General features: G+C 65.4%; 56 protein-coding genes and 1 pseudogene (1 of these 57 only partly in view). 23 read left to right on the top strand and 34 right to left on the bottom strand.

Features of this window, described 5'->3' with window-relative positions; translation table 11 throughout:
- On the bottom strand, positions 1-495 hold the 5' portion of the coding sequence (locus tag ATE71_RS01905; RefSeq protein ID WP_058801710.1) for a hypothetical protein. The gene continues 108 nt to the left of window position 1, outside the view; the window shows 495 of its 603 coding nt (coding positions 1-495); the start codon lies at positions 493-495; its stop codon lies off the left edge, out of view.
- Positions 496-527: 32 nt separating this feature from the next.
- Positions 528-1,313, bottom strand: a complete 786-nt coding sequence (locus ATE71_RS01900; RefSeq protein WP_058801709.1) for a hypothetical protein — start codon at positions 1,311-1,313, stop codon at positions 528-530.
- 167 nt (positions 1,314-1,480) lie between these two features.
- Here ATE71_RS01900 and ATE71_RS01895 point away from each other — a divergent pair, with 167 nt between their 5' ends.
- The gene (locus tag ATE71_RS01895) at positions 1,481-1,960 is read left to right on the top strand and encodes a hypothetical protein (RefSeq protein ID WP_058801938.1); all 480 of its coding nucleotides are present in this window, start codon (positions 1,481-1,483) and stop codon (positions 1,958-1,960) included.
- Positions 1,961-2,031: 71 nt separating this feature from the next.
- Here the strand turns inward: ATE71_RS01895 and ATE71_RS01890 are convergent, their stop codons facing one another.
- From ATE71_RS01890 to ATE71_RS22670, 3 genes are all read right to left on the bottom strand, one after another.
- Complete coding sequence (locus ATE71_RS01890; protein ID WP_058801708.1) at positions 2,032-2,742, bottom strand: hypothetical protein; 711 nt, start codon at positions 2,740-2,742, stop codon at positions 2,032-2,034.
- Between the two features lie 105 nt (positions 2,743-2,847).
- Positions 2,848-3,390 (bottom strand): DUF4440 domain-containing protein, encoded by a 543-nt coding sequence (locus ATE71_RS01885; protein WP_058801707.1) that lies wholly within the window; start codon positions 3,388-3,390, stop codon positions 2,848-2,850.
- A gap of 438 nt (positions 3,391-3,828) precedes the next feature.
- Positions 3,829-4,005 carry a YjzC family protein gene (locus ATE71_RS22670; protein WP_201022907.1) on the bottom strand — a complete coding sequence of 59 codons (177 nt, stop codon included), beginning with the start codon at positions 4,003-4,005 and terminating at the stop codon, positions 3,829-3,831.
- 152 nt (positions 4,006-4,157) lie between these two features.
- On the opposite strand from ATE71_RS22670, the gene ATE71_RS01880 reads away from it, so the two are divergent.
- Positions 4,158-4,487 carry a helix-turn-helix transcriptional regulator gene (locus ATE71_RS01880; protein ID WP_201022906.1) on the top strand — a complete coding sequence of 110 codons (330 nt, stop codon included), beginning with the start codon at positions 4,158-4,160 and terminating at the stop codon, positions 4,485-4,487.
- On the top strand, positions 4,474-5,022 hold the full coding sequence (locus tag ATE71_RS01875; protein WP_160327993.1) for an ImmA/IrrE family metallo-endopeptidase: 549 nt from the start codon (positions 4,474-4,476) through the stop codon (positions 5,020-5,022). The genes ATE71_RS01880 and ATE71_RS01875 overlap by 14 nt, the downstream gene beginning before the upstream one ends.
- Before the next feature lie 19 nt (positions 5,023-5,041).
- On the opposite strand, the gene ATE71_RS01870 is transcribed toward ATE71_RS01875, so the two are convergent.
- From ATE71_RS01870 to ATE71_RS01845, 6 genes are all read right to left on the bottom strand, one after another.
- Positions 5,042-5,272, bottom strand: a complete 231-nt coding sequence (locus ATE71_RS01870) for a hypothetical protein (protein ID WP_037554869.1) — start codon at positions 5,270-5,272, stop codon at positions 5,042-5,044.
- Positions 5,273-5,421: 149 nt separating this feature from the next.
- A complete protein-coding gene (locus tag ATE71_RS01865; RefSeq protein WP_058801704.1) occupies positions 5,422-6,486 on the bottom strand; it encodes a ribonucleotide-diphosphate reductase subunit beta in 1,065 nt (354 codons plus the stop codon).
- 21 nt (positions 6,487-6,507) lie between these two features.
- Complete coding sequence (locus tag ATE71_RS01860; protein ID WP_058801703.1) at positions 6,508-6,849, bottom strand: hypothetical protein; 342 nt, start codon at positions 6,847-6,849, stop codon at positions 6,508-6,510.
- Positions 6,840-8,792: a ribonucleoside-diphosphate reductase subunit alpha gene (locus tag ATE71_RS01855; RefSeq protein WP_058801702.1), complete on the bottom strand. Its 1,953-nt coding sequence runs from the start codon at positions 8,790-8,792 to the stop codon at positions 6,840-6,842. Before ATE71_RS01855 ends, ATE71_RS01860 begins: the two co-directional genes overlap by 10 nt.
- Positions 8,793-9,503: 711 nt before the next feature.
- A complete protein-coding gene (locus ATE71_RS01850; protein WP_235587866.1) occupies positions 9,504-11,771 on the bottom strand; it encodes an EAL domain-containing protein in 2,268 nt (755 codons plus the stop codon).
- Positions 11,772-11,909: 138 nt separating this feature from the next.
- Positions 11,910-13,652, bottom strand: a complete 1,743-nt coding sequence (locus ATE71_RS01845) for an acyl-CoA dehydrogenase (protein ID WP_058801700.1) — start codon at positions 13,650-13,652, stop codon at positions 11,910-11,912.
- Between the two features lie 51 nt (positions 13,653-13,703).
- Here ATE71_RS01845 and ATE71_RS01840 point away from each other — a divergent pair, with 51 nt between their 5' ends.
- A complete protein-coding gene (locus ATE71_RS01840) occupies positions 13,704-14,651 on the top strand; it encodes an L-threonylcarbamoyladenylate synthase (RefSeq protein WP_058801699.1) in 948 nt (315 codons plus the stop codon).
- A gap of 10 nt (positions 14,652-14,661) precedes the next feature.
- On the opposite strand, the gene ATE71_RS01835 is transcribed toward ATE71_RS01840, so the two are convergent.
- From ATE71_RS01835 to ATE71_RS01825, 3 genes are read right to left on the bottom strand one after another with little or no spacing between them, the layout of a single operon-like run.
- Positions 14,662-15,564 carry a DMT family transporter gene (locus tag ATE71_RS01835; protein WP_058801698.1) on the bottom strand — a complete coding sequence of 301 codons (903 nt, stop codon included), beginning with the start codon at positions 15,562-15,564 and terminating at the stop codon, positions 14,662-14,664.
- Between the two features lie 9 nt (positions 15,565-15,573).
- Positions 15,574-16,353, bottom strand: a complete 780-nt coding sequence (locus ATE71_RS01830; protein ID WP_058801697.1) for an SDR family NAD(P)-dependent oxidoreductase — start codon at positions 16,351-16,353, stop codon at positions 15,574-15,576.
- 10 nt (positions 16,354-16,363) lie between these two features.
- Positions 16,364-16,852, bottom strand: coding sequence for a thioredoxin family protein (locus ATE71_RS01825; RefSeq protein WP_058801696.1), 489 nt, complete (start codon positions 16,850-16,852; stop codon positions 16,364-16,366).
- Positions 16,853-16,908: 56 nt separating this feature from the next.
- On the opposite strand from ATE71_RS01825, the gene ATE71_RS01820 reads away from it, so the two are divergent.
- From ATE71_RS01820 to ATE71_RS01805, 4 genes are all read left to right on the top strand, one after another.
- Positions 16,909-18,426, top strand: coding sequence for an acyl-CoA carboxylase subunit beta (locus ATE71_RS01820; RefSeq protein WP_058801695.1), 1,518 nt, complete (start codon positions 16,909-16,911; stop codon positions 18,424-18,426).
- Positions 18,427-18,531: 105 nt separating this feature from the next.
- On the top strand, positions 18,532-19,689 hold the full coding sequence (locus ATE71_RS01815) for an acyltransferase family protein (protein ID WP_058801937.1): 1,158 nt from the start codon (positions 18,532-18,534) through the stop codon (positions 19,687-19,689).
- A complete protein-coding gene (locus ATE71_RS01810; protein WP_058801694.1) occupies positions 19,677-19,874 on the top strand; it encodes a hypothetical protein in 198 nt (65 codons plus the stop codon). Before ATE71_RS01815 ends, ATE71_RS01810 begins: the two co-directional genes overlap by 13 nt.
- A gap of 78 nt (positions 19,875-19,952) precedes the next feature.
- The gene (locus ATE71_RS01805) at positions 19,953-21,059 is read left to right on the top strand and encodes a S41 family peptidase (protein ID WP_058801693.1); all 1,107 of its coding nucleotides are present in this window, start codon (positions 19,953-19,955) and stop codon (positions 21,057-21,059) included.
- Between the two features lie 85 nt (positions 21,060-21,144).
- Here ATE71_RS01805 and ATE71_RS01800 read toward each other — a convergent pair whose 3' ends face one another.
- The 3 genes from ATE71_RS01800 to ispG form a co-directional block, all read right to left on the bottom strand.
- Positions 21,145-21,624, bottom strand: coding sequence for a GNAT family N-acetyltransferase (locus tag ATE71_RS01800; RefSeq protein ID WP_058801692.1), 480 nt, complete (start codon positions 21,622-21,624; stop codon positions 21,145-21,147).
- 31 nt (positions 21,625-21,655) lie between these two features.
- The gene (locus ATE71_RS01795) at positions 21,656-22,072 is read right to left on the bottom strand and encodes a hypothetical protein (RefSeq protein ID WP_058801691.1); all 417 of its coding nucleotides are present in this window, start codon (positions 22,070-22,072) and stop codon (positions 21,656-21,658) included.
- Positions 22,073-22,256: 184 nt separating this feature from the next.
- Positions 22,257-23,408, bottom strand: coding sequence for a flavodoxin-dependent (E)-4-hydroxy-3-methylbut-2-enyl-diphosphate synthase (ispG, locus tag ATE71_RS01790; protein ID WP_058801690.1), 1,152 nt, complete (start codon positions 23,406-23,408; stop codon positions 22,257-22,259).
- Positions 23,409-23,666: 258 nt separating this feature from the next.
- Between ispG and ATE71_RS01785 the strand changes: the two genes are divergently transcribed.
- From ATE71_RS01785 to creD, 3 genes are all read left to right on the top strand, one after another.
- On the top strand, positions 23,667-24,428 hold the full coding sequence (locus tag ATE71_RS01785) for a TorF family putative porin (protein ID WP_058801689.1): 762 nt from the start codon (positions 23,667-23,669) through the stop codon (positions 24,426-24,428).
- A 298-nt stretch (positions 24,429-24,726) separates the two neighbouring features.
- Positions 24,727-25,461 carry a TorF family putative porin gene (locus ATE71_RS01780; protein WP_058801688.1) on the top strand — a complete coding sequence of 245 codons (735 nt, stop codon included), beginning with the start codon at positions 24,727-24,729 and terminating at the stop codon, positions 25,459-25,461.
- A 176-nt stretch (positions 25,462-25,637) separates the two neighbouring features.
- On the top strand, positions 25,638-27,089 hold the full coding sequence (gene creD / locus ATE71_RS01775; protein ID WP_058801687.1) for a cell envelope integrity protein CreD: 1,452 nt from the start codon (positions 25,638-25,640) through the stop codon (positions 27,087-27,089).
- Positions 27,090-27,196: 107 nt separating this feature from the next.
- On the opposite strand, the gene ATE71_RS01770 is transcribed toward creD, so the two are convergent.
- From ATE71_RS01770 to ATE71_RS01755, 4 genes are all read right to left on the bottom strand, one after another.
- Positions 27,197-28,345 carry an alpha-hydroxy acid oxidase gene (locus ATE71_RS01770; protein ID WP_058801686.1) on the bottom strand — a complete coding sequence of 383 codons (1,149 nt, stop codon included), beginning with the start codon at positions 28,343-28,345 and terminating at the stop codon, positions 27,197-27,199.
- A gap of 126 nt (positions 28,346-28,471) precedes the next feature.
- Positions 28,472-29,740, bottom strand: a complete 1,269-nt coding sequence (locus ATE71_RS01765) for an FAD-dependent oxidoreductase (RefSeq protein WP_058801685.1) — start codon at positions 29,738-29,740, stop codon at positions 28,472-28,474.
- Entirely contained in the window at positions 29,730-31,394 is a 1,665-nt protein-coding gene (locus ATE71_RS01760) for an amidohydrolase (protein WP_058801684.1), read from the bottom strand. The genes ATE71_RS01765 and ATE71_RS01760 overlap by 11 nt, the downstream gene beginning before the upstream one ends.
- Positions 31,391-32,269 carry an NAD(P)-dependent oxidoreductase gene (locus ATE71_RS01755; protein WP_082665023.1) on the bottom strand — a complete coding sequence of 293 codons (879 nt, stop codon included), beginning with the start codon at positions 32,267-32,269 and terminating at the stop codon, positions 31,391-31,393. The genes ATE71_RS01760 and ATE71_RS01755 overlap by 4 nt, the downstream gene beginning before the upstream one ends.
- Positions 32,270-32,327: 58 nt before the next feature.
- On the opposite strand from ATE71_RS01755, the gene ATE71_RS01750 reads away from it, so the two are divergent.
- Complete coding sequence (locus tag ATE71_RS01750; RefSeq protein WP_058801682.1) at positions 32,328-33,578, top strand: threonine ammonia-lyase; 1,251 nt, start codon at positions 32,328-32,330, stop codon at positions 33,576-33,578.
- 26 nt (positions 33,579-33,604) lie between these two features.
- On the opposite strand, the gene ATE71_RS01745 is transcribed toward ATE71_RS01750, so the two are convergent.
- The gene (locus tag ATE71_RS01745) at positions 33,605-33,934 is read right to left on the bottom strand and encodes a DMT family transporter (RefSeq protein WP_058801681.1); all 330 of its coding nucleotides are present in this window, start codon (positions 33,932-33,934) and stop codon (positions 33,605-33,607) included.
- Between the two features lie 234 nt (positions 33,935-34,168).
- Between ATE71_RS01745 and ATE71_RS01740 the strand changes: the two genes are divergently transcribed.
- Both ATE71_RS01740 and ATE71_RS01735 read left to right on the top strand, forming a co-directional pair.
- Positions 34,169-34,561 carry an acyl-CoA thioesterase gene (locus ATE71_RS01740; protein WP_058801680.1) on the top strand — a complete coding sequence of 131 codons (393 nt, stop codon included), beginning with the start codon at positions 34,169-34,171 and terminating at the stop codon, positions 34,559-34,561.
- On the top strand, positions 34,558-35,040 hold the full coding sequence (locus tag ATE71_RS01735; protein ID WP_058801679.1) for a GNAT family N-acetyltransferase: 483 nt from the start codon (positions 34,558-34,560) through the stop codon (positions 35,038-35,040). The genes ATE71_RS01740 and ATE71_RS01735 overlap by 4 nt, the downstream gene beginning before the upstream one ends.
- Here the strand turns inward: ATE71_RS01735 and ATE71_RS01730 are convergent, their stop codons facing one another.
- The 6 genes from ATE71_RS01730 to ATE71_RS01705 all read right to left on the bottom strand — a co-directional run bounded on the left by ATE71_RS01730 (position 35,041) and on the right by ATE71_RS01705 (position 39,403).
- Entirely contained in the window at positions 35,041-35,520 is a 480-nt protein-coding gene (locus ATE71_RS01730) for a MarR family winged helix-turn-helix transcriptional regulator (protein ID WP_058801678.1), read from the bottom strand.
- Complete coding sequence (locus ATE71_RS01725; RefSeq protein ID WP_058801677.1) at positions 35,504-36,823, bottom strand: S41 family peptidase; 1,320 nt, start codon at positions 36,821-36,823, stop codon at positions 35,504-35,506. The genes ATE71_RS01730 and ATE71_RS01725 overlap by 17 nt, the downstream gene beginning before the upstream one ends.
- 133 nt (positions 36,824-36,956) lie before the next feature.
- On the bottom strand, positions 36,957-37,568 hold the full coding sequence (locus tag ATE71_RS01720) for an HD domain-containing protein (protein ID WP_058801936.1): 612 nt from the start codon (positions 37,566-37,568) through the stop codon (positions 36,957-36,959).
- An 80-nt stretch (positions 37,569-37,648) separates the two neighbouring features.
- Positions 37,649-38,194 carry a helix-turn-helix domain-containing protein gene (locus ATE71_RS01715; RefSeq protein WP_058801676.1) on the bottom strand — a complete coding sequence of 182 codons (546 nt, stop codon included), beginning with the start codon at positions 38,192-38,194 and terminating at the stop codon, positions 37,649-37,651.
- Between the two features lie 56 nt (positions 38,195-38,250).
- The gene (locus ATE71_RS01710; protein WP_058801675.1) at positions 38,251-38,946 is read right to left on the bottom strand and encodes a class I SAM-dependent methyltransferase; all 696 of its coding nucleotides are present in this window, start codon (positions 38,944-38,946) and stop codon (positions 38,251-38,253) included.
- On the bottom strand, positions 38,939-39,403 hold the full coding sequence (locus ATE71_RS01705; RefSeq protein ID WP_058801674.1) for an RrF2 family transcriptional regulator: 465 nt from the start codon (positions 39,401-39,403) through the stop codon (positions 38,939-38,941). The genes ATE71_RS01710 and ATE71_RS01705 overlap by 8 nt, the downstream gene beginning before the upstream one ends.
- A gap of 120 nt (positions 39,404-39,523) precedes the next feature.
- Here ATE71_RS01705 and ATE71_RS01700 point away from each other — a divergent pair, with 120 nt between their 5' ends.
- Positions 39,524-40,873, top strand: a complete 1,350-nt coding sequence (locus tag ATE71_RS01700) for a hypothetical protein (protein WP_058801673.1) — start codon at positions 39,524-39,526, stop codon at positions 40,871-40,873.
- 199 nt (positions 40,874-41,072) lie between these two features.
- A complete protein-coding gene (locus ATE71_RS01695) occupies positions 41,073-41,591 on the top strand; it encodes a GNAT family N-acetyltransferase (protein WP_058801672.1) in 519 nt (172 codons plus the stop codon).
- A 9-nt stretch (positions 41,592-41,600) separates the two neighbouring features.
- On the opposite strand, the gene ATE71_RS01690 is transcribed toward ATE71_RS01695, so the two are convergent.
- The 5 genes from ATE71_RS01690 to ATE71_RS01670 all read right to left on the bottom strand — a co-directional run bounded on the left by ATE71_RS01690 (position 41,601) and on the right by ATE71_RS01670 (position 44,878).
- Positions 41,601-41,924, bottom strand: a complete 324-nt coding sequence (locus tag ATE71_RS01690) for a hypothetical protein (protein WP_058801671.1) — start codon at positions 41,922-41,924, stop codon at positions 41,601-41,603.
- A 43-nt stretch (positions 41,925-41,967) separates the two neighbouring features.
- Positions 41,968-42,708, bottom strand: a complete 741-nt coding sequence (locus ATE71_RS01685; RefSeq protein WP_058801670.1) for an esterase/lipase family protein — start codon at positions 42,706-42,708, stop codon at positions 41,968-41,970.
- Positions 42,709-42,751: 43 nt separating this feature from the next.
- On the bottom strand, positions 42,752-43,927 hold the full coding sequence (locus ATE71_RS01680; RefSeq protein WP_058801669.1) for a PQQ-dependent sugar dehydrogenase: 1,176 nt from the start codon (positions 43,925-43,927) through the stop codon (positions 42,752-42,754).
- A 67-nt stretch (positions 43,928-43,994) separates the two neighbouring features.
- Positions 43,995-44,621, bottom strand: a complete 627-nt coding sequence (locus ATE71_RS01675) for a sigma-70 family RNA polymerase sigma factor (protein WP_058801668.1) — start codon at positions 44,619-44,621, stop codon at positions 43,995-43,997.
- Positions 44,621-44,878 carry a NepR family anti-sigma factor gene (locus tag ATE71_RS01670; protein WP_058801667.1) on the bottom strand — a complete coding sequence of 86 codons (258 nt, stop codon included), beginning with the start codon at positions 44,876-44,878 and terminating at the stop codon, positions 44,621-44,623. Before ATE71_RS01670 ends, ATE71_RS01675 begins: the two co-directional genes overlap by 1 nt.
- A gap of 149 nt (positions 44,879-45,027) precedes the next feature.
- On the opposite strand from ATE71_RS01670, the gene ATE71_RS01665 reads away from it, so the two are divergent.
- The gene (locus ATE71_RS01665) at positions 45,028-45,432 is read left to right on the top strand and encodes a BLUF domain-containing protein (protein ID WP_058801666.1); all 405 of its coding nucleotides are present in this window, start codon (positions 45,028-45,030) and stop codon (positions 45,430-45,432) included.
- Positions 45,433-45,574: 142 nt separating this feature from the next.
- Positions 45,575-46,129, top strand: coding sequence for a sigma-70 family RNA polymerase sigma factor (locus ATE71_RS01660; RefSeq protein ID WP_082665021.1), 555 nt, complete (start codon positions 45,575-45,577; stop codon positions 46,127-46,129).
- A 49-nt stretch (positions 46,130-46,178) separates the two neighbouring features.
- Here the strand turns inward: ATE71_RS01660 and ATE71_RS01655 are convergent, their stop codons facing one another.
- The gene (locus ATE71_RS01655) at positions 46,179-46,973 is read right to left on the bottom strand and encodes a response regulator (RefSeq protein WP_058801664.1); all 795 of its coding nucleotides are present in this window, start codon (positions 46,971-46,973) and stop codon (positions 46,179-46,181) included.
- A 210-nt stretch (positions 46,974-47,183) separates the two neighbouring features.
- On the opposite strand from ATE71_RS01655, the gene ATE71_RS01650 reads away from it, so the two are divergent.
- From ATE71_RS01650 to ATE71_RS01630, 5 genes and pseudogenes are all read left to right on the top strand, one after another.
- Positions 47,184-48,728, top strand: a complete 1,545-nt coding sequence (locus ATE71_RS01650) for a GAF domain-containing protein (protein WP_058801663.1) — start codon at positions 47,184-47,186, stop codon at positions 48,726-48,728.
- Between the two features lie 59 nt (positions 48,729-48,787).
- Positions 48,788-50,038, top strand: a complete 1,251-nt coding sequence (locus ATE71_RS01645) for a putative DNA modification/repair radical SAM protein (RefSeq protein WP_058801662.1) — start codon at positions 48,788-48,790, stop codon at positions 50,036-50,038.
- Complete coding sequence (locus ATE71_RS01640) at positions 50,035-51,462, top strand: UdgX family uracil-DNA binding protein (RefSeq protein ID WP_058801661.1); 1,428 nt, start codon at positions 50,035-50,037, stop codon at positions 51,460-51,462. The genes ATE71_RS01645 and ATE71_RS01640 overlap by 4 nt, the downstream gene beginning before the upstream one ends.
- Entirely contained in the window at positions 51,462-52,475 is a 1,014-nt protein-coding gene (locus tag ATE71_RS01635) for a ligase-associated DNA damage response exonuclease (RefSeq protein ID WP_058801660.1), read from the top strand. The genes ATE71_RS01640 and ATE71_RS01635 overlap by 1 nt, the downstream gene beginning before the upstream one ends.
- Positions 52,472-52,773 (top strand): annotated as a pseudogene (locus ATE71_RS01630) (ATP-dependent DNA ligase); the annotation flags it as partial. The gene ATE71_RS01635 and the pseudogene ATE71_RS01630, both read left to right, overlap by 4 nt.

Raw genomic sequence — 52,773 nt, 5'->3', positions numbered from 1 at the left:
CAGGCTGACGACCTGGTTGCCGCTGAAGACGACTATCCAGAAGCCCGGCGCGGTTTCATAATGCGGGTGGGGTTCATAGATCGGCATCAGCATGCCGTCGTCGCCTGCATAGCGATGCAGCTCCCAACGTTCGCGCTCGACCATCGCCACGTAAAGTGCGGCGTTCTTGCGGTCGCGGTCGTCGATGCGGTGCAGCGCGGTCAGCCGCATCGGCCGCTTGTCCGGCTTGCCATTGTGCGTGCGCAGCTCCGCGAGCAGCGCGTCCCACTCGGCCCCCTGAACGCGCCCGAGTGCGTCGGTCGTCACTCGCATGCCGAGCAGGAGGTCGGTGAGTTCGCGGCGTTCGGCGGTCGCGAGCCGCGCAAGCAGGCCCGCAAGTGCCCCGCACGCACGATCGGCGTTGTGCGGGGGCGGGGTGTAGATCGAGGTCGCGGCGGCAGACGGTGCAAGCGCAGCGACGGCGAGCGCGGCGGCGATGATACGATGGCTGGACATGCAGCGGTCTCCCCGGTGACGTTCGGGCCCGGTCAGTCGGGCAGGCGGAAGTCGAGTTCGAAGCGCGCGCGCGCACCGGCGCTGTTGCGGCCGTCCGCGAGCGTCGCGGGCGCGCGCCGCGCAATATATTGATATTCGCCGGCATCCGAAAAATGGGACATATTCTCGGCCGGTACGACGTCGAGTGTGCGGCAGACGACCGATCGGTCGTCCTGCACCTGGCATTCGACCACGACCTTTGCCTCCTTGCGCGCCGCCATCGCACGGATCGGATATTCGACCCAGTCGGTGCGCGCGATCGGCGCGATCTGCTGCCGGTCGACGAGCGGCCCGCGGTTCCAGTCGATCGGCGCGAGCGGCGCGCCGTCGTAATGGTAGCGATATTCGACGCGGCGGGGTTGGGGCCGGCGGTCGGTGAGTTCGGGAAAGACCGGGAACACCGGCCGGGGCACGCGGGCGAAATCGAGTGCGAACACGTCGAATTGGGAATAGGCGTGTAAATTGTCCGGCGCGCAATTGTCGGCGACCTCGCCCGATGGTTTGATCCAGCAGGCGACGACGACGTCGAGCGGCTTGCCCGCCCGCTTGCCCAGCCGGTGCGCCAGATAGCGGCGCTGCGCGACCGTCGGCGGCGGAACCGGCGCGGTCGCCGGATCGAGCCGATAGGTTTCGATCGAAATCCGGCCCTCTGGGCTGAAATGCCGTTCGGTCACGGGGTCGGGCAGCGGCGGCGGTGCGGGCGGCGCCTGCGTCGCACCGGCCGACGCGGCGAAAACAGTGCCGATCGCCGCGACGATGGTGCAATGACGCGATATCATGCGGTTATTCTCCCCTGCCGATGGGTGCGCGCCGCGGTGCGGCGTGTCAAGGCGGGGGCGGTGGCAAAGGGCGGGGCGAGCAGGTCGGTCGGCGCTGCGGACTGGCGCGGGGCGGGGGCGCTTCCTATGTAGGGCGCGCGATGACAGGCGGGGGGAACAGACAGATCGTGATCGGCCGGCTTAAGGCGAAGCCGCTGCTGGCGGGGCAATTGCTGTGCGCGCTCGCCGCGACGGCGCTGATCGTGCGGCAGGCGCGCGGCGCGTGGGGCGACGGCGCGGGCGACGTGCTGCGCATGCTGCTGTTCGGCAATCTGCTCGTCACCGCCGCGATCGTGGCGGCGCTGCTCGGCTTTGCCGCCTTTTTTCGCGCGTGGCGGCGGCGCGATGCGTTTATCTGGCACGACGGCGCGCGGCTGTATCGCGGTGCGTCGGACAGCTGGCCGCTGCCGCTGATCCGCGACGTGGTGATTTCGAAGAACGACCTCGGCATCGCGTCGCTGCGGCTGGTCGTCGACGACGACAGCGAGGTGACGCGCGAACTGGTGAAGCTCTACCTGCTCGAGGACTCGCCCGAGGCGGTGCGCGGCGGGGTGATGTTCGCGGTCGCGGGGCTGCGCGGGTTTCCGGCGGGGTCGGTGATGAATTGAGGGTGATGCCCCGTTCGCGGCGGCAAAGTTCAGCAAAGTTCAGCCCCGTGGCGCGGCGCTGTTGCCAAAGTTCAGCAAAGGTCAGCCTTGTCGGATGACGGCGCGAGCGGCGTTTCAGCGGGCTCCTCGACGGCATCGGCCGCGTCGTCGCGGTACCAGCGCGGCAACTGGCCGTCGAAATGATCGGCGACTTCGAGTGCGACCGCCAGATCCTCGGGCGCCATCAGCGCCGCGGGCGCGGGCGGCGGCGCGGGGTGAAGCTGGACGAGCGCCTCGGCAACCGGGGTGACGGCGGGGGCGGGCGCCGCGGGGCGCTCGCCGAACCGGTCGGGCGCATAGGCGCGCAGCAGGAACATCAGCAGCCGGTCGCTCTGGCGCAGGCGGCGGCCGACGCGGTTGCCGTCGCGGTCGAACACCGGCTCGTCGGTGCCGACGAGCGCGCGTTCGAAGGCGGCGTCGAGCAATTTCTTCGACGCCGCGTCGATCGCCGCCGACCAGGCGCGGTCGAACGCCTCGGCGCCGGGCGAGCGGCGCAGGCGATAGGCGGAGGATTCGGACATGCCGACGCGCTGCGCCGCGGTGACGACCGACCCGCAGTCGGCCAGCGTCTCGATAAAGGCGCGCTGCCTGTCGGGCGACCAGCCGTCCTTGCGGCGCTTTTTCAGCACCGGCACCCAGTCGTAAGCGGCAGGGTCATGGCCGTGCGCGTCGAGCGCGGGGGTGGTTTCGGCGGGGAGGGCGGCGGCCGCGTCGGGCGCGGCAATGGGGGCGATATGGCTCATCCGACAGTTTGGAACATAAAGCGAACGTGTAGGAAAGCTTTTTTTGGGGGGAGGCGCGCGAAACAGGATTTGGGGGTGCGGCGCGGGCGCGAGCCCGGTTCGGGGTCAGGGCGCGGAAGCGGGCGGATAGGGCGCGGCGCCGGCATGATCGTAGCTGTAGCTTTGCGACAGGCGAAAGCGCGCTTCGGCGGGCATCCATTGCCACAGGTGCATATAATGCGCGCCGCCGACCATGTCCCAGCGCGCGTCGCGGGCATTCCATTCGAAAAAGACGTGCGCGCCCTCCTCCAGCGCGCCCCAGTCGCCCATCGCGCGGACGCGGTGCGATCCGGGGACGAGCAGGCGGCGGTTCCTGTACCCCGCATGGGCGCCGCCGGGCATGCGATTGGCGCAATTCTTTGCGACACCAGCGATCATCGCGTCGCGGCTGGGTAGGGCAAGGCCGTCCTTGTCGTGGATCATGCGGAAATCGGGCGCGAGCAGGTCGGGGAGCGCTTTTGCGTCGCAGCCTTCGAACGCAGCCCAGAACAGGCGGGCGTCACTGGCCTCGATCCGCGCGGTGAGGGCTTCGCCGGTGGGCATGGGGGTGCCGGTGGCTGGCGGCGCGGCGCCGAGCGCGGCGGCGAGGAGGAGGACGGTGAAGGGCATGGCGGGACTTCCTTACTGTATTGCTTGCATCATACAGTTAAGTAGTCCCGGGGCAAGGCGTTTCCCTGATCGACACCCCACCTCTTCGTCACCCCGGACTTTATCCGGGATCATGCGTCGTAAGGCAATTGGGGGCCAAGTAAACTGTGACCGTAACGCCCCAAAGTGCGTGTCTAGCGGGAATCCTAAAGGTTATCCCGCTAGACCAAGATTGACCGCATCAGCCGGTGTGGCAGTTGGGCGAACAATAGTAGCAACCGTTCACTTGGGTATAATGCTTTCGCGCAGCATCGACTGCCCCGTAGCAGGAAACGAATTCGCCCAAATAGATACGGTTCTCCGGATAGGGAAGCCACGTACAGTCGGACTTGTGGACCTCGTGATCGCCGTTCGATTGAGCGTTCATGTTGACATAGTAGGACGCCATTTCCTCACTCCTTAGCGCTTGCTGTCGGGCGTGCGGCGAACCTGCGTCCATCCGCGTCCGGGCGTGGTTGTCGGCGGAAGGCGGGTATTGTCCGGAACGGTCGAATAGTTGTCGTACCGTCCGCCCCGCGGGCCGACCTCTTGATAGATGCCGCCGTTTTTGCCGCTGCTACTTCCGGGATTCTTCATTCTTCAATCCTTTTCGATTTGCGCCCCGAATCGAGACAATTGGATCCTATATCGCTTCGACCAATTGTCAATAATGCAATCATATGTTTGTAACACAAACATTAATGGGTCAGGTTGACATGCTCCCTCTTGACACTCTATTCCCAGATTCCGTGGAACAGGCAGATCTTTATTCCGTGTTCGGAAAGCGAGTGGCGGACGAAAGGTTGGCGCGTAAAATTAGCCAGCAAAAGTTGGCGAATCTGGTTGGCCTTAGCCGGGCATCAATTGCGAATATTGAGGCCGGGCGGCAGCGCGTGCTGTTGCATCAGGCGATCGAGCTCGTCCAAGCGCTCAAGATGCAAACGATATCAGATATTCTGCCTTTGAACGTCGCGCTTGCTGGTGATCTGAAGGGGAAGGCCAAGGCGGTGAAAATTTCTGGGTCGACTGTGTCTCGCAATGAGGCTGCGACGATCGCTCAAATCGTTGAAAATTCTTGATATGACATTTGCGCAAATTTCTAAGGCGCGCCGATCGGGGGAGGCTGCCGCCCACAAAGTTATGGACAGGTGGCCCAGTCTGACGCTGCCAGTACCGATTAAGGAAATCGCGGTGGCAGAGGGATGCCGTCTGCAAGCGATGATATTAGAGGACGATTTATCTGGTATGGCATTCATTAAGGGTGGCCAAAAGAATATCGTCTATAATGTTCTTCATCACAATAATAGGCAGAGATTTACTATAGCCCATGAGCTCGGGCATCATATTATGCACGAGAGAATGTTAAAGAACACCGTACACGTGGACAAGGGTGTTCTCAGACGAGATAATATTTCGTCCGGAGGTTTTGACGATATCGAGATTTCGGCAAATGCATTTGCCGCTAGTGTACTAATGCCAGAGCGCTTCGTAAGAAAAGTGTGCCCTGCCACTTTGGATCTAGAAGACGATGCCTTGGTTCAGAAATTTGCTAAGATGTTTGGTGTAAGCGGCGCCGCCTTCACTAATAGAATTCTGAATTTGTCGATCATTTAGATCAGAAAAACTACAACCTTCAAACCGAAAACCCGCCCGAATTCCGCCGGTTCGAGCTCGCCGCCAGCACTTTCTTGCCCGTCGGGGTCAGCGCCCATTTGGCGCCCTGTTTGACCACGAGGCCCAGCGTGACGAGTTCGTCGCGGACGGGGTCGGTCGGGAGCTGGGGGCGGCGGTTCGAGAGGCCTTCGAGGGTCGCGCGCTGCGGCTGGCTGAGGATCAGGAGTTTTTCTTTTTTCTTTTCGGTCATTTTGGCCTCTGGCTCTTTTGCGTTGCGCGGGGGTGGCGGCGTTGCTGGCCCTCCCCGCGGCGACTAGGGAGCAAGCTGGTAAGTCTCGTGATCGGAGCCACGGGTCTCCGATCACCCCCTCCCGCACGCGGGAGGGGTTTATGCTTGTCTTACTCCGCGGCAATCCCTGCTTTGGCGAACATGTCCTCGCCGTCGTTTTCGGCGTCGGCCGCGGGGGCGGGGTCGTCGCTGGTCTTGGCCTTCTTGCGGCTGTCGAAGCTCGACCAGACGGTGTTCCAGTCGCCGCGCGTCGCGCCCTTCGAATATTCGGTCGCGCGCGTTTCGAAGAAGTTGGCGTGCTCGACGCCGTTCAGCAGCGGGGCGAGCCAGGGGAGCGGGTGCTCGTCGATCATGTAGATCGGCTGGAACCCGAGCTGGCCCAGGCGCCAGTCGGCGATGTAGCGGATGTAGCGCTTGATCTCCTTGGGCGTCATGCCGGGGACGGGGCCCTGTTCGAACGCGAGGTCGATGAACGCATCCTCGAGCCGCACCGTTTTCTGGCAGGTGTCGATGATGTCTTCCTTCACCGCCTTGGTCAGGCAGCCGCGTTCCTTGGTGAAGGTGTGGAACAGCTTGATGATGCCTTCGCAGTGCAGGCTTTCGTCGCGGATCGACCAGCTGACGATCTGGCCCATGCCCTTCATCTTGTTGAAGCGCGGGAAGTTCATCAGCATCGCGAAGCTGGCGAAGAGCTGAAGCCCCTCGGTAAAGCCGCCGAACATCGCGAGGGTGCGCGCGATATCCTCGTCGGTTTCGACGCCGAAGGTGCCCATATAGTCGTGCTTGGCGCGCATCTCGTCATATTCGAGGAACATGCCATATTCGCTTTCGGGCATGCCGATCGTGTCGAGCAGGTGGCTGTACGCCGCGATATGCACCGTTTCCATGTTGCTGAACGCGGTCAGCATCATCTTGATCTCGGTCGGCTTGAACACGCTGCCATATTTTTCGTGGTAGCAATCCTGCACCTCGATATCGGCCTGGGTGAAGAAGCGGAAAATCTGCGTGAGCAGGTTGCGTTCATGGTCGCTGATCTTCTGCGCCCAGTCGCGGCAATCCTCGCCCAGCGGCACTTCCTCGGGCACCCAGTGGATCTGCTGCTGGCGCTTCCAGAAATCGAACGCCCAGGGATATTCGAAGGGCTTGTAGGTTTTGCGGGCTTCTAGAAGGGGCATCTACTTACTCCACTACGTCGTTCAAGCGCGTTTGCGCTGAAAATGATTGATCCAGGACCATGCCACCACGACGATACCGATCGTCGGAAGCGACCAAAGCCAGACAAACAGACCTATTTCGACTGCGCCCCCGGAAAGCAGGTCGGGGCTGCAGTTGAATTGCTTAAAGAACCCTGTGAGCCGACGACCCTCATGGTCGCAGTTGCCGGGCCAGACCGCCATTATGCTCAGCGTAGAACCAATGGCGATATAGGCCAGTGTCGCACCCATCAGAGTCCAGAACTTTCCCCCGCCGAGCGTTTTGTGGCTTTCACGCAGCTGCGTGATCCCAAAAGCGTCGGCGAAGAAGCTCTTTACTGACAAGCCAGGCACTCGTCATAATCGGTGGTCTGCAGCTCATATTTCGGGGCTTCCGACGTGTTGTCGGCTTCGACCCCGCCCGCGAAGCCGGCGCGCTGCACCGATTTCGAGCGGAGATAATAGAGCGATTTGATGCCGAGCTCCCACGCGCGGTAGTGGAGCATGAGCAGGTCCCACTTCTCGACGTCGGCGGGGATGAACAGGTTCAGGCTCGCGGCCTGATCGATATAGGGCGTGCGGTCGGCGGCGAGTTCGAGCAGCCAGCGCTGGTCGATCTCGAAGCTGGTCTTGAACACATCCTTTTCGTCCTGCGTCAGGAAGTCGAGGTGCTGGACGCTGCCGCCGCGCTCGAGGATCGAGTTCCAGATCGCGTCGCTGTTCTTCGCCTTGTCGACGAGCAGCGCTTCGAGATGCGGGTTGCGGATCGAGAAGCTGCCCGAGAGCGTCTTGTGCGTGTAGATGTTCGCCGGGATCGGCTCGATGCACGCGCTGGTGCCGCCGCAGATGATGCTGATCGACGCGGTCGGCGCGATCGCCATCTTGCAGCTGAAGCGTTCCATCACGCCCTGATCGGCGGCATCGGGGCAGGGGCCGCGCTCGTTCGCGAGGAGCATCGAGGCGGCGTCGACCTGCGCGCGGATATGCTTGAAGACGCGCAGGTTCGAGGATTTTGCCATCGCGCCTTCGAACGGCAGGCCGCGCGCCTGAAGGAAGCTGTGGAAGCCCATGACGCCGAGACCGACCGAGCGTTCGCGGCTGGCGCTATATTTGGCGCGCGCCATTTCGGGCGGGGCGCGGTCGATATAATCCTGCAGGACGTTGTCGAGCATGCGCATGACATCCTCGATGAAGCGCTTGTCGCCGTTCCACTCGTCCCAGGTTTCGAGGTTGAGCGACGAGAGGCAGCAGACCGCGGTGCGATCGTTGCCGAGATGGTCGCGGCCGGTCGGCAGGGTGATTTCGGAGCAGAGGTTCGAGGTGGTGACCTTGAGCCCCAGGTCGCGGTGATGCTTGGGCATCATGCGGTTCACCTGGTCGATGAAGATGATGTAGGGCTCGCCCGTCGCAAGGCGCGTCTCGACGAGCTTCTGGAAGAGCGAGCGCGCGTCGACGGTGCCGCGGACGCTCTGGTCCTTCGGCGAACGAAGGTCGAATTCCTTGCCGTCGCGGACGGCTTCCATGAACTCGTCGGTGATCAGGACGCCGTGGTGGAGGTTCAAAGCCTTGCGGTTGAAGTCGCCCGAGGGTTTGCGGACCTCGAGGAACTCCTCGATCTCGGGGTGCGAGATGTCGAGATAGCAGGCGGCCGAACCGCGGCGGAGCGAGCCCTGCGAAATCGCGAGAGTGAGCGAGTCCATCACGCGGACGAAGGGAATGATGCCGCTGGTCTTGCCGTTGAGGCCGACGGGTTCGCCGATGCCGCGCACCGCGCCCCAATAGGTGCCGATGCCGCCGCCGCGGCTCGCGAGCCAGACATTCTCGTTCCACGTGCCGACGATGCCCTCAAGGCTGTCGTCGACCGAATTGAGGTAGCAGCTGATCGGCAGACCGCGGCCGGTGCCGCCGTTCGAGAGAACGGGGGTCGCGGGCATGAACCACAGCTTCGAGATATAGTCGTAGAGGCGCTGCGCATGATCCTGATCGTCGGCATAGGCGTCGGCGACGCGCGCGAAGAGGTCCTGGTACGATTCGCCGGGCAGCAGATAGCGGTCCTGCAGCGTTTCCTTGCCGAAGTCGGTGAGCAGCGCGTCGCGGCTCGCGTCGGTCACGATGGCAAAGCGGCGCGCGTGCACCTTGGGCTCGCTGCCGTCGTTGAGCTTCGCCGCGGGCTTCGCGTCTGCGATCGATTCGCCCTTCGATTCGGGAGCTGCCGGAGCGTCATTTTTCGTCAGTTCCACCGTCGCCACGTCGCTCGTCTCCACCCGTTCGCTTTCCCGAAAATCCATCTTATTCGCCCCCGATCTGACCGCGCACATCGTGCGCTCTGTTCCTGTCTTGTTCGACTCAGGGCGAAGCCCCGATCCTAGCATCTAAACCCGTCCACGGGGCACTTTTTTTGGGCGCAGCAAGGGTTTTTCCGCGCCCATGTGCGATGGACGACGGAAATCCGCCACTTACGGCCTGATACAATTTATTGGGGTGCCCCCGTGGCTGACCCACCACCTATAGTGCCACGTCGGCGCAACGATGCAAGACGGTAAATGACAGTTCGGGGACTCAACTCGTCGATATTTTGATTCGTCTCGTCGCGGCGGGTGCCCGGGCGATCGGGCGCCGCGCCAGCCTTTCCGCGGCTTTGCACGGGATGCGGCGCACACGGCGTGGGCTCCATATTTTTTGAATGCCTGAACGCCGGCGGCAGGGCGCCGATGAACGCTGTCGCGCAGCTTCGGCCGATGACCCCCGCAGATGGCCGTCGGCGCGCGGCGGACAAAAAGAAAGGGCCCCGGCGATGCCGGAGCCCTCTCCTTCAATTCGTTTCCGAGTTAGGCTTGACCGCCGCCGCTTTGCGTGCCGGCGCCGCCCAGAAATTTCCAAAACCAACCCATTTCAGATCTCCTGTTGGCACTGCCCATACGGAACAGTTAACAGCGCATATACCTTAATTAATAAGGTAAATCGAGTCTTAACTATAAAAATTGCCGCCAATCTGGCAGTTATGCGGTGCGGTTATGGGGAATCGCGGTGAGGGTCGCGGTCAATTCGGAAAACAGTTGGGGTTTTCCAAGATGATAACCCTGTCCGACATCGCAGCCGAGGTCGGCGAGCAGCGTCATGGTTTCGGCATCCTCGATGCCTTCTGCAACCGCGACGGCGCCGAGACGGTGCGCCAGATCGATCGTCGATTTAACGACTTCGAGGTTCCGCTGCGAATCGCGCATCGTCATCACGAATCGCTTGTCGATCTTGATTTCGTCGGCCTCGATCTCGGTCAGATATTCGAGGTTCGACTGGCCGGTGCCATAATCGTCGATCGACAGGCGGATGCCCGTCCGGCGCAGCTGCGCGAGCGTCTGGCGCGCCTGGCGGCTGTTTTCGATCTGCGCGGTTTCGGTGATCTCGATCGTCAGCGCCTCGGGCGGCAGGTGATGCGCGGTCAGCATGACGCGGATCGTGCCGACGAGGTCGCTGTGATCGAGCAGCGTCGCCGACAGGTTGACCGACATGTTGATCGGCATGCCGCGGTCGCGAAGCTGCGCCGCCGACCGGATCGCCTGATCCATCACGAAGAGCGTGAGGCGATAGATGTCCTGGCTCTTTTCGGCCTGCACGATGAATTCGTCGGGCGGGATCGGTCCGCGCGTCGGGTGCGTCCAGCGCGCAAGCGCCTCGACCCCGACGAGCTGCCGCGTCGCGATCTGATATTGCGGCTGGAAGGCGACCCAGATGTCGCCGCCGGTCAGCGCATCTTCAAGCTGCGAGTGGAAGGAGAGCTGCCAGCCGGCATCCTCTTTCTGGCGCGAGGTATATTTGGTCCACAGCGACCGCGTGCGGATCGCGCGTTCGGCGGCGACGAGCGCCGCGGCGAGGCGCTGCGCGTTCGAGCCTTCGAATTCATCGTTGACCCCGAAGGCGATCGCGACATCGACGCGCAGCTCGCCGATCGTCAGCGGCGCGTTGAACAGCGCGGCGAGGCCCGCCAGCTGTCCCTCGATCTGGCTGTGCTGATAATAGGGGACGAGCCAGGCGAAGGTGCCGTCGAGATCGTGGTGGAGCGTGGTGCCCTGCGAAGCCAGCTGGAGGCGGCGGGTGACTTGTTCGACGAGCTTGCCGATCCCGTCGCCGGGGATGAAGGCGGCGAGATCCTCGAAATTGACGACTTTCGCCGCGATCACGGTCGCGCTGCCGAACGCGGGCTGCGACCGGAGCGCTTCGAAATTGGGCAGGCCCGAAAGCGGATTCTCGCGCTGGGCCGAAAAGCGCCGGCGTTTGCGCGACACATTCGCGCTGACGGCCGCCGCGAAAAAGGAGGCAGGCGCAATCGACAGGGTGACCAGCATCGTAGACAAAATAGCTTGGCCGATCACAAGTATCGCGACCGCCGCAAGCGCCGCCCAGGAAAACCACCGCTGAAATGGGGGTAGCAATGCAATTCCCAACCATGCGGCGATGAAGACAAGTGCAGGCCACCAGCCGATATCGACCGGATTGCCACGTTTGAGCGTTTCGCCGCCGATTACATGGATATAGGCGCCGGGAACCTGATTGTTGCCGGGAAGATAGTAGGCATCCTGAAAGGTCGAGGCGGTGGGCGCAAAGATCACGTCCTTGCCCGCCAGCTGCTTTGCGCCAACTGATCCCGAGAGCAGGTCGCTGGCGCTATATTGTTTGATACTCGCGGTGTCGTAAGAAAAATCGAGGTGAAATAGCTCCGCGCGATTGCCGGGCTTGCCGGCGAGCAACGACGCAAAGCTGGGCAGCAATTGCCCGTCCGCGACATAAGCCTTGGGCAAACGCCAGACCTGCCAAAACTCGTCGTCCCAAGCGATGCTCGCCCGCTTTGCGGCCGTGCCAAATGCCGGACTGGGGAAGATCGAGCGGTTGCGGCCCGTTCCCGGCACCGATTTTGTCGCGACAGCGAGCACCGCGCGGTCGCCCATCCGCCGAATGGCGGTCGTGAAACGCGAAAAATCGCGGTCCTTTTCGCGGCGGTCGAAATAGAAATCGACGAACAGGCGCTTTGCGCCCGCTTCGTCGATTGCTTCGACGACCCGCGCATATTGCGTCATGGAAAAACTGCCGTTCGGCGAATCGGTAAGAGTTTGGTCGTCGAGCGCGACAACGACGATATCGCCTGAAACGGGACGACTGGCGAAATTCGCCGCCGCCGCGCCGAGAATCCGGTCGAGCGGAATGCCGATGCCGGAAAAGCCCACGACAAGGCTGAGAAACACCGACAATGCGATGCTTCGCCAGCTGATCATCAGACTTTTCACCGGAATGGGCACGCACGTCTCCAGCAATTGCCGGTCGCGTCTAGTCCCAGATGGTTATCATCGCGTTAATTATGAACGAAATCCTACGCCGCGCGGACGGGCGCACGGCGCAGGATTCGAGCCGATTCAGCCCGCCGCAGGCAAGGGCGCGAGCGCCGCGTCGCCGGCGAGTGCCGACGCCGCAAGGCCCGTCGCCGCGGGCACGATCTGCTGCAGGTAGAAGCGGGTCGAGGCAATCTTCGCTTCGAGAAAGGCGGCGTCGCCGTTCCCCTCGTCGAGCGCGGTCTTCGCTGCCTTGTGCTGAAGCGCCATCAACCAGCCGCAGGTCGCCGTCGCGAGCATGGTGAGATAGGGGTAGCTGCCCGCGAGCCGGTCGGCGGTGTTTGCGCCGACCATCCAGTCGGTGACCGCGCGGCACGCATCGACGAGCTGCTGGAGTTCGGGAGAATCGGCGGCGCCCGCCGCGATATCGTCGATCAGGCTGCGGACGAGGTCGCCGCCTGCCATGCCGAGCTTGCGCCCGACCAGATCGGCGGCCTGAATGCCGTTGGTGCCTTCGTAGATCGGCGCGATGCGCGCGTCGCGATAATGCTGTGCGGCGCCGGTTTCCTCAATGAAGCCCATGCCGCCATGCACCTGCACGCCGAGGCTCGCGACCTCGCAGCCGATGTCGGTCGCGTGCGCCTTGACCAGCGGGATCAGCACTTCGGCGCGCATCGCGGCGGCTTCGTCGCCGAGCTTGCCGAAGTCGATTTGCGCCGCGGCATAATAGGTCAGCGCGCGCGCGGCCTCGGTCTGGGCGCGCATCCGCCACAGCATCCGACGGACGTCGGGGTGCTGGTCGATCGTCACCGGGGTGCGATCGGGCGAGCCCGCGAGCGCCGACTGGACGCGCTCGGCGGCGAAGCGCTGCGCCTGCTGCGTCGCGCGCTCGCCGATCTGGATGCCCTGGCAACCGATCATCAGCCGCGCGTTGTTCATCATCACGAACATCGCGCGCATCCCGCCCATTTCGTCGCCGACGATCTCGCCGAGGCAGTCCTCGTCCTCGCCATAGACCATCACCGCGGTGGGCGAGCCGTGGATGCCGAGCTTGTGCTCGATCGAGGCACAGTGGACGCCGTTGCTGATCGTCGGATTGCCATCGGCATCGAGGCGGTATTTGGGGACGAGGAAGAGCGAGATGCCGCGCGTCCCCTCGGGCGCGCCAGGGGTGCGGGCGAGGACGAGGTGGACGATATTGTCGGTAAGGTCATGCTCGCCGAAGGTGATGAAGATTTTCTGGCCGCGGATCTTGTAGAGGCCGGCGTTCGGGCCCTCGGTGATCTTTTCGGCGGTCGAGCGCAGCGCGCCGACGTCGCTGCCCGCGGCGGGCTCGGTCAGGTTCATCGTGCCGTTCCACTCGCCGGTGACGAGCTTGGGAAGCCAGGTCTGGCGCTGTTCCTCGGTGCCATAGGCCATCAGCGCGTGGATCGCGCCGGGGGTCAGGATGCTGCAGAGCGAAAAGCCCATGTTGGCGCTGCCGAGCGCCTCGATCACCACGGTCGCGAGCGTGAAGGGCAGATCCTGTCCGCCATATTCGCCCGGGCCGTCGATGCTGCCCCAGCCCGCCTCGACGAACTGTTTGTACGCGTCCTTGAAGCCCGGGGGCATGGTGACCTTGCCGTCCTGCCATTGGGGGTTCTGCGTATCGCCGACGCGGTTGAGCGGGGCATAGACCTCGGCGGCGAAGTCGCCGATGCCGGTGACGATCGCTTCGACCATGTCGGGGGTCGCGGCGGCGAATTTGTCATGCTGCGCCATCGCGTCGATGCGCGCGATATGGTCGAGAACGAAGAGCTGTTCGGTCGTGGGCGGCGTGTAGGTCATGGGTGCGGTTCTTTGCTGGTGAATATCGTTGCGCGGGCGCTATAGCGCGGCATGGCCCAAGCCTCAAATTCCACGCTGGTTCGCGCGTTCGATCGCGCGGCGATCGCCGAAGCGGCGGCGGCGATCGCCGCCGGGCAGCCGGTCGCAGTGCCGACCGAGACGGTCTACGGCCTCGCTGCCGATGCGCGCAACGCCGAAGCTGTGGCGCGCATCTATGCCGCGAAGGGGCGGCCCGATTTCAACCCGTTGATCGTCCATGTGCCCGATCTGGCGGCGGCCGAGCGGCTGGGCGTGTTTGGTGAAGTCGAGCGGGCGCTGGCGGCGCGGTTCTGGCCGGGGCCGCTGACCTTGGTGGTCGCGCGCACGCCCGACTGCCCGGTCGCGAGCGTGGCGACCGCGGGGCTCGACACGATTGCGCTGCGGGTGCCGGGGCACCGCGCGATGCAGGCATTGCTGACGGCGTCGCGCGCGCCGCTCGCGGCGCCGAGCGCCAATGCGAGCGGGAAGGTGAGCCCGACCAAGGCGGCGCATGTGCTCGCCAGCCTCGACGGGCGGATCGTGCTGGTGATCGACGACGGGCCGACGACGGCAGGCGTCGAATCGACGATCGCGCGGGTGAAGGATGGTGCGGTCGAGATATTGCGGCCGGGGCCGGTGACGGCGGAGATGCTTTGCGAGGCGAGCTGGCTGGCGGTGACGGGAGTCAAGGGATCGGAGATCGTCGCGCCGGGGATGCTCGCGAGCCATTATGCGCCGGGCAAGCCGGTGCGGTTGGGGGTGACGGCCTTTGCAGAAGACGAGTTCGCGATCGGGTTCGGCGCAGTGGCAGGCGATTATGATTTGAGCGCGGCGGGCGACTTGACCGAGGCGGCGGCGCGGCTGTTCGACGCGCTGCACGCGGGGGCGGCGAGCGCGAAGCCGAAGATCGCGGTAGCGGCGATTCCGGTCGAGGGGTTGGGCGCAGCTATCAACGACCGGCTGGCGCGGGCGGCGGTGTGAAATAACCTCTCTAAGCCGCCGCCGGCTCGATGGGGTCGCCGTGGGGCGCCTTGCGCGCGACGATCAGGCAGGCGGCTACGATCAGCACCGCGCCTGCCAGCGTCGGCAGCGTCACCGCCTCTTCGAAGAAGAACCAGCCGAACAGCATCGCCCAGAGGAAGCCGGTATATTCGGTCGTCGCGAGGATCTGAGTCTCTGCGCGGGCGTAGGCCCAGCTCAATAGCAGCAGCGAGGTCGTTGCGAGGATCGCGGCGCCGAGGATGTTCGGCGCGTGGCTTGCGTCGGGAACCGCTAGGAACCACGGGGCGCCCAAAGCGAGGATCGCGGCGACGAAGAAATTCTGGAAGAAGGCGATTTCCATCGGCTCGGCCATTTTCGCCTGCCGCCGCGCGAGGATGAGATTGTAGGCGTAGAAGATGGCGGAGAGGAACACCGCGCCGACCGCGAGGAGCGCCTCGTCGCTATAGTCGCTGCCGCCGAGCTTGCCCGCGACGATCACGAGCACTCCGCACAGGCCGAGCGCTGAGGCGGCGATCGAGCGCGGGCCGATCTTCTCGCCCAGAAAAATCGCCGCCATGTAGAGCGCCATCAGCGGCGCGACGAAGGCAAGCGCGATGGCTTCGGCCATCGGCAGTCGCGCGAGCGCCCAGAAGAAGCTGAGCGCCATGCCCGCGACGAAGAGCGAACGCCACGCGTGGATTTGCATCGTCGCCCGGCTCGGCCATTTGGGGCGGGTCGCGAAGTAAAGGAGGCCGCTCAGCAAAGCTCCGGTGCCGGTACGCCAGAGCACGGCGTTATAGGCGCCGATGTCGATCGACAGCCCCTTCATCAGCACGTCCATCGCCGAAAAGGTCGCGATGCCAGCACAGGCGATCAGGAAGGGGATGACGGGAGAGGCCGAATCGGGACGCATGGGAGCGCCTTAGCGGAAGGTCGCCTGTCCCGCGCCGTCGATGTTCAGCTTCTGGCCCGAGCAATAACTGTTCGCGTCGCTGACGAACCACACGACCGCCGCCGCCACATCGGCGGGGACGGCGACGCGGCCGAAGGGCATTTTGGCGTCGAGGTGGTGGATGTCGGCCTCGCCCGTGATCGCGCGCGAGAGTTTTTCGCCCATGTCGCTGACGGTCAGCGCGGGGGCGACGATGTTGACGCGGACGCCGTTCGCCAGCTCTTCCTTGGCGAGCGTCAGCGCAAAGGCTTCGCCCGCGGCCTTCGCCATCGTGTAGGGGGCGCCGTTCGGCGAGTTCACATAGGTGGCGATGCTCGAGATGACGATGATGTCGCTGCGCTTGTGCGTGCGGAGCTGCGGTAGCGCGAGGCGGCTGAGGCGGTGCGGGCCGGCGGCGTGGACGGCGAAGAGCTTGTCGACCTCCTCGGGGCTGGTGTCGGCGACCGACTGCCCGCGGCTCGCGATGCCCGCATTGTTGATCAGGATCGAGAGGGGGCCGAAGTCGGCCTCGACCGCGGCGACCATCGCGGCGCAGGCGGCCTCGTCGGTGACCGATGCCTGATAGGCTTTGGCCTTGCGGCCGAGCGCCTCGATCGCGGCGACGGTTTCGGCGGCGGCGTCCTCGCCGCGCGTGTAGTTGACTGCGACGTCGGCGCCCGCCTCGGCGAGGCCGATCGCGATGCCGCGGCCGATCCCGCGCGAGGCGCCGGTGACGAGCGCGACGCGCCCCGCCAGGTTCATGTCGGCCATGTCTCTCTCCCTAGTCCATCAGTTCATTATAGCTGTCGTCGTCGCTGCGGCTGGCGGCATTGCGCCATTTGGGGGCGGCCTTGCGGTTGAGGACGCGGCCGTCGGCATCGAGCACGGCGACGGTCGGCGTGCCCTTGATCCGGAAGCCGAAGCGTTTGGGAACCTCGGGGTTGCGTCCCTGACCGCGGACGTGCGGCATGCCGATATCGGCAAAGACGATCTCGTAGCGTGCGCGGACGGGAGCGAAGCGTTCGGTGGCGATCAGGTTGGCGAACCAGGCGCTGTCGTGGCACGCGCCGGTGCCCATGACGAGCAGCACGCGCTTGCCCGATTGCGCGGCGCGCGACAGCGCGGCGTCGATCGCGGGCATCGGGTCGGCGATAAAGGCGTCGGTGGTGTAGGGATCGGCGACGCCGGGAATCGTGCGCGTTTCGCTGGCCGCAACGGGGGCGAGGGAGAGCAGTGCTGCGGCGAGAGCAAGGGCGACCGTGCGGTTCATACACCGACGATAGGTTTTGCATGACGTTTCCGTCAACGTAAGATAGCCTGATCCCCATGAGCTGGAAAAAAGAAGTGGGCGAACTCGGGCAGCGCCGCGCGATGGCCGAGAAGATGGGCGGCGAGGAAAAGGTCGCGCGCCAGCACGGGCGCGGCAAGATGGACGCGCGGGCGCGGCTCGCGGGGATCGTGGACGAAGGCAGTTTCCGTGAGATCGGCAAGATTGCGGGGCGCGGAAAATATGGCGCCGATGGCGAACTCGAGGACCTCGCCGCGTCCAATTTCATCTTCGGGCGCGCGAATATCGACGGGCGGCCGGTCGTCGCGAGCGCCGACGATTTCACCGTGCGCGGCGGCGCAGCCGATGCGGCGCTGCACAGGAAATTCGTCCAATGCGAGGCGATGGCGCATGAATATCGCCTGCCGCTGATCCGCATGATCGACGGCACCGGCGGCGGCGGGTCGGTCAAGACATTGGAAGACATGGGATACACCTATATCCCGCACGTGCCCGGCTGGGACGAGATCATCGCGAACCTCGACACGGTGCCGGTGGTCGCGCTGGCATTGGGGCCGACCGCGGGGCTGGGTGCGGCGCGCGTCGTCGCCAGCCATTACAGCATCATGGTGCGCGGGCTGTCGCAGCTGTTCGCGGCGGGGCCAGCGGTCGCGGCGGCGATCGGCGATACGTTGGACCGCGAGGAACTGGGCGGTGTCGATGTCCATACGCGCAACGGCGTCGTCGACGACGAGGTGGCGAGCGAGGCCGAAGCCTTTGCGGCGGCGCGGCGGTTCCTGTCCTATTTGCCGTCATCGATCCACGACCGCGCGCTTAGGACCGAATGCAGCGATCCGGCGGGGCGCCGCGACGAGGCCTTGCTGTCGGTCGTGCCGCGCGAGGCGAAGCAGGTCTATTCGATGCGCCGCATCGCGAATGCGGTGTTCGATACGGGCAGCGTCTTCGAAATGGGCGCGCGCTGGGGGCGCGCGGTGATTACCGCCTTTGCGCGGCTCGATGGGTATCCGGTCGCGGTGCTGGCGAGCGATCCCTCCTACCTCGGCGGATCGTGGGACGCGAAGACAAGCGAGAAGGCGGAGCGTTTCGTCAAGATGGCCGACCAGTTCCGGCTGCCGATCGTCCACCTCGTCGACAATCCGGGCTTCATGATCGGCGGCGAGGCCGAGCGGACGGGGACGATCCGGTACGGGGTGCAGGCGATGAACGCGATCTACCGCGCGACCGTGCCACTGGCGTCGGTCGTGGTGCGGCGCGCCTATGGGATTGCGGGGAGCGCGATGTCGAACGCCGAGCGGTTCCAGTATCGCTTCGCCTGGCCGTCGGGCGACTGGGGCAGCCTGCCGATCGAGGGCGGGGTCGAGGTGGCGTACAAGAGCGAGCTCGAGGCCGCCGAGGACCCCGTCGCGCATCTGGAGGCGATCCGCGAAAGGCTCAACCGCGTGCGCTCGCCATTCCGGACGGCAGAGAAATTCGGGGTCGAGGATATCATCGACCCGCGCGATACGCGGCCGCTGCTTTGCGAATTTGCCGAGCTGGCTTGGCGCGTGGTGCGATAGATGGATCTCCCTTCGTCATCCCGGACTTGATCCGGGATCCATTTGCGCGATGTTGCCTGGATCCCGGATCAAGTCCGGGATGACGAACTTTTGGGAAAGACCGGCATGACCGCTACACGCCATCTCGGCATGGATTGGCTGCGGATCGGCGCCTTCGCGCTGCTGATCCTCTATCATATCGGCATGTATTTCGTGCCGTGGGGCTGGCATGTGAAGATCGCGCAGCCGATCGACTGGGTGCAACTGCCGATGCTCGCGACGAACAGCTGGCGGCTGCCCCTGCTGTTCCTCGTGTCAGGCTATGCGAGCGCGGCGCTGTTTGCAAAACTCGGCGGCAGCGCGGCGTTTATGCGCTCGCGCAGCGCGCGGCTGCTGATCCCCCTCGCTTTCGGCGTCCTTGCCGTCATCCCGCCGCAGCCGTGGATCGAGCTGGTCACGCAGCATGGCTATGCGAAGAGCCTCGGGACCTTCTGGACCAGCGACTATTTCCGCTTCGGAACGCTCGACGGCATCGTGCTGCCGACATGGCAACATCTGTGGTTCGTCGTCTATCTGTGGGCCTATACGACGATCGCCGCGGCGATCCTTGCGTGGGTGCCGGCAGAGGCCCGCGCGAGGATCGCCGATGGCGCGGCGCGGTGGCTCGGCGGCTGGCGGCTGCTCGCCCTGCCGCTCCTCTGGTGGCTGTTGCTGCTCGCGCTGTTCCCGGACCATGACGAAACGCACGCGCTGGTCGACGACGGCCCGTCGCATCTTCATTATCTGATGCCCTTTTTCGTCGGCTGGCTGCTCCGCGAGCGGCCGATCCTGTTCGACGCGGTGGCGCGCTGGTGGCGCCTCGCGCTGGCGGTCGGCATCGCGGCCTTCGCGGTTGTCGCCGCGATCCTCTGCCTTTGGCTCAGCGGCGCGCAGTCCCCCGACTGGGGCCGGACGGCCTTCGACATCGCGCATCAAGTCCAAGGCTGGACGACGATCGTCGCGCTCGTCGGGGTTGCCGACCGGTACTGGAACCGCGACCATCCCAAACGCGCGATGCTCGCCGAGGCGGTATTCCCCTTTTACATCGTCCACCAGACGATCATCGTCGTCGCCGGCTGGTATCTGCTTCGCGCCGGGACCAGCGCGCTGCCGTCCTTCCTGATATTGGTTGCGGCGACGGTAACTGGCTGCTGGCTTTTCTACTGGATCGGGCGCAGCATCGGCTGGCTGCGGCCGCTGATCGGATTGCAGCGCAAAGCGGGGAGGGTTGGATGGGTGCGTTGAAAGGCATAATGGCGATCGTCGGCGTCGCGATGATCCTCGTCGGCGGGCTGTGGGCGTTGCAGGGGCTCGACATCGTTCGCTGGCCGGCGAGCAGCTTCATGCTGGGCGACACGGTGTGGACGCGCAACGGCGTGGTGACGATGGTGGTCGGGGCGGTGCTGGTCTGGTTCGCGCGCAAGACCTGATCTTCGACTACAAATGTAATTGATCTGTATTATTGATGTGATACACTTCGATCTGCCGGGGCTGGATTGGAGACTGGAATGATTCGTTTGTCGCATCTTTTGCCCGCTCTGTTGGTCGCCGCCGGAACGGCTGCGGCCCCCTTGCTCGCGCCATCGTCCGCGTTCGCGGCCGAAGAGGCGAGCGCCGATGCGATCGCCGAAAAATATGCCGCGCTGCTCGAGCGCGATTATCTCTATCCCGAAACGGGCAAGCGCTACGCGGCCGCGATCCGCGCGGGCATCGCCGCGGGCCGCTACAAGGGGCTCTCTGGCGAGGCGCTCGGCGCCGCGATCGACAGCGACGTGAACGCGGTGTCGCCCGACGGGCATCTGCGGCTGCGCGTCCCCGAAGCGGCGGCGGGCGCCGCGCCCGCGCCGGGCGGCGCGACGCCGGCACCGCGCCCGAAAAAAGTGCCGGTCGAGCAGGCGGGATGGATCGCGCCGGGGATCGCCTTTGTGCGCTTCAACCTCTTTCCGATGGACGACGCGGTGACGGCCGAGGCGGCGAAGTTCATGGCCGACCATGCCGATGCGAAGGCGATCATTTTCGACATCCGCACGCACAATGGCGGCGGGCTCGACCAGATGGACGTTATCTTTCCGTGGCTGTTCGGCAAGGAAACGCGGCTGGTGACGATGGCGACGCGCGCGTCGGTCGATGCCGAGGGCGGCTCGCCGATCGCGGGCATCGCGTCGATGCGGATGGCGAAGGGCGACGCGGGCATGGTCGCGCGCGAACATTGGGCGACGCCGAACGCCGACGCGCGGCTGCGCGATGCCAAAGTCTATGTGCTGACGTCGGGCGCGAGCGCGTCGGCAGCCGAGCATTTTGCGCTGGCCATGAAGCACACGGGGCGCGGCATTCTGGTCGGCGCGCCGACCGCGGGCGCCAATCATTTCGGGCGCGGCGAGGATCTGGGCGGCGGTTATGGCGCCTTCATCCCCGTCGGGCGGACCTATGATCCGGCGACGGGCAAGGATTGGGAAGGCGAGGGTGTGCTGCCCGATATTGCGGTGGCGCCGGCGGAGGCGTTGCAGCGCGCGCTTACCGAGTTGGGCGTCGCGCCCGCCGAGGCGAAGGCGCTGTCGGACGCGCATATGCCAAGCTGGCCGATGGAACGGCGCAAGCCGCGCGGGGTGCGTTAGCTTTCCTTTTTCGTCATGCCGGACTTGATCCGGCATCCATTCCACGGCGCGCGCTGGGACCCCGGATCAAATCAGGGGTGCGAAATCAGGACACAGCCAACTTCGTCAGCGCGTCGCCATCGACTCGCATGACGGTCCATTCGTCCATCAGCTTGGCACCGAGGCTCTGGTAGAAACCGATCGACGGGGTGTTCCAGTCGAGCACCGACCATTCGAGCCGCGCGCAGCCGCGCTCGACGCCCAGCTTCGCGAGGTGCGACAGCAACGCCTTGCCGAGTCCCGATCCGCGCGCTTCGGGGCGGACGAACAGGTCTTCGAGATAGATGCCGGGACGCCCCTCGAAGGTCGAGAAATTGTGGAAGAAGAGGGCGAAGCCCTGCGGGCTCCCGTCGATCTCGCCGATGACGACCTCGGCATAGGGGCGCGGGCCGAACAGGTTGGCGCCCAGCTTGGCTTCGTCGAAGCGGACTTCGTGCGCGAGCTGTTCATAGGCGGCGAGGTCGCGGATGAACTCAGCGATCAGCGGCAGGTCGGCGGGCGTGGCGGGGCGGATGGAAAGGGTCATGGCAGCCGTCTGTCGCGCGGCGCGGCCGCTGTCAAATCCGCTTTCGCGCGCGAAGGATGACAAGCGCGGCGATCACCATCGCCGGCTGGGCGACGACCCCCGGTGCGTCGGCCCAGAAGGTCGCGGGGCCGCAGATGCCCGCGAGCACTTCATAAATGTGGAGCAGCCCGTGCAGCGTCAGCCACAGCCCGCCGACGAGCGCGGCGCGCCAGCGGAGGATGGGGTTCGCGGCGGCGTAGATAAGGATCGCGCCCGATCCCAGATAGGCGAGGCCGATGTCGCGGATGAAATGCGCGTTGGGCGGGCCGGTCGTCACCACGGTCGGAATGAAGACATACCATTCGAGCGGGTCGACGAGCATGAAGGCGCCATTGGCGATCGCGCCAAGCCCCGCGACGAGGAGTAATAGCTGGACGAGGCGGTCCAGCGCGTCGAACTTGCCCGGCATCGGCTTCCCCCCTTGTTCAGGTTGCGGGGAGACTAGCGGTTACTGACAGTGGTGCAAGTGGCGGGTGGTCGTTTTGGGGTGGGTGCTTTGCTGGTGGATGTGGCCCTCAACTCTATCGTCATCCCGCCGAAGGTGAGGAAAGACAGTTCCCATCCCAAGGCCGGCGCCTTCGCGGGATTTCGCTTTACGCCGCCTTGCCGTGCAGCGTGTCCATGCTCACCGCGCTGCCGGCGTCGATCTCGGCCGCCTTGGCCTCGACCAGCTTCACGATGTGGCCGATCATGTCGGCATCCTCGACATGATGGTCGGTGACGCCCGAGAGGAAGACCATATGCTTGCCGTTGCCGCCGCCGGTGATGCCGATGTCGGTCTCGCGCGCCTCGCCGGGGCCGTTGACGACGCAGCCCAATACCGAGAGCGACATCGGGGTCTTGATGTGGCTGAGCGCGTCTTCGAGCGCCTGGACGGTGCGGATGACGTCGAAACCCTGCCGCGCACAGCTGGGGCAGGAAACGACGCGGACGCCGCGGGTGCGCAGGCCGAGCGATTTCAGTATTTCGTAGCCGACGCGGATTTCCTCTTCTGGTTCGGCGGAGAGCGAAACGCGGATCGTGTCGCCGATGCCGGCCCAGAGCAGGTTGCCGATGCCGAGCGCCGATTTGACCGTGCCGCCGATCAGCCCGCCGGCCTCGGTAATGCCGAGGTGGAGCGGGCAATCGACCGCGTCGGCGAGCTGCGCATAGGCGGCGACCGCGAGAAAGACGTCGCTCGCCTTCACCGCGACCTTATACTCGTGGAAGTCGTGGTCCTGGAGCAGCTTGATATGGTCGAGCGCGCTTTCGACGAGTGCTTCGGGGCAGGGCTCGCCATATTTTTCGAGCAGGTCTTTCTCGAGGCTGCCGGCGTTGACGCCGATGCGGATCGCGCAGCCATTCGCCTTCGCCGCGCGCACGACCTCGCCGACGCGTTCGGACGAGCCGATATTGCCTGGGTTGATGCGCAGGCACGCGGCGCCGGCGTCGGCGGCCTCCAAGGCGCGCTTATAGTGGAAATGGATGTCGGCGATGATCGGGATTCGCGCCGCGCGCACGATCTTGCCGAGCGCGGCGGTCGAATCGGTGTCGGGGCACGAGACGCGGATCAGGTCGGCGCCGGCCTCCTCGCAGCGGCGGATCTGGTCGATCGTCGCCACCGGATCGCTCGTCAGCGTGTTGGTCATCGTCTGGACGCTGATCGGCGCGCCGCCGCCGACGGGGACGTCGCCCACCATGATCTGGCGGCATTCGCGCCGTGCAATATCGCGCCAGGGGCGCAGGCCGGGATTGTGATCGCTCATCGCTAGTGGCTCGACAGATGGGGAGATATCCGTCGCTCTTTAGCCGCCCCGAGGCGGCTTGGCAAAGCGAAGCGCGCCGCCGTCCAATTGTTGCGTCAAAGACACAGTTTGATACCGATCCGCAACTTTCGAGCAATTTTCATTTGTACCTAACGGCATAATGCGCAACTTTGCCCCGGTTCGTCGTTACAGGCCCGAATGAAGAGGCGTGAACGCGCACGGCAGGCGGGACGATCCGTTTATCGAGGGGGATCACCCATGAAGTTTTTTGGCAAGCTGTGTTTCGGCGCGTTGCTCGCTGCGTCGGCGATGTCGACGCCGGCTTTCGCCCAGGACGAATCGGCCGAGATTGGCGAGGCCAGCGGCCCGCTCACGCTTTCGGGCGGGATTTCGGTCACGTCCGACTATCGCTTCCGCGGCATTTCGCTGTCAAACGAAAAGGTCGCGGTGCAGCCGACGCTGACGCTCAGCCACGACAGCGGTTTTTATGTCGGTACCTGGGGATCGTCGCTTCCCGACAGCCCCGCCTATGGCAAGTTCGAACTCGACCTTTACGGCGGCTATGCGACCGAAATCGCGCCGGGCACGTCGATCGACGTCGGGGTCACCTGGTACACCTATCCGGGCAGCGACGACGGCGGCGCGCCGACCGACTATTTCGAAGCGATCGGGAAATTGTCGCACGATATCGGTCCGCTGTCGGCGACCGGTACCGTCGCCTATGCCTGGGACCAGGATTCGCTGGGCGACGACAGCTGGTATCTCAACCTCGGCCTCGGCTATGGCGTCCCGAACACGCCGATCACGCTGAGCGCGGGGGTCGGCTATGCCGACGGCTCGCTCGCGCTGACCGCGCCCGACGGCAATTATATCGACTGGTCGCTCGGCGCCTCCTACGTCCTCGGCCCGGCGACGCTGTCGGTCCAATATGTCGATACCGACATCAAGAAGACGGGGGTCAAGGCCTTCGACACGCTTTACGATCCAACCGTGGTCTTTACGCTGGGCGTTTCTTTCTGATCGCCTGACGGGTCAGCGACCACGCGCGAAGGGGGCGGCTTCGGGGGAGGCCGCCCCCTTTTTCGTGCCCCTGGCGCGCGAAATCTATATGATAGTTACGGGCGAGACCGGTTTGGACGACCATATGTTGCAAAAAAGTCGCATCGCGCGGCGAAGATGCTTCGCGACGGCCTTTTTTGTTGTGCGCCGCACAAATTTCGTCAACATCAAGCCTACGCAAGACCGGATCGGCCCAGAAAGAGGCTGGCCGTCGTGCGGCAGGCAGGGACGATCCGTTTAACCAATCAGGGATCTGTCCATGAAAATTCTTTCCCGCGCATGCTTCGGCATGCTTCTCGCGGCGTCGGCCATGTCCACGCCGGCCTTCGCCCAGGAAGAAGAAGACGCCGGCGACGGCATCACCATCACCGGTAGCGCAACGGTCGTCAGCGACTATCGTTTCCGCGGTTTCAGCCAGTCGAACGAAGAGGCGGCGATCCAGGGCGGTTTCGGCATCAGCCATGACAGCGGGCTGTATGTCGGCACATGGGGGTCGAGTATCGGTTTTGCCGACGGCACCGAAATCGACGTTTTCGGGGGCTATTCGACCGAGGTCGTTCCGGGCCTGACCGCCGACATCGGCGCGACCCTCTATCTTTATCCCGGCACGTCGAACAGCTCGATCGTCGAACCCTATTTCTCGGTCAAGGGCGCCCTTGGCCCCGCCTCGCTCAAGGCCGGCGTCGCCTGGGCGCCGGGCGGTCAGGATTCACTTGGCGACGACAGCGCCGTCTATTTCTACACCGACGCCGGCGTTGCGATCCCGAGCACGCCGTTCAGCCTGAACGGCCACATCGGCTATGCCAAAAGCGACAGTTTCCTTGGCGGCGCCGACGGCGAAGTGATCGATTATTCGATCGGCGTGTCGGCAAGCTACAAGATGCTCACCGGCAGCGTCGCCTATGTGAATACCGATGCGCCCAAGGCGCTCGGCTACAAGGAATCGGTCGGCGCCGACGGCGCCGTGGTGTTCACGCTCGGCGTTTCTTTCTGACGCCGGGCCGGGGCGGCTTCAGGGGGAGGCCGCCCCTCCATTTTCTTCCGATCGGGATCGAAAGCGGCCATGCGGCCGCTTTTTTCATGGCGGGAGGCTTTGCCGCAACCGGCTTGACCGCGCCGATGAACCGTGCAATTTCATCGACGAGTTGAAGCAGCGGAGTATGTTCCCCCATGACGCAAGCCTCTCAAAGCGTTTCCGTCCCCCCCGTTCCGCCGGCGCGCAGCGAGCGAAGTCCCGGCGTCAAGCTGGTCATCGCGGTGCTGATCGCGGTGGCGCTGATGGTTCCCCTTTTGATGATATACGGCCTGCTCTGGGACCGCCAGCAACAGGCCGAAACGGCACAGGCCTCGATCGGGCAGGGTTGGGGCGGGCAGCAGACGATCGCCGGCCCGGTCGTCGTCATCCCCTATCGTGCGACCGAAACGACGACGGTCGAGGAAAATGGCAAGGATGTGACGCGGACCGTCAACACGATCCGCAACCTGTACCTGTCGCCGCAGACGAACAAGGCCGACGTCGTCATCAAGCCCGAGAAGCGCAAGAAGGCGATATACGAAACGGTCGTCTATGAAAGCCAGATCGCGGGGAGCGCCGAGTTCGTGCTGCCCGCCGATATCGCGCGCTATGGCGTGACGCGCGAGGCGCTGATGCTCGACCGCGCCGAAGTGCGGCTCGGCATCAGCGATGCGCGCGGGCTGGTGGACGGCAACAGTTTGACCGTCGACGGCACGCCGCTCGCGCTCCAGCCGGGCAAGGGGCTGCTCTCGACGGGCAATTCGGGCACCTTCGCGTTCGTCGACTGGAGCGCTGCGGCGCCGATGAAGGTTGATTACAAGATCGGCGTGCGCGGGCTCGGCGATTTCAAACTGATCCCGCGCGGGGTCGATACGCGCTGGACGGTCAAGTCGAGCTGGCCGAACCCGAGCTTCGGCGGCGACTTCCTGCCCGCGACGCGTGAGGTCAAAAGCACCGGGTTCACCGCGACCTATGCGGTTCCCAATCTGGCGCTGGGACAGGCGCAGGTGCTGACGGGCGACCTGTCGCCGCCGGTGACGACAAATTATGGCCCGCGCGAATCCTATGCGGTCGAGACCGCGCCCAATAGTGCCGAGGCGTCGGGCGGCACCGCAAAGGCGGTCGCGATCAGCCTGATCGAGCCTGTCGACCTGTACAGCCAGGTCGATCGCAGCATCAAATATGGCTTCCTGTTCATCGGTTTCACCTTCGTCGCCTTTTTGATGTTCGACATCATCGCGGGCGCGCGCGTTGCACCGGCCGAATATCTGCTGACCGGTATCGCGCTGGTGCTGTTTTTCGTCCTGCTGCTGGCCTTTGCCGAGGTGATCGGCTTCATGCCCGCCTATATGGTTGCCTCGGCGGCTATTATCGGCCTGCTGACCTTCTACAGTGCGGCGGTGCTGGGAAGCTGGAAGCGCGCACGCTTCCTCGCGGCGATGCTGATCGGGCTCTATGCCCTGCTCTATACGCTGCTCAATCTCGAAGCCTATGCGCTGCTGATCGGGTCGGTGCTGATGTTCTTTGCCCTTGCCGGGGTGATGTACATGACGCGCGGCATCGACTGGGGCGGGATCGGCAAGAAGGAGGAGTCCGGGGTGGCGTAAGCTTCAATCGTCATTCCCGCGAAAACGGGAACCCAGCTCGACGTCGATTGCAAACGCGATCCTGGAACTGGGTCCCCGCTTTCGCAGGGATGACGAAAGAGGGAAAGTCAGCGCCAGCGCAAATTATGGGGGCCGAGATCCGCGAGGGTCCTGGCCCCCATCAATTTCATGCCGCGTTCCATCTCGGCACGGAGCAGGGCGATCGCGCTCGCGACGCCATCCTCGCCCGCCGCCGCGAGCGCGTAAAGATAGAGGCGCCCGCCCGAACAGGCCTTCGCGCCGACCGACAGCGCTTTCAGCACATGGGTGCCGCGCGTGATGCCGCCGTCGCAGATCACCTCGACCTTGTCGCCCACCGCATCGACGATCGCGGCGAGCGCGTCGAACGGCGAAATGCTGCCGTCAAGCTGGCGCCCGCCGTGGTTCGACACCATGATCGCGGTGGCGCCGATGTCGGCGGCGCGTTTCGCATCCTCGACCGCGACGATCCCTTTCAGGCAGAAGGGGCCGTCCCACTTCTTGCGGATCGCCTCGGCGCGTTTCCAGTCGAGGCTCTGGTCGAGCATCGAGGTGAAATATTCGGCGACCGATTTGGGGACGCTCGACCCTTCGGAAACATGCGTCGCGAGATTGGGCAGGCTGAACTTTTCGCGGAGCATATAATTGAGCCCCCAGCCGGGCTTGGCGGCGTAGCTCAGCATGTTCGACGCGGTGAAGCGCGGCGGCGAGGTGAAGCCCGAGCGCAGGCAGCGTTCGCGGTTGCCGCCGACAATCGTATCGACGGTGAGCGCGACGGCGTCGAATTTGGCATCGCGCGCGGCGTCGAGCATCGCCTGGTTGAGCCCCTCGTCGTGGTGGACATAGAGCTGGAAGAGTTTCGGGCCGCTCGTCAGCGCGCCGGCTTCGGCTAGGCTGATCGTCGCAAGGCTCGAAATGCCCGCGACGGTGCCCGCGTTCGCGGCGGCGCGGAGCACAGCGCGTTCGCCCTGCCAGTGGAACAGGCGTTGCAGCGCGGTGGGCGAGAGGAAGAGCGGCATTGCGATCTCGCGCCCGAACAGCGTCGTCTTCATGTCGACGCTTTCGACCCCGGCGAGGACGCGCGGGATCAGGTCGCAATCGTCGAAGGCGGCGCGGTTGCGGCGGCGGGTGACTTCGTCGTCGGCGGCGCCGTCGATATAGTCGAACACCGGCCAGGGCAGGCGCCGCTTTGCGAGCGCGCGGAAATCGTCGATGTTATGGCAGTCGGTCAGGTGCACGCTTGTCTACCCCTCCTCAAATCGTCATCCCGGCGAATGCCGGGATCTCACCCTCTCGTGGAACCGCACCGGCGAGATCCCGGCCTTCACCGGGATGACGGGTAGTGGTAGGCGAAGATGGTTCGCTCAGAACACCGTCCGCGCCGCCACCGTGCCCTTGCTCGAGAAGGCGAAGCGCGGTTCGACCGCCAGATCCTCGTCGAGGATATGCGCCGCGACGCGCTTGCCGACCGCGGGGCCGTTCTTAAACCCATGCCCCGACCCGCCGCCGACGAGCCACACGCGCTCCTGCCCCGGAAAGCGGTCGATCAGATAATCGCCGTTCGAGCTATTCTCATATTGGCAGACGCGCCCGCCGATCAGCGGCGCATTGGCGAGCCCGGGGAAGCGCCGCGCGACATAGGCGCGCGCCTCGGCGATGCCCGCCGGAGTGAGCTGGCGTTCGAGCGTGTCGGGGTCGATCGTCGGGCCGTGCGTGTCGAACGCGATCTTGAAGCCTGCGCCTTCGAGGTCGGGGATGCCGTAAACGATGCGGCCGTTGTTGAAATCGGCCCAGACGGGCAGTTCGGGCGGCGCGAAGCGGCTGTCGCCCTGCGGTGCGCCGAAATGATAGACCTCCTGCCGCGTCGCGACGATCTTGTTCATCAACTGCTGCGGGAAAAGCTCGGCGATCCACGGCCCCGCGGCATAGACGAGATGGTCGGCGGTGCCGCCATCGGGCAGCGTGTGGCGCTTGATCCGTTTGGAAAAAAGCGGTGCGGGCATGACGACGCGCTCGACCGCAATCTGCGCGTCGGCGATCACCTCCTGCACGCCTCTGGCGGCGATCAGCGCGCCCGTCCCGGTTTCGAGGATACCGGTTTCGCCCTGATAGAATTGGATCTGGCGATATCTATTCTGCAGCCAGCTGACGTCGCCATGCTCGTGGCCGACGCGGTTCGCCTGCAGCCACGCGAGCGACTGCGCGGTATAGGCGTCGCCCTGCGGCGCGAACCAGAGCACGCCGGTGTTGTGAAAAATCGGCGCGCTCGCCGTGTCGGACAGCGCCTTCCAATATTCGAGCGAATCGCGCGCCATCTCCGAATAGATATGGTCAGCGCCGTAGCCCATGCGAATGACGCGGCTTTCGCCCCCTGATGAGCTGCGCGCATTGCCGGCGCCATAGGCGTCGAACAGGCGCACCGACTTGCCCGCGCGCAGCAGATGCCACGCGGTCCACGCGCCGAACACGCCGGCGCCGATGATCGCGACGTCGACATGCTGTATCTTCGGTTTCGCCGGTTTGCGCTTTTTCGAGCGGCGTTCCTTGCGCTCGGCCGCCGTCGCGCTCGCCGCGACCGGCAACGCGGCAAGCCCGGTCAGCAACGCGCGGCGGGACGGCGTGTCACCGGCCAACGGTCGCCCCCTCTTTCCGCTTGTAATAGCGATAACCGCCGACCCAGGTTTCGAGCGGCACCATGCGGCGGATCTCGTCGGGGCTCGCGAGCATTGGGTCGGCGTCGACGATCAGGAAGTCGGCGCGCATGCCGGGCATCAGCGTGCCGATCCGGTCCTCGGCGAACCCGGCAAAGGCCGCCGTGCGCGTGAAGCCGTCGAGCGCGGTCTCGCGGCTGACCGCTTCCTCGGGACGCCAGCCGCCGAAGGGTTCGCCCTTCGCGTCGGTGCGCGAGATGGCGGCGGCGATGCCGGGGAAGGGGTTGGCGCTTTCGACCGGCACGTCCGAACCGAAGGCGAGGCGGACGCCGGCATTCTGGAGGCTGCGCCACGCATAGGCGCCTTTCAGGCGGTCGGGACCAAGGCGCGCTTCGGCCATCACCCGGTCGCTCGGCTGGTGGATCGGCTGCATCGAGGCGATGACCTTGAGCGTCGCGAAACGGGGGATGTCGACGGGGTCGATGATCTGCGCATGTTCGATGCGCCAGCGGCGTTCGCCGGGGAGATCGGCGGTGAGGTCGGTAATTGCGTCGAGCGCCTCGGCATTGGCGGCGTCGCCGATCGCGTGGATCGCGACCTGGAACTTGTCCATCGACGCGCGCACCATCTTGTTGCGGAGCTGCGCGGGGGTGAGGAGGGGCAAGCCCTTCTGCCCCGGCGCGTCGGCATAAGGCGCTTTCAGCCACGCGCCGCGCGATCCCAAGGCACCGTCGAGATAGAGCTTCACCCCGACCATGCGGAGCCGGTCGTCATAGAGCCAGGGCGTCGGGCCGGGTCCGGCGATCAGCGCCATATTGTCGATGTCGCCGCCATAGGAGAGGACGCGCACCGCGAGCTGCTTCTTGTCGCCCGCGCGGCGATAGGCCTGCCACTCCTCGATCGTCGTGCCCATGTCGGCAATCGTCGTGATCCCCTGTTCGAGCAGCTTCTGCTGCGCGAGGTACAGCGCGCGGTCGAGGTCGCGCGCGAGCGGCTTGGGCTTGGCGCTGTCGATCAGGTTCATCGCCGCATCGACGAAAACGCCGCTCGGCTTGCCGCCTTCCATCTCGATACGGCCGCCCTCGGGCGACTTGCTCGCGGCGGTAATCTTCGCGGCGGCCATCGCGGCGCTGTTCGCCCAGCCGGCGTGGCCGTCGACGCGGCCGAGCCAGACGGGGCGGTTCGGCACCGCGGCGTCGAGGTCGGCGGCGGTCGGGAAGCGGCCGAGGCCCCATTTTTCCTGGTTCCAGCCCGATCCGATGATCCACGGCATTTCGGGATTGTCGGCGGCATATTTGCGGATCGCCGCCTGCGCCTCGGCAAGGCTGGTCGTGTCCGAAAGGTCGAGCAGCATCAGCTGGAAACCCAGCCCCATGACATGGCCGTGCGCGTCGATCAGGCCGGGGATCAGGGTCCTGCCCTTGCCGTCCTGCTTGAAATCGGGGCGTTCTGGGCGCTTGTCCTTGCGGTCGAGCAACTGCTTCACCTTGCCCTCGGTATCGATGACGAGCCCGGTGAAGCGGACGAGCTTGCCGTCCTTGTCGAGTGTGATGCCGTTGACATTGTCGACCAGCGTGTCGGCGTGCGCGGGGGCGGCGAGGGTGAGGGCCAGCGCGGCCAGCAGGAGGCGCTTCATTTCGGCAGCCTCGTCACCAGCGAACTCGTATCCTTGCGGCCGCCGCCGGCCTTTTGCACATCGGCGTAGAATTGGTCGACGAGGCTGGCGACGGGCAAGGTCGCACCATTCGCGCGCGCTTCGTCGATCGCAAGGCCCAAATCCTTGCGCATCCAGTCGACCGCGAAGCCGAAGTCGAACTCGTCCTTCGCCATCGTGCCCCAGCGGTTGAGCATCTGCCAGCTCGCCGCCGCGCCGCCTGACACCGCCTCGAATACCTTGTCGGTATCGAGCCGCGACGCCTGCGCGAAGCGCAGCGCTTCGGACAGGCCCTGGATCACCCCGGCGATCGCAATCTGGTTGACCATCTTCGTCGTCTGCCCCGCGCCGGGACCGCCGATATGCACCATGCGCGCGGCATAGGCCTGTATCACCGGCGCCGCGGCGTCGAACGCGGCCTTGCTGCCGCCGCACATGATCGACAGCGTGCCGTTCTGCGCGCCCGCCTCGCCGCCCGAGACGGGGGCGTCGAGACAGAGCAGGCCGAGCCCGTCGGCTTCGACCGACAGCTGACGCGCGATGCGCGCCGAAACGGTGGTGTGATCGACGAACAGCGCGCCCTTTTTCATCGCCTTGAACGCGCCGTCGCGGCCGAGCGTCACCTGCGCCAGATCGTCGTCGTTGCCGACGCAGGTCAGGACCACATCGGCGCCCTCTGCCGCCTCCGCCGGGGTCGCCGCAGCGGTGCCGCCATGCTGTACGGCCCACGCATCGGCCTTGGCGCGCGTGCGGTTATAGACGGTGAGATGATGGCCCGCCTTGACGAGGTGGCCCGCCATCGGTCCGCCCATGACGCCGGTACCGATGAAAGTGATGCGCAATTTTTGTTCGCTCATGGCTGTGTCCATAAGCATAGTTTGCGCGGCGCGCCAGATAGGCTAGGGCCGCATCGCTATGACCGATCAACTCACCCTGACCTCCGCCGCCGATCTTCCGGCGATCACATTGGACGATGTGCGCGCGGCGGCGGAACGAATTAATGGCGCGGTCGTGCGGACGCCGACCCTGCACTCGCAGACGCTGTCCGAGCTGGTCGGCGCCGAGGTGTGGCTGAAGTTCGAGAATCTGCAATTCACCGCGGCGTACAAGGAACGCGGCGCCTTGAACGCGCTGCTTCTGCTCGACGACGAGGCGAAGGCGCGCGGCGCAATTGCGGCGTCGGCGGGCAATCATGCGCAGGGCCTCGCCTATCATGGCAAGCGTCTCGGCGTGCCCGTCACCATCGTGATGCCGAGCACGACGCCGCAGGTGAAAGTGTCGCAGACCGCGAGCCATGGCGCGACGATCGTGCTGCACGGTGAGACCTTCGACGACGCCTATGCGCACGCGCGCGTGCTCGAGGTCGAGCGCGGGCTGACCTTCGTCCATCCCTTCGACCATCCGCATGTCGCGGCGGGGCAGGGGACGGTCGCGCTCGAAATGCTCGAGGATGTGCCCGAACTCGATACCCTCATTGTTCCGATCGGCGGCGGCGGGCTGCTTGCCGGCATGGGCACCGCGGCGCGTGGGATCAAGAACGACATGCGCCTCGTTGGCGTGCAGGCCGAGCTTTATCCGTCGATGTACGCCGAGCTCAACGGCGTCGACATGGCGTGCGAGGGTGACACGCTCGCCGAGGGCATCGCGGTGAAGGAGCCGGGCGCTTACACGCGCAAGCTGGTCGCCGAACTCAACGACGACATCGTGCTCGTCGCCGAACGCCATCTCGAGCGCGCGGTCAGCCTGCTGCTCCAGATCGAAAAGACGGTTGTCGAGGGCGCGGGCGCCGCGGGGCTAGCGGCGATGCTGGCGCATCCCGAAGAATTTGCCGGGCGCAAGGTCGGCCTCGTGCTCACCGGCGGCAATATCGACACGCGGTTGCTCGCCAATGTGCTGCTGCGCGACCTCGCGCGGTCGGGCCGCATCGCACGCCTGCGCATCCGCTTGCAGGACCGGCCGGGCGCGCTGTTCAAGGTGATGAAGCTGTTCGACGAGAAGCAGGTCAACATCATCGAAATTTATCACCAGCGGATCTTCACGACGCTGCCCGCGAAGGGGCTGATCACCGACATCGAGTGCGAGGCGCGCGACCGCGAGCATCTCGACAGTCTTGTCGCCTCACTCCGCGACGCAGGTTATATGGTGACGACCGTCGAGCTGGCCTAGCCGGCCCGGCGGCCGCCATCGCCTTCTCAGTGCGCCACGCTCTTTGAGAAGACGTTCATCACGACCACCCCGGCGGTGATGAGGGCCATGCCGAACAGCGCCGGCGCGTCGAGCCTTTGCCCCTGAAACAGCCAGGCGATCGCGGCGATCAGTACGATGCCGACGCCCGACCAGATCGCATAGGCGATGCCGGTCGGCAAATCCCTGAGCGCTAGCGACAGGAAAAAGAAGGAGGTCGCATAGCCTGCGACCGTGACGAGCGAAGGCGTCAATTTGGTAAAGCCGTCGGCTTGTTTGAGGAAGGATGTTGCCAACACCTCGAAGACGATAGCGGCCAGCAGATAGATATAGTGCATTTTCACGCTCCTGCGGGGAAAGCCGCGACGGGTCGTGGCAGCGTTCCCACCCAATTGGTCGAACGCCGTGGCGGAGAAGAACCCCCTCAAAAGGGAGCGCAGGAGACACCACCCTGCAACTCTATTCTCGGCCCGAACCCTTTAGCAGGCGCGGCTGACCTGTCAAACAAGCCGGAACCGGATTGCCCCAACGGCCGCTTTTGTTGCGGGGGCGTTGGGGCTAGGGCTTTCCCGATGAAAGAATATAACCTCCAGCTCACCGCCACCCCCGACAGCATCGACGAGCTCGGCCATGTCAATAATGCCGTCTGGGTGCAGTGGATCCAGCAGGTTGCGACGGGGCATTGGGACGCCGCGGCGCCCGAGGCACACAAGGATGCCTATATCTGGGTCGTCGTACGCCACGAGATCGATTATCTCCGCGCACTCGGCCCCGGCGCAACGGTGACGGCGCGAACCTGGGTCGCCGACAAGCCGCAGGGCGCAAAGTTCGACCGCTTCATGGAATTTACCGGCGCGGACGGAAAGGTGCATGTCCGCGCGCGGACGGTGTGGGCGCTGCTCGACAAGGCAAGCGGGCGGCCGCTGCGCGTGACCGACGAAATTGTCGCGCCCTTCCTCGGATGATCGTCAGGCGTGCCACTAAGGCCGATGCCGCCGCGGTGTGGGCGATCATCGAACCGATGATCCGCGCCGGCGAGACCTATACGCTGGACCGCGACATGCGCGAGGCGGACGCGCTCGCTTACTGGTTCGGAGCGGGAAAGGAGGTGTTCGTTGCCGAAGAGGACGGGATTATCCTCGGCACCTATTATCTGCGCGCCAACCAGGCGGGCGGGGGAGCGCATGTCGCCAATGCGGGCTATGTGACCGGCGCGGCGGCGACGGGGCGCGGGGTCGCGCGGGCGATGGCGCTGCATTCGATCGACCATGCGAAGGCGCGCGGCTTTCGGGCGATGCAGTTCAACTTCGTCGTCAGCAGCAACGTCCGCGCGGTCGGCCTGTGGCAGTCGCTGGGGTTCGAGATCGTCGGGCGGTTGCCGGGGGCGTTCGCGCATCCGGCCGAAGGCTTCGTCGACGCGTTGGTGATGTTCCGGGGGCTTTGACTATTCCGCCATCCGGGCACTGAGCGAACGATCGTCGAGCGCTTTCAGTGCTTTCAATATCGTTCCATGCACATCGCCAACCTCCTCGAAAAGCGCGCGGTAAACCTCGCGGATCCGGGCGCTGTAGGCGTCGAGCCGGCGGAGCTGATCTTCGCCTGCTTCGGTCAGCCGGAAAATCTTGCGCCGCGCGTCGGCGGGGTCGGGTTGCTGGGTGATCAGGCCGAGCCGCAGCAGCGCGGGACATTTCTGGACCACCAGTTGGTGTGACTGGCCGAGCGTGCGCGCAAGATCGGCCGCCGAAGCGTCGCCCACCGCGCTGAGCGCCGAAAGCAGCGAGCAGGACCGCACCGGCACCACGATCCCCGCCTCGTCGAACAGCGGGCGCGTCTGTTCCTCGATCCGCTGGCTCAGCGCTTCGCTGAGGCGGCCGAGGAAGGAGATATCGTCGAGTTCTGCGGCCAGGTCAGTCGAGGCGGGCATAGATCTGGGTTGTTCCGTCGCGGTTGATGCGTTCGAGCGCGGCGACCTTGCCGCCTTTGCGGACGATACGGAAGCGGAAGTCGCGCACGCCCTCGATCGCCAGCAGGTCGCCGCCGAGCGGTTCGAGCGTCAGGCGCAGCCGCTCGCGCCACGTATAGCGCAATTTGCCGTCCACAAGATCGACGCGGCGCCCTTCGTAACGGCCGGTCACCGCTTCGAGTGCGGCGGCGGATAGCGGCGCGTGCGGCGCCAGCTGCGGAGCGAACCAGTCGGCGTCGGCGCGTTTGGCCGGATCGGCTTTGGCAAGGTCGGCAAGCGCGAGGCGGTGGGCGAAGGCGAGCGCGTCGACCGAGGCAAGCTGGTGGTCGGGCGCGACGCCCTGCCCCTCGAAATCGCCGCCGTCCACGGGATCGCGGATCTGGCCGATCGGCACCTGCACGAAGAAATCGCGGCCGACGGGTTTGCGGTCGACCGGATGCGCCCCGCCCGCGGTGCGTTCGCCGACCAGCGTTGCACGGTCCAGCTTCTTGAGCGTGTAGGCGAACCATTCGGCGGCGGAAAAACTGGTCGAACCGGTCAGGATATAGACGGGCTTGCCGGTCAGCCGCTTCGCGGGCAGCGCGGGGAGCACCCACTGGCCGCGCGCGACGCGGCGGCCGTCGAGACTATAGTCATAATCGAACAGCTCCTGATCCCGGTCGCCGGGAAAGAGCTGGCTCGCGAGCAGCTGCGCCATCTCCAGATGACCGCCATTATTATAACGGAGGTCATAGATGACCGCGTCGCCATTTTCGATAAAGCGCATCGCCGCCGCGGCGGCGTCATAGCCGAGTTCGGGGTCAGCGAAATGGGCGAGGTCGACATAGGCGATGTTGCCGTCGAGATAGCGCAGGCCGGAAAAGCCGAAATTCTGCCGTGCTTCCTCGCGACGTTCCTGTTCGCGCAGCGCAGCGGCACGGGCGGGATCCTTTTTCGCGGCATAGTTGGCGACCCATTCAGGGTCGACCCCGACCGCGAAATGCAGGTCGCCCGACGCGGCAATCAGATCGTCGGTCAGTTCGCGCGCGAGGGCGGGGCGGTCATGCGCGGTGTCATAGTCGCCGGCATCGAGATTGCGCCGCAAGGTCGCGGCGATCGTCTTTGCCTTGTCCGGGTAGACATAGTTCGCTTCGAGCGCTTGGCCGAGCTGTTCGACCACGGCGCGCCTGTCGGCCGCGGAGAGCGGGGCTTCGTCCACAGCTGCAACGGTCGCCAGCCATGCGGTCGTGGCGGCAAGAAATATGGCCCAACGCTCGTTCTTCATCCTGTGTCCCGTCCGCGATCCGATTCGTACAATATATTGCGCAATATATTGTATTATTTGGCGACACAAGGGGGAGCCAGTGCAAAAAATGGCATCACGGAAACCCAAGAGCTGATCGCGCCGTAGGCGGAGTTCAGCCTTTGGCTGGTTCGGCCGGCGCCATCATTATCACGCGTTTTTGGGTTTCCCGATCGACGAGGTCGCGTAATTGCGCGAGCAGTGGATGGCGCGCGGTATGCTTTGCGCCATAGGCGAGGTTGAACCGGTAATCGAAATCGGGACCGTTCTTTCCGACGAGGTGCTGGAGCATCGTCTCGAGCTTGTCGAAGCCCTTGGCGAGGATCGCCTCGGGCGTGGCGGCTGCGGTATATTCGTCCCACAGCGCGACGAGTTCGTCGCGGAGGTCGTCCGGCAATGGGGCGCATAATGTCATCAGATCGGCGCGTTCTTGCGCGGCGCGCCCGTCGCCCGCGACCTGCAGCGTCGCCGGAACGTCGCCCGAAATCGCTTCGCCGAGGTCGTGCACGATACACAGCTTGAGCAGTTTGAGGCGGTCGTGATCGCCCAGTTCGCGGTCGAACAAGATCGTCATCAAGCAGAGCCGCCAGCTATGTTCGGCGGTACTCTCGGCGCGGCCCTGCGCGGTGATGCCGCTCCGCAGCGTGTCCTTGAGCTTCTCCGCCGACTGGACGAAAGCGAGAATGGCTTCGAGACGGGCGGGATCTGTCTGAATGGCCTGTTCCATCGGGCGGTCCTTCACAGCGACGCTTGAAGGGTTCGTCATAGAAATGCGCCGCGAAGGCGGACACGTAAAAATTATGCGCGTCAGCCAATCGTCGTCGTCAGGCGTCCTGTGCGGCCGCCCGAAAGCGGAATGGTCTCCCAGCGCATCCGTCCGGGGCGGACGGGGATTTCGCGGCTGCCGTTGGCGCCGGTCCGGACGTCGAGGGTCTGGAACGGGCGCTCGAACCAGCCCGCCGCCGCGAGCCCCGCTTCGGCGAGAATGATTTCGCGCGTTGCGAAGCGCCACAGCGACATGCCGACACAGGCCCGGGCGTCGGCCTGCCACGACGCCGCACGCGCGGGCGACGCCGCGAGCAGGCGGTGCGTCGCGTCGCAGACGAGGTGAACCGCCTGCGTCGAGGTCTCGACCAGCCGCTTGAGCGCGGCATCGGCGTCGCTCCCCGTCTGCGCGGCGATCAGGGCGGCGATTTTCTCGCGGTGCGCCGCGTCTGGCTCGTGCGTGCCGCTTTCCCAGCGCGAGACGCTCGCCTGCGCGACGCCGAGCAGCTCCGCGAAATGGCCCTGCTTGATAGCGTTGAGGCGGCGGAAGCGGCGGAGCGCCCGGCCGATCGGCAGATCCTGTGTCATCGCCCGATATTAGCGCGCCGCGGCGCCGCTACAATATCGCGCGTCGGACGCGGCGCTCAAGCATAGCCGACCCAGCCGCGCCAGGTGAAGGCGGCGTAGAATTGTTCGACGCCGGTGAAGCCCGCGGTGCGGAGCACCTCTTCGTCGGCTTCGGGGCTGAGCATCGCGACGTGCGTTGCGACGGCCTCGCGGCCCTTGGCGACCTGTTCGGGATTGCCGCCCGAGGCGATCGCATAGGACGCGTAGCGGTCGAGCCAGCGGTCGCGTTCGCCGGCCTCTTGGGGAAAGCTGCCATGCGCGGCGACGAAGGGCGCGCCGGGTTTCAGCCGCTTGCTAATTTCGCCGGCGGTACGGATGCGCTCTTCGGTTTCCAGGAAATGGAGCGTGAGGAGGCAGGTCGCGCCGTCGAAGGGGCCGGCGGGCGCGTCGTCGATATAGCCCTCGACCAACTCGGCGCGGTGGGCATTCGCGCCCATGACCTTGGCCGCGAGGTCGAGCATCGGTCCCGCGGGATCGACGCCGGTGAAGCGCCAGCCCGGATAGGCGTCGGCCATTGCCTTCATCTCGCTGCCGCCACCCGCGCCGAGGACGAGGATATGCGCGTCGGCGGGCACGCGTTCGGCGAGGAGGAGGCCGGTCATGCGGTGGAGGCCGTCGAGGCCGGGGACGAAACGCTTCGGCCCTTCGGTGTAGTGCGCGACCGCTTCGGGGTCCTTGAAGCTGTCGAGGAAATGCTGGGCGCCTTCAGCCATGAATATGCTCCTGCGTCGTGGGGGAGGGGGAGCGCGCGGCCATGCGCGCGTGGAAATCGGCGGCGAGCTCAGCGAGCGTGACCTCGGCGAAGCGTGCGAGCAGCAGCGCCTCGGCCTCCTGAAAGCTGGTATCGAGCGCGGCGTTGACCGCCCGCTCGACGAGGCAGCCGGGCGCCTCGGTGCGGTTGCCCATCGCCATCAGGCCGGGCCGCCCGATCGCGTCATAGACGTCGCGCATCGTGATGTCGGCGAGGGGCTTGGCGATCGTCCAGCCGCCGCCATGCCCCTTTTCGCTATGGACGAAGCCCGCATCGCGGAGGCCGCCGAGGGTACGGCGGATCACGACCGGGTGCGTCTGCATCGCCTTGGCGAGCTGCTCCGACGTCATCGGCGCGCCTTGCTCGGCCATGTGGAGGAGGACGTGGAGAACGCCCGAGAGTCGGCTGTCGCGTTTCATGTAACTTTAAATAGTGCGTGATGGGATTTGGTCAAGCGCACCGATTGTCTCGCACGATTGACAGCGAATGGGCGGACTGGCTATTTCGCCGAATACCGGGGATTTTTCAGGGGGGTATGCGTGAAATTTCTGCCGGTGTTATGTTTTGTCCTGCTGGCAGCTTGCGCTGCGCATCCACCGAAACCCGGAGGCGGTGAGGCCACCGCCATCGCGGCGGCGAACGATGTGCTGATCTTTCGCGACAGCGACGAATGGAAAGCGCGCTTTCGTTTCGCGGCTGATGCGCCCGTCTGGGCATTTGCGCGTTCGGCGATGCTGCGCGCCGAGCAGCGGCCCTGGCGCCGTGAGAGCTGGGAGGTGATGACGCCGGGCGTGTCGCTGGAGCGGGTCGGCGATTTCGACGCTTTTGTTGCCGCCGACGGCGACGTCCCGCGCGAGGTGATGATCCGCTTTCGCCCGCTCGCAAAGGATCTGGTTGCCGATTATGATCCGGCGATCCGCCTGTCCGACGGCACGCTTGCCCTCTATGGCGGTCATTTCAAAAGCTTTCCGAAGGAAAGCCGCGAGGCGGTCGCGGCGTTGCGCGAGCCGCAGGACTATCCGACGCGGATCGCGCTGACCGCCGGGGGCACGCCCCTGCTTTTTGATGGTCAGCGCGTGACGCGCGCCGACGATGTCGGCGACAATTATGTCTATGTCGGCGAGGTTGCGATGTCGCCGGACGATCCGGTTGCGACGATATTGGACCCGGGCCTGCCGGCATGGATATCGACGCGCCTGCGCAATTTCACACCGGCGGTCTTTCGCGATTTCGAAACGCAGATGGGGCCGCACAAGAGCGGCCGGCCGATGGTGATCGCGAGCTGGGCGGGGACGGATTTCGCCGGCGCGAGCACCGGGGGCAGCGTTTCGCCCGGCATGATCACGATGCGGATCGAGGGCAAGCAACTGCTGAAGGAGACGCCGGGCGCGCTCAACCAGATGCGCTGGTTCATCGCGCACGAGGCCGCGCATTTCTGGCTTGGCGAGACGGTCGACTATGCGACGCCCGACGAGGCGTGGATTACCGAAGGCGGCGCCGATTATCTGGCGATGCAGGCGGCGGTACGTGCCGACGCGAGCTATGACGCAAAGGCGTTCATGGCCGACGCGCGCAGCGACTGCATCGCGGCGCTGGCCAAGGGATCGCTCGCCGACGCGCGGCGGAGGAACGACCAGCGCGCCTATTATGCATGCGGCGCGCTGTTTGCGAAGGCGGTCGACGATGCGGGCCGGCCGCACGGGAAAGGCTTCGCTGATTTCGTGCGCGGGCTGATTCGGGACGATGCCGACGGGCGGGTGACGGGCGCCGAATGGCTATCGGCGGCGCGCGCTTTTGGCGTTTCGGACGCGCGGATCGGGAGGATCGAGGCGATGATTGCCGGCAAGGTCGACGCGGCGCCCGCGATCGACGCGCTGGTGGCGGATTGACCCGGACGCGAATTGCGCATAGGCCCGTCGCCGATGACCAACGACCGATCCACCCGATTCAAGGCGTATTGGCGCTCCTTTACATAGGAGCGGCATGGCATCACCTGTGACCATCGCCGCCGTGTTCGGGCAGGCGAATGGTCATCATCACACCACCAAACCTCCGGTCACGGCGTGCGCTTTTAGAAGAAGACGCGACATGACCGATACCTTGCTTGCCCTGTCGACCGACCATTGCCGCATCACCCCGCTGTTCGCCGATGATGCGCGCGCGCTCGCCGCGATCACCGACGAAACGGTGACTTCGCGCGTCCATTTCCTGCCCGCGCCCTTCACCGAAGCCGACGCCCGCGCGCTGATTGCGGGATCGGGGGGCGGGGATGTCTTTCACGCGGTGCGCGATGCAAGTGGCCTCGACCTCAATGGCGTGATCGGGGTGCACCGCCGGTTGGGACAGGAATATGAGATCGGTTACTGGTTCGCCGCGCGCGTGCGCGGCAAGGGCATTGCGACCGAGGCAGTGCGCGCGGTGGTCGAGGCGCTGGCTTCGTCGCGGCCGGGCGCTTCGATCGTCGCCGAATGCCACCCCGACAACGAACGATCGCGCGCGCTGCTGCGCCGGATCGGTTTCGTATCGACCGGACGTGCGGGGAAGCGGCCGGGACGGATGCTGATGGAATGGCGCGCGGCGCCCGCTTATCGCATCGATGTTTGTTAGGGCCTGACTCTAACGGCTGACGATCGCGACGCGGTGGCGCGGCAGCCAGCCGCTTGCGCAGGTCGATGTGTAACGCAGGTCGAGGCCGGCCGCGGTGCCGGGGCACGAATGGCGCCGGTCGCGGTACAGGACATAGAGCCAGCCGGCATTGGCGTTGCAGATAAACAACGGCGATCCCGGGCGCAGTTTCGCGGTCTTGCGCGCACCGGCGCTGGGCGCGCTGTAGACCCAGATGCGCGCGCTGCCCGCCGCGAGCCCGGCGGGGCAGGCCGGCGGTGCGGGCACGGCGGCGGTTTGCATCGCAAGGGCAAGGGCGGTCGTCATCGATAGCATCGGCAGGCTTCCTTGGGCGCGTCGGATATCGCCTTATGCCCGATTAACCTATGTCTTCGGTTAACGCCTTTGCGATCGCCGCAACCGAGGTGGGCGCATAGGCAAAGCCCATATGGCCGCAATCGACCTCGACCTGCCGGTCGCTTTCGTGGGGCAGCCCGCGTGCGCTGCTGACCGCGACGACGCCATCATGTTTCGACCAGAGCGCAAAGGTCGGCATTTCGGGACGCGGCGCCGGGTGGAAGTCGATCGGCGGATTGTCGACCGGGTGGCGCGCGACGAGGTGATAGAGCCGCCAGGCGCGGTTGGCGCGGCGGCTGCCCGAAAAGGGTGAACCCAGCGTGACGACGCGCGCGACCTTGTCCGGGTGGTGCTTCGCATATTCGCGCGCATAGATGCCGCCCAGCGACCAGCCGACCAGCGCGGGGGCATAGCCGGTGCGGTCGATGATCCACTGGACGCGTGTGTCGATGCGATCGATGATGTCGGCGGTCGCGCCGCGGTTGAAGCCGAGGCCCCAGGCATAGCAGCGGAACCCCGCGCGGCGCAGGTCGGCGCGCAGCGCCTTCGTCGCCCAGTCGCCCGACAGGAAACCCGGCAGCACCATCACCGGGGGATGCTCGCTGTCGGGATTGGGTTCGGGCGGCATCGGGCGGACGCGGCCGCCGATCGCGCGCGCCAGCGACCCGATCTCGCGCCACAGCAGCGTCAGCGGCGGCAGCGCGTCGGGATCGGGAATGCGCGCGGGCCATTCGGCGCGCCGGGTGAGGAATCCGCGGATCATGGGAGCGATATAGGGATGCTTGCCCCGCGGTGAAAGCCGCAGGCTATTTCTTCGGGACGAGCTTCACCAGCTTGCCGTCCTCGCCGTCGGTGAGCAGCCAGACCGATCCGTCGTCACGCACCTCGACCTCGCGGATGCGCTGGCCGAAATCCCAGCGGTCGGACTTGTGGAGACGGTCGCCGTCGATTGCCATGCGGACGAGGCCCTCGCCCGACAGCGCCCCCATCAGCAGGCTGTTCTTCCAGCCGGGGTAAAGGTCGCCATTGTAGAAGGCGAGGCCGGCGGGCGAGACCGCGGGGTTCCACCACAGCTTCGGCGCGGCGAATTCGGGGCGTGTCCCATGGTCGGGGATGTCGCGGCCGTCATAATGATCGCCGTTCGACACGATCGGATAACCGTAATTGGCCTTCGCTTCGACCAGATTGACCTCGTCGCCGCCCTTCGGGCCCATTTCCTGATTCCAGAGCTTGCCCGTGCCATCGAAGGCAAGGCCGAGGATATTGCGATGGCCGAGCGACCAGATTTGCGCGGTGACGCCGCCTTGCGATACAAAGGGGTTGTCGGCGGGGATGCTGCCGTCGGGGTTGAGACGCAGCACCTTGCCGAGATTCGCCTTCATGTCCTGCGCGGGATCGAATTTCTGCCGCTCGCCCGACCCGACGAACAGATATTTGCCGTCGGGCGAGAAAGCGAGACGGTGCGAGAAATGGCCGCGGCCCGTCACCTTCGGATCCTGTTTCCAGATGATCTGCAGGCCCTCGATCCGCGGCGTCGTACCCTGGACGAGCTTTGCCTTGCCGACGACCGCGCCGAAAGTGCCGCCGCTGCCCGCTTCGACCCAGCTCAGATAGATTGTGCCGGTCGCGGCGAAATCGGGCGCGACGATCACGTCGCCGAAGCCACCCTGCCCGCCATAGGCGACGCTTGGCACGCCCGCGACATCCTGAACCGGGCCATTTTCTTGCCAGAGTTTGAGCTTGCCCGACTTTTCGGTGATCAGCGCCGCGCGGGTGCCCGGGACAAAAGTCATCGCCCAGGGTTCGTTGAAATCGGCGATGTCCTGTACCGTGAACGGCGCGTCGGCGAGCGGGGTTGCGGGCTGATCGCCCGATGCGTCGAGGCTGGCGGTGTTGGCGGGGGCGGCTTCGGTCGTGGCGGGCGCCGTGCAGGCGGCAACGGCGAGCGCGGCGATCAGGGCAAGGGGGGGCAGGTTCGTCATGGGGAGGCTCGCTTTGCTGGAAAAGATGCTCCGTTCTGGCGCTGGCGCACCGCAAAGTCGAGGGGGCTTAGCGGTTTGCCGCCTCGCGCCGCGCGGTGATCGTCTCGACGCTGTCCATGATCGCATCGACCGCCTCGCTCGACGGCGGGGCGTCGGCGCGTTTTTGCGAAAATTGGCCGCGGTTCATGATTTCCTCGAGCGCCGCGCGGGCGCGCGACACGCGGCTTTTCATCGTGCCGAGCGCGCAGTCGCAGATGCTCGCCGCCTCTTCATAGGATAGCCCGCCGGCGCCGACGAGGATCAGCGCCTCGCGCTGGTCCTGCGGCAATTCCATCAGGCCGCGTTGCAAATCGGCCATTTCGCCGCTGTCTTCCTGGCTTGCCGGGGTGGACATGGTGCGTTCGACCGCGGTCTCGTCATATTCGCCGACGAATTTGTTGCGGCGCATCTGCGACAGGAAGGTGTTGCGCAGGATGACGAAGGTCCACGCCTTGATCGACGTGCCGCGTTCGAACCGCTCGCGCGACGCCCACGCCTTGACCATCGTGTCCTGCGTCAGATCGTCGGCCAGGTCGGGATTTCCCGAAAGGCTGCGCCCGTAAGCGCGCAGGTGGGGGATGACGCCTGCCAGCAACGCCTTGAATTCGCTGTCCGACAGGGCGCCGGCCTGCGACGCGGCGGTGGCTTCGGTCATTATTGTTTCGGGCTTTTCTGGTCGAGCTGGGAGAGAAGGTCGAGCATATGGTCGGGCAATTGTTCGGAAACGATATTGCCGTAAATCATGCGCAGCTTCGCGCTCACGGGCTCGGGCGACTGCCGGCCGGTCAGCGTACGATGCCACTCGTCGCTGCCGGTGCCGGGAAAGCTTCCCTGCGGCCGATTCGGCGCGTCGGTCAGCGGGTGGTGGCCGCTTCCCTTGCCGTTCGTCCTGTTGTTGCCGTGCGTAGCCATGCCGAAGCAACGAGGAAAGGCGCCGCTGGTTCCACGGCTTCGTTTTTTTGCGACGAACGCGTTGCCAAGAAAGCACAGGGCCCGTAAGCGATGAGGTGTGAGGGGTCACACTTTGCCGGGCTTTTTGCCGGCATCCGAGAGGTGGCCTTTTGCTTTCCGTTACTTATGTCAGCGTCGCCGACCCGTTGATCCGCGAAGAGGATATCGCCGCGATCCTCGTTTCGGCGCGGCGCAACAATATCCGCGACGAACTGACCGGCGCGCTCGTCTATAACGGCCGCAATTTCCTGCAACTTCTCGAGGGGCCGGCCGAACGGGTCGATGCCTGCCTTGCCGTTATCCGCGCCGATCCGCGGCACAGCGGCATGATCGAGGTGCGGCGACGGCCGGTCGAGACGCGCGATTTCGCCGAATGGGCGATGCTTTATGATCCGCGCTTCGAATGGCGCGACGACGCGCTGGCGCGGCTCGCCGCCAACGGGCGCATCGATGCCGAGGATGAACGGATTTTCTACAATTTCATCGCGCTCGGCCGCCGTCCGCGCCCGGCGTGACCCGGGGGTGCGCTTGCAATGCCATGCCAAGCCGCTAAGCCGGAGCTGAGATGACCACCCATCGCCATACAAAGGCCATTTTATCAGCGACGTAACGCCTCAACCGCTCGACGATACCAGCTTCAAGCGCGAACTCGCGGCGATGTTGCCGCACCTGCGCGCCTTTGGCCGCAGCCTGACCGGCAACGCCGACATGGCGGACGATCTGGTGCAGGAAACGATGCTGAAGGCGTGGAAGGCGCGCGCGCAATATGTGCCGGGGCCCGCCAGCATGAAAAGCTGGGCCTTCGTGATACTGCGCAACTGTTTCCTGTCGCAGATGCGGCGCAAGAAATTCACCGCCGAATATGACGAGATGGCGGCCGAACGGCTGCTTGTCGCCCCCGACGACCAGGACGACAGCCTTCACCTCGCCGACGTCCAGCGCGCGCTGCTGATGCTGCCCGTCGACCAGCGCGAGGCGCTCATCCTGATCGGCGCCGGGCAATTATCCTATGAAGAAGGTGCGGCGATCTGCGGCTGCGCCGTCGGCACGATGAAAAGCCGCGTGTCGCGCGGCCGCGCCGCGCTGCAGGCCATCTTGGACAGCGGCGAAATGCCGCGGCGCAGCGCCGACGAAATGCCGTCGAGCGAGGCGTTCCGCACGATCATGGACAATGTCGACCAGCTGACGGGCAGCGGGCCTTCGCCGGATTGACGGCCTTTGCCCGGCTTTCGACGGGCCGGTACCGCCCACCTTGTAGACGTTAGGCCGCGAGCTGCGGGGTGAACAGCAGGCTCTGGCTGATCGCCGCGCGCACGGTGTTTTCGCGGAACGGCTTTGAAATCAGGAAGGTCGGTTCGACCCGCCCGCCGGTGAGCAGCCGTTCGGGAAAGGCGGTGATGAAGATCGCGGGCACGGGGGCGATCGCCAATATCTCCTGCACCGCATCGATTCCCGAGGACCCGTCGGCGAGCTGGATATCGGCAAGGACGAGCCCGGCGTCAGTTTCCTCGAACGCCGCGACGGCGTCGTCATGCGTCGTCGCGATGCCGGCGATGCGGTGGCCGAGGTCGCGGACGATCTGTTCGAGTTCCATCGCGATCAGCGGCTCATCCTCGATGATCAGCACCGACGTGCGCGTTTCGCGGTCGAGTTCGCCGACGGCATCGGCGAGCAGCGTCTCGACCGTTTCGCTGTCGGTGCCGGTGATCAGTCCGGCTTCTTCGACCGAAAAGCCTTCGAGCGCGGTGAGCAGCAGGATCTGCCGGCCAAGCGGCGTGATCTGGACAAGGCGGCGATGCGCCGCGCGGACCAGCGGATGTTCGCCTTCGTCGGCGTCCTCGCCTTCGTCGATATAGGCGCTTTCCCAGATGCGGTGGAAATTGCGGTAGAGGTCGATGCGGGTCCCGTCGCCGCTATGGAACTCTTCGGGCGCGGCGACGATGACTTCCAGCGTGGTATGCACGAAATTGTCGCCATGCTGCTGGCTGCCGGTCAAGGCGCGCGCATAGCGGCGCAGATACGGAAGATGGCCGCGAAGTTCCTCACCCAATGTCATCGAAAATGCTCCCTCATCAAGTGTCGTCATACGCGCCTGCGCGCGGGTCGGTTCCCGCTCCTCGCACCCAAATGCTCGCAGGATTGCTGCAACTTGTCCGGGCGCAATGCGTAGAGTCAGCCGGGACGCGAAGAGGCCACGCCATAAGTCGGTGTAATCGTGCGAATTTCCGCATGATACGGCCAGCATGCTTTTGTAAGGACCATATTCATGGCAGAGCAGCGCCGCGGGGAGATGAACGATGCGGCGCCCGCCGCATCGAAGGATGGCGAGGGACGGGGTTTGGCGGACGGGGGAGATGAGGTTGCACGGGCGGAACGGCTTCGCCTTGATACGCTCCGTGAATATCGCATCATGGACACGCCACCCGAACAGGCGTTCGATCGGGTGACCAAAATGGTTTCCGAACTTTACGGCGTGCCCATCACCCTTGTTTCCTTGGTCGACGACTGTCGCCAGTGGTTCAAATCGGCCTACGGCCTCGATACCCCCGAAACGCCGCGCGAGATGAGCTTTTGCCAATATGTCATTGCCGAAGACCGGCCGGTGATGGTCACCGACGTGCTCGGCGATCCGCGATTTCATGACAATCCGCTGGTGACGGGCGATCTTCATATCCGCTTCTATGCCGGGGTGCCGCTGCGCGCTTATAATGGTGCGGTCCTCGGCAGTCTTTGTATCATCGACCGGGAACAACGGGATGCGTTGACCGATGTCGAGCTCGAACGGCTCGAAGATTTTGCCGGGATCATCATGGCGGAGGCGGACCTGCGCCGCCTCGGCGCCGAACGCGACGAGGCGCGCCGAACGCTCGAACGCGCGCTCGATTTTTCGGGGATCGCGACGTGGCGATACGACGCCCGCACCCAGGGGGTCGATTGGCGCGGCGCGGTCGCCGAACTGTGGGGCGCCGACTACCGCACCGCGCTGGCGACGCGCGACGACACGATCGGCCGCATCCATCCCGACGACCGCGAGTCGGTGCTGGCCGCGCTGCGCGAATCGGTTGCCGACGGATCGCCGTACAAGGTCGAGCATCGGATCGTTCATCCCGAACGCGGCGTGCGCTGGCTGGGCATTCGCGGCGACTGGGACGTCAAGGCCGACGATGCCGTCCTGACCGGGATCTGCATCGACATCACCGAGCAGAAAAGCCGGCAGGAAAATGCCAATCTGTTGATGCGCGAATTGCACCACCGGATGCGAAACCTGTTCGCGACGGTCAGCGCGATCATCTCGCTGACCCGCCACGCCGCGCAGGACGTCGACGATTATGTCGAACGGATCAGCAGCCGGCTCGACGCGCTCAATCGCGCGCAAAATGTCCTGCTCGGGTCCAATTTCATGACCGGGTCGATGCATGCGCTGATGCGCGAGGTCGAGGCGGCCTTCCCGCGGATCCGCTGGTCGGGCCCCGACCTGTTGCTGCCCGAAAATGCGCTCGTCGCAATGGCGCTGCTGTTCAACGAACTTGCGACCAACGCCGTCAAGCATGGCGCGCTGACAGGCGAAGCCGGGCGCGTCGATATCGGCTGGACGCAGGACGCCGAAGGCGCCGATGATCGTATGTTCCGGCTGACCTGGGCTGAGAGCGGCGGCGCCCGCGAAATCGTCGCGCCCGATCGCACCAGCTTCGGCACGCTGCTGATGGAACGCAGCGTGAAGAACAATCTGGGCGGAACGATCGAGCGGCGCTGGGAACCGGACGGGCTGATCGTCGATATCGCGCTGCCGGCGCGGTGGCGCGACGCGTGACCGCGGCAACTTAACGCAGGATATTTGTTCTCTCTATGTTCGCGTGATAGGCATGCGGCATGTCTGCGAAGCCGATTCTCGAAAAACTGGCGATCCTTGCCGATGCCGCGAAATATGACGCGTCCTGTGCGTCGTCGGGGACGGTGAAGCGCGATTCGACGGCAACGAAGGGCATTGGCTCGACCGAGGGCATGGGCATTTGCCACAGCTATGCGCCCGACGGACGGTGCATCTCGCTGCTCAAGATATTGCTCACCAACTTCTGCATCTACGACTGCCGCTTCTGCATCAACCGCGCGTCGAGCAATGTCGAGCGCGCGCGCTTCAGCCCGCAGGAGGTCGCGGCGCTGACGCTCGATTTCTACAAGCGCAATTATATCGAGGGGCTGTTCCTCTCGTCGGGCATCATCCGGTCCGAAGATTATACGATGGAGCAACTGGTCGAGGTGGCGCGCATCCTGCGCGAGGAGCATCGGTTCGGCGGCTACATCCATCTGAAGACGATTGCGGGCGCCGATCCGGGACTGGTCGCGCTGGCGGGGCTCTATGCCGATCGCCTCTCGACCAATGTCGAACTGCCGACCGAAGAGGGATTGCATAGTTTCGCGCCCGAAAAAAAGCCCGAGACGATCCGCAAGACGATGGCGTCGGTGCGCGTCGGCGAATCCGACGCGATCGAGGCGGCGAAAAGCCGCTTGATCGGCAAGGCAAAGCCGCCGCGCTTCGCGCCCGCGGGGCAATCGACGCAGATGATCGTCGGCGCCGACGCGGCGCGCGACGACGATATATTGAAGACCGCGACGAACCTTTATTCGGGCTACCAGCTCCGCCGCGTCTATTATTCGGCGTACAGCCCGATCCCCGATGCGAGCCGCGACCTGCCGCCGGTGCGCCCGCCGCTGATGCGCGAGCACCGGCTGTACCAGGCCGACTGGCTGCTCCGCTTCTACGGCTTCGAGCGCGCCGAGATCATGGAAGGGGGCCGCGGGGGGATGCTCGACCTCACGATCGATCCGAAGCTTGCGTGGGCGCTCCAGCGGCGCGAGATTTTTCCGGTCGACATCAACCGCGCGCCGCGCGAACTGCTGCTGCGCGTGCCGGGGCTGGGGACGCGCGCCGTCGACCGCATCGTCGCGGCGCGGCGGCTGGGCAAGCTCAGGCTCGGCGATCTCGCGAAGCTGACCGCATCGGTGAAAAAACTTCTGCCTTTCATCGTCACCCCCGACTGGCGGCCGGGAAAGCTCACCGACAGCGCCGATCTGCGCGCACGCTTCGCGCCCCCGGCGGAGCAGCTGGCCCTCGCGTTATGAGAGAAGTGGTGCTCAAGGTCCCCGGCGACTTTGCCGAATGGCGGGCCGCGGCGCGCGGGCTGCTCGCGGGCGGGGTGGCGCCCGAAGACGTGAGCTGGCGCGGTAGTGCCGAAGGGGCTTCGCTGTTCGGCGATGAGGTCGCGGCCGCACCCGCGGGGCGGCTCAGCCTGCCGCGCGAGCTGGTCGAGATTGCCGACCGGGTGATTTGCCATCGCGATGCCGAGGTGCCCGCGCGGCTTTACCGGATCATGTGGCGCGCGCTGCACGACCGGAACCTGCTTGCGCGCACGACCGACGCCGAAATCGACTGGCTGCGAAAAGCCGATAAGGCGATCCGCCGCGACGTGCACAAGATGCACGCCTTCGTGCGCTTCCGCCGGCTTGGCGAAGAGGCGGGGCGCGAGAGTTTCGCGGCGTGGTTCGAACCCTCGCATCGCATATTGCGGTTGACCGCGCCTTTCTTCCAGCGGCGCTTCTACGGCATGGACTGGGCGATCGTAACGCCCGAAGCGCGCGCGATCTGGCAGGATGAAACGCTGACCTATGGTCCCGGCGGCACAAAGGACGAGGTGCCCGATAGCGACGTCGTCGAGGATCAGTGGCGCACTTATTATGGCGCGATCTTCAACCCCGCGCGGGTCAAGGTTGCCGCGATGCGTGCCGAGATGCCGAAGAAATATTGGAAGAACCTGCCCGAGGCGCAGGATATTGCGCCGCTGCTCGCGGGCGCCGAGGCGCGGGTGGAACGCATGCGGGCGGAGGCCGTTTCGATGGCGAACCCATTGACCGGCAAATGGCGGACGCGTGTGCAGGACGAATTGACCCGAGGCGACGAGATCGCGACGCTGGCCGAATTGGCGAAGGCGGTCGATCGCTGCACGCGCTGCCCGCTCTATTGCGACGCGACGCAGGGCGTGGCGGGCGAGGGGCCGGAAGCGGCGCGGATCATGCTCGTCGGCGAGCAGCCGGGCGACCAGGAGGATTTGCAGGGACGCCCCTTCGTCGGCCCGGCTGGGCAGGTGTTGAATGAGGCGCTGGAGGAGGCAGGACTCGAGCGGACGCAACTGTTCCTCACCAACGCGGTCAAGCATTTCAAGTTCGAGCCGCGCGGCAAAAGGCGGCTTCATCAGAATCCGACGAACGCCGAGATCGACATCTGCCGCTGGTGGCTCGACAAGGAACGCGCCTTTGTCCAGCCCGAGCTGATCGTGACGCTGGGAGCAAGTGCCTTGCGCGGGGCCACCGGAAAAAGCGCGAGCATCAAATCGATGCGCGGTGCGGTACACGAGCTGGAAGGCGGTACGAAGCTGATCGCGACGATCCACCCCTCCTTCCTGCTCCGGCTGCCCGACCGCGCGCGGGCCGCCGAGGAACGGGCGATATTCGTCGCCGACCTGGCGCGGGCGCGGAGACTCGCCGCCTGATGGCAAAGACAAAAACCTGGATCGAGCCGCATCCCGGCGGCATCTATGTAAAGCCCGCCGACCTGTGGATCGACCCGTCGCGCCCGGTCGACCGCGCCGCGGTGACGCACGGCCATGCCGACCATGCGCGCAGCGGCCACGGCGCGGTGTTCGCGACCCCCGAGACGCTCGCGATCATGGCGCTGCGTTACGGCGTCGATGCCGAGGCGAGCCATAATCAGGCATTCCCCTATGGCGGCGGGTTCGAACGCGGCGGCGTGCGCTTCAGCTTTTATCCCGCCGGCCATGTTCTCGGCAGCGCGCAGATATTGATGGAATATGCAGGCGAGCGGATCGTCGTCACCGGCGATTACAAACGCCGCGCCGACCCGACCTGCGCGCGTTTCGAGGTCGTGCCGTGCGATATTTTTATCACCGAGGCGACCTTCGGCCTGCCGGTGTTCCGCCACCCTCCCACCCGCGACGAGATCGCCAAGCTGATCGGCGCGGTGCGCGCCGAGCCCGATCGCAGCGTGCTCGTCGGCGCCTATGCGCTGGGCAAGGCGCAGCGGGTGATCGCCGAATTACGCGGCGCGGGATGGGACGCGCCCATCTATATCCACGGCGCGCTCGAAAAGATGTGTGCGCTCTATGCGCTGCACGGCGTTGACCTTGGCGAACTCCGCCTCGTCAGCGAAACCGACAAGGCCGAGATGGCGGGGCAGATCGTCCTCGCGCCCCCATCGGCGCTGAACGACCGCTGGTCGCGGCGGCTGCCCGATCCGGTGACCGCGATGGCGTCGGGCTGGATGCGCGTGCGCCAACGCGCGCGGCAGCGGATGGTCGAACTGCCGCTCGTCATTTCGGACCATGCCGACTGGGACGAACTCACCGCGACGATCGCGGAGGTGAACCCCGGCGAGACGTGGATCACCCACGGCAGCGAGGACGGGCTGCTCCGCTGGTGCGAACTCACGCAGCGCAAGGCGCGCGCGCTGCACCTAGTCGGCCGCGATTTGGAGGAGGAGGCGTGAAGCGCTTCGCGGCCCTGATCGACCGGCTGATCTACACGCGCTCGCGCAATTCGAAGCTCGCGCTGATCGTCGATTACCTCCGCCACACCACCGATCCCGACCGCGGCTGGGCGATCGCTGCGCTGACCGAGGCCCTCGATTTCCCGGCGGTGAAGGCCGGGACGGTGCGCGCGCTGCTCGCGACCCGCGTCGACGAAGAATTGTTTCGCCTGTCGCGGCATTTCGTTGGCGACACCGCCGAGACGGCGGCGCTGCTGTGGCCGGAAAAGCCCCTCCCCTTTAAGGGAGGGGTTGGGGT

It is taken from the genome of Sphingopyxis sp. H115 (assembly GCF_001468465.1).
In the GTDB taxonomy this organism is placed as follows: Bacteria; Pseudomonadota; Alphaproteobacteria; order Sphingomonadales; family Sphingomonadaceae; genus Sphingopyxis.
The sequence above is the reverse complement of the archived record's forward strand: the minus strand, read 5'-3'. Positions and strand labels throughout refer to the sequence as shown.

What these genes read in the sequence shown, in the direction of transcription:
- ATE71_RS01640 (WP_058801661.1), top strand. Translation starts at nt 50,035, where the DNA reads ATGAGAGAAGTGGTGCTCAAGGTCCCCGGCGACTTTGCCGAATGGCGG.
- ATE71_RS01845 (WP_058801700.1), bottom strand. Translation starts at nt 13,652, where the DNA reads ATGACCTACACGCCGCCCACGACCGAACAGCTCTTCGTTCTCGACCAT.
- ATE71_RS01850 (WP_235587866.1), bottom strand. Translation starts at nt 11,771, where the DNA reads ATGATCAGCTGGCGAAGCATCGCATTGTCGGTGTTTCTCAGCCTTGTC.
- ATE71_RS01715 (WP_058801676.1), bottom strand. Translation starts at nt 38,194, where the DNA reads ATGACACAGGATCTGCCGATCGGCCGGGCGCTCCGCCGCTTCCGCCGC.
- ATE71_RS01655 (WP_058801664.1), bottom strand. Translation starts at nt 46,973, where the DNA reads ATGACATTGGGTGAGGAACTTCGCGGCCATCTTCCGTATCTGCGCCGC.
- ATE71_RS01695 (WP_058801672.1), top strand. Translation starts at nt 41,073, where the DNA reads ATGACCGATACCTTGCTTGCCCTGTCGACCGACCATTGCCGCATCACC.
- ATE71_RS01900 (WP_058801709.1), bottom strand. Translation starts at nt 1,313, where the DNA reads ATGATATCGCGTCATTGCACCATCGTCGCGGCGATCGGCACTGTTTTC.
- ATE71_RS01645 (WP_058801662.1), top strand. Translation starts at nt 48,788, where the DNA reads ATGTCTGCGAAGCCGATTCTCGAAAAACTGGCGATCCTTGCCGATGCC.
- ATE71_RS01800 (WP_058801692.1), bottom strand. Translation starts at nt 21,624, where the DNA reads ATGACCCTTTCCATCCGCCCCGCCACGCCCGCCGACCTGCCGCTGATC.
- ATE71_RS01650 (WP_058801663.1), top strand. Translation starts at nt 47,184, where the DNA reads ATGGCAGAGCAGCGCCGCGGGGAGATGAACGATGCGGCGCCCGCCGCA.
- ATE71_RS01870 (WP_037554869.1), bottom strand. Translation starts at nt 5,272, where the DNA reads ATGACCGAAAAGAAAAAAGAAAAACTCCTGATCCTCAGCCAGCCGCAG.
- ATE71_RS01720 (WP_058801936.1), bottom strand. Translation starts at nt 37,568, where the DNA reads ATGGAACAGGCCATTCAGACAGATCCCGCCCGTCTCGAAGCCATTCTC.
- ATE71_RS01825 (WP_058801696.1), bottom strand. Translation starts at nt 16,852, where the DNA reads ATGAACCGCACGGTCGCCCTTGCTCTCGCCGCAGCACTGCTCTCCCTC.
- ATE71_RS01710 (WP_058801675.1), bottom strand. Translation starts at nt 38,946, where the DNA reads ATGGCTGAAGGCGCCCAGCATTTCCTCGACAGCTTCAAGGACCCCGAA.
- ATE71_RS01675 (WP_058801668.1), bottom strand. Translation starts at nt 44,621, where the DNA reads ATGACCGAAGCCACCGCCGCGTCGCAGGCCGGCGCCCTGTCGGACAGC.
- ATE71_RS01735 (WP_058801679.1), top strand. Translation starts at nt 34,558, where the DNA reads ATGATCGTCAGGCGTGCCACTAAGGCCGATGCCGCCGCGGTGTGGGCG.
- ATE71_RS01840 (WP_058801699.1), top strand. Translation starts at nt 13,704, where the DNA reads ATGGCCCAAGCCTCAAATTCCACGCTGGTTCGCGCGTTCGATCGCGCG.
- creD (WP_058801687.1), top strand. Translation starts at nt 25,638, where the DNA reads ATGACGCAAGCCTCTCAAAGCGTTTCCGTCCCCCCCGTTCCGCCGGCG.
- ATE71_RS01680 (WP_058801669.1), bottom strand. Translation starts at nt 43,927, where the DNA reads ATGACGAACCTGCCCCCCCTTGCCCTGATCGCCGCGCTCGCCGTTGCC.
- ATE71_RS01795 (WP_058801691.1), bottom strand. Translation starts at nt 22,072, where the DNA reads ATGCCGGGCAAGTTCGACGCGCTGGACCGCCTCGTCCAGCTATTACTC.
- ATE71_RS01745 (WP_058801681.1), bottom strand. Translation starts at nt 33,934, where the DNA reads ATGCACTATATCTATCTGCTGGCCGCTATCGTCTTCGAGGTGTTGGCA.
- ATE71_RS01830 (WP_058801697.1), bottom strand. Translation starts at nt 16,353, where the DNA reads ATGGCCGACATGAACCTGGCGGGGCGCGTCGCGCTCGTCACCGGCGCC.
- ATE71_RS01635 (WP_058801660.1), top strand. Translation starts at nt 51,462, where the DNA reads ATGGCAAAGACAAAAACCTGGATCGAGCCGCATCCCGGCGGCATCTAT.
- ATE71_RS22670 (WP_201022907.1), bottom strand. Translation starts at nt 4,005, where the DNA reads ATGAAGAATCCCGGAAGTAGCAGCGGCAAAAACGGCGGCATCTATCAA.
- ATE71_RS01705 (WP_058801674.1), bottom strand. Translation starts at nt 39,403, where the DNA reads ATGAAACGCGACAGCCGACTCTCGGGCGTTCTCCACGTCCTCCTCCAC.
- ATE71_RS01740 (WP_058801680.1), top strand. Translation starts at nt 34,169, where the DNA reads ATGAAAGAATATAACCTCCAGCTCACCGCCACCCCCGACAGCATCGAC.
- ATE71_RS01805 (WP_058801693.1), top strand. Translation starts at nt 19,953, where the DNA reads ATGATTCGTTTGTCGCATCTTTTGCCCGCTCTGTTGGTCGCCGCCGGA.
- ATE71_RS01885 (WP_058801707.1), bottom strand. Translation starts at nt 3,390, where the DNA reads ATGCCCTTCACCGTCCTCCTCCTCGCCGCCGCGCTCGGCGCCGCGCCG.
- ATE71_RS01725 (WP_058801677.1), bottom strand. Translation starts at nt 36,823, where the DNA reads ATGAAGAACGAGCGTTGGGCCATATTTCTTGCCGCCACGACCGCATGG.
- ATE71_RS01760 (WP_058801684.1), bottom strand. Translation starts at nt 31,394, where the DNA reads ATGAAGCGCCTCCTGCTGGCCGCGCTGGCCCTCACCCTCGCCGCCCCC.
- ATE71_RS01660 (WP_082665021.1), top strand. Translation starts at nt 45,575, where the DNA reads ATGTTGCCGCACCTGCGCGCCTTTGGCCGCAGCCTGACCGGCAACGCC.
- ATE71_RS01750 (WP_058801682.1), top strand. Translation starts at nt 32,328, where the DNA reads ATGACCGATCAACTCACCCTGACCTCCGCCGCCGATCTTCCGGCGATC.
- ATE71_RS01685 (WP_058801670.1), bottom strand. Translation starts at nt 42,708, where the DNA reads ATGATCCGCGGATTCCTCACCCGGCGCGCCGAATGGCCCGCGCGCATT.
- ATE71_RS01855 (WP_058801702.1), bottom strand. Translation starts at nt 8,792, where the DNA reads ATGGATTTTCGGGAAAGCGAACGGGTGGAGACGAGCGACGTGGCGACG.
- ATE71_RS01670 (WP_058801667.1), bottom strand. Translation starts at nt 44,878, where the DNA reads ATGGCTACGCACGGCAACAACAGGACGAACGGCAAGGGAAGCGGCCAC.
- ATE71_RS01815 (WP_058801937.1), top strand. Translation starts at nt 18,532, where the DNA reads ATGACCGCTACACGCCATCTCGGCATGGATTGGCTGCGGATCGGCGCC.
- ispG (WP_058801690.1), bottom strand. Translation starts at nt 23,408, where the DNA reads ATGAGCGATCACAATCCCGGCCTGCGCCCCTGGCGCGATATTGCACGG.
- ATE71_RS01820 (WP_058801695.1), top strand. Translation starts at nt 16,909, where the DNA reads ATGAGCTGGAAAAAAGAAGTGGGCGAACTCGGGCAGCGCCGCGCGATG.
- ATE71_RS01780 (WP_058801688.1), top strand. Translation starts at nt 24,727, where the DNA reads ATGAAAATTCTTTCCCGCGCATGCTTCGGCATGCTTCTCGCGGCGTCG.
- ATE71_RS01890 (WP_058801708.1), bottom strand. Translation starts at nt 2,742, where the DNA reads ATGAGCCATATCGCCCCCATTGCCGCGCCCGACGCGGCCGCCGCCCTC.
- ATE71_RS01755 (WP_082665023.1), bottom strand. Translation starts at nt 32,269, where the DNA reads ATGAGCGAACAAAAATTGCGCATCACTTTCATCGGTACCGGCGTCATG.
- ATE71_RS01785 (WP_058801689.1), top strand. Translation starts at nt 23,667, where the DNA reads ATGAAGTTTTTTGGCAAGCTGTGTTTCGGCGCGTTGCTCGCTGCGTCG.
- ATE71_RS01810 (WP_058801694.1), top strand. Translation starts at nt 19,677, where the DNA reads ATGGGTGCGTTGAAAGGCATAATGGCGATCGTCGGCGTCGCGATGATC.
- ATE71_RS01730 (WP_058801678.1), bottom strand. Translation starts at nt 35,520, where the DNA reads ATGCCCGCCTCGACTGACCTGGCCGCAGAACTCGACGATATCTCCTTC.
- ATE71_RS01690 (WP_058801671.1), bottom strand. Translation starts at nt 41,924, where the DNA reads ATGCTATCGATGACGACCGCCCTTGCCCTTGCGATGCAAACCGCCGCC.
- ATE71_RS01835 (WP_058801698.1), bottom strand. Translation starts at nt 15,564, where the DNA reads ATGCGTCCCGATTCGGCCTCTCCCGTCATCCCCTTCCTGATCGCCTGT.
- ATE71_RS01865 (WP_058801704.1), bottom strand. Translation starts at nt 6,486, where the DNA reads ATGCCCCTTCTAGAAGCCCGCAAAACCTACAAGCCCTTCGAATATCCC.